This is a genomic window from Enterococcus sp. GC34 (assembly GCF_040886645.1).
Taxonomy (GTDB): Bacteria; Bacillota; Bacilli; order Lactobacillales; family Enterococcaceae; genus Enterococcus; species Enterococcus faecalis.
On the sequence record NZ_JBFOEF010000006.1, the window covers coordinates 173,014 to 216,741 of the forward strand.

43 protein-coding genes, 1 pseudogene and 1 CRISPR repeat array (1 of these 45 only partly in view) are annotated in these 43,728 nt (G+C 37.4%); of the genes and pseudogenes, 13 read left to right on the plus strand and 31 right to left on the minus strand.

Annotated features, from left to right (window positions below):
- Nucleotide 1: a 1-nt sliver of an RluA family pseudouridine synthase gene (locus AB3I72_RS07915; protein WP_033624821.1), read on the plus strand. 863 nt of this gene lie to the left of the window's left edge; a 1-nt sliver of its 864-nt coding sequence is all that appears in the window; the start codon falls outside the window, past its left edge; only part of the stop codon is in view: it crosses the left edge, with 1 base visible at nucleotide 1.
- Nucleotides 2-125: 124 nt separating this feature from the next.
- Here AB3I72_RS07915 and AB3I72_RS07920 read toward each other — a convergent pair.
- The 5 genes and pseudogenes from AB3I72_RS07920 to AB3I72_RS07940 form a co-directional block, all read right to left on the minus strand.
- Nucleotides 126-680: pseudogene (locus AB3I72_RS07920) on the minus strand (GNAT family N-acetyltransferase).
- A gap of 10 nt (nucleotides 681-690) precedes the next feature.
- A complete protein-coding gene (locus tag AB3I72_RS07925; protein ID WP_086281286.1) occupies nucleotides 691-2,211 on the minus strand; it encodes a phosphomannomutase/phosphoglucomutase in 1,521 nt (506 codons plus the stop codon).
- A gap of 33 nt (nucleotides 2,212-2,244) precedes the next feature.
- Nucleotides 2,245-2,700 (minus strand): arginine repressor, encoded by a 456-nt coding sequence (gene argR / locus AB3I72_RS07930; RefSeq protein WP_061100653.1) that lies wholly within the window; start codon nucleotides 2,698-2,700, stop codon nucleotides 2,245-2,247.
- Nucleotides 2,701-2,841: 141 nt separating this feature from the next.
- A complete protein-coding gene (locus AB3I72_RS07935) occupies nucleotides 2,842-4,359 on the minus strand; it encodes an ABC transporter permease/substrate-binding protein (RefSeq protein WP_086281288.1) in 1,518 nt (505 codons plus the stop codon).
- Nucleotides 4,360-5,313, minus strand: a complete 954-nt coding sequence (locus tag AB3I72_RS07940) for an ABC transporter ATP-binding protein (RefSeq protein WP_002363150.1) — start codon at nucleotides 5,311-5,313, stop codon at nucleotides 4,360-4,362.
- 235 nt (nucleotides 5,314-5,548) lie between these two features.
- Here AB3I72_RS07940 and AB3I72_RS07945 point away from each other — a divergent pair, with 235 nt between their 5' ends.
- Nucleotides 5,549-6,562 (plus strand): acyltransferase family protein, encoded by a 1,014-nt coding sequence (locus AB3I72_RS07945; RefSeq protein ID WP_368023794.1) that lies wholly within the window; start codon nucleotides 5,549-5,551, stop codon nucleotides 6,560-6,562.
- A gap of 381 nt (nucleotides 6,563-6,943) precedes the next feature.
- Nucleotides 6,944-7,705: a CRISPR direct-repeat array (repeat unit 36 nt; unit sequence GTTTTGGTACCATTCTAAACAACATGACTCTAAAAC).
- Nucleotides 7,706-7,798: 93 nt separating this feature from the next.
- On the opposite strand, the gene csn2 is transcribed toward AB3I72_RS07945, so the two are convergent.
- The 8 genes from csn2 to AB3I72_RS07985 all read right to left on the minus strand — a co-directional run bounded on the left by csn2 (nucleotide 7,799) and on the right by AB3I72_RS07985 (nucleotide 18,557).
- Nucleotides 7,799-8,458 (minus strand): type II-A CRISPR-associated protein Csn2, encoded by a 660-nt coding sequence (gene csn2, locus AB3I72_RS07950; protein ID WP_368023795.1) that lies wholly within the window; start codon nucleotides 8,456-8,458, stop codon nucleotides 7,799-7,801.
- The gene (gene cas2, locus AB3I72_RS07955) at nucleotides 8,459-8,788 is read right to left on the minus strand and encodes a CRISPR-associated endonuclease Cas2 (RefSeq protein WP_010775582.1); all 330 of its coding nucleotides are present in this window, start codon (nucleotides 8,786-8,788) and stop codon (nucleotides 8,459-8,461) included.
- Nucleotides 8,785-9,651, minus strand: a complete 867-nt coding sequence (gene cas1, locus AB3I72_RS07960; RefSeq protein ID WP_002364834.1) for a type II CRISPR-associated endonuclease Cas1 — start codon at nucleotides 9,649-9,651, stop codon at nucleotides 8,785-8,787. The genes cas2 and cas1 overlap by 4 nt, the downstream gene beginning before the upstream one ends.
- On the minus strand, nucleotides 9,652-13,665 hold the full coding sequence (gene cas9, locus AB3I72_RS07965; protein ID WP_368023796.1) for a type II CRISPR RNA-guided endonuclease Cas9: 4,014 nt from the start codon (nucleotides 13,663-13,665) through the stop codon (nucleotides 9,652-9,654). It lies immediately after the preceding gene.
- 472 nt (nucleotides 13,666-14,137) lie between these two features.
- Nucleotides 14,138-14,371 carry a hypothetical protein gene (locus tag AB3I72_RS07970; RefSeq protein ID WP_033600770.1) on the minus strand — a complete coding sequence of 78 codons (234 nt, stop codon included), beginning with the start codon at nucleotides 14,369-14,371 and terminating at the stop codon, nucleotides 14,138-14,140.
- Nucleotides 14,372-14,515: 144 nt separating this feature from the next.
- Nucleotides 14,516-15,931, minus strand: coding sequence for a dipeptidase PepV (gene pepV / locus AB3I72_RS07975; RefSeq protein ID WP_002358655.1), 1,416 nt, complete (start codon nucleotides 15,929-15,931; stop codon nucleotides 14,516-14,518).
- Nucleotides 15,932-16,064: 133 nt separating this feature from the next.
- Nucleotides 16,065-16,799 carry a pseudouridine synthase gene (locus tag AB3I72_RS07980; protein ID WP_368023797.1) on the minus strand — a complete coding sequence of 245 codons (735 nt, stop codon included), beginning with the start codon at nucleotides 16,797-16,799 and terminating at the stop codon, nucleotides 16,065-16,067.
- Nucleotides 16,800-16,907: 108 nt separating this feature from the next.
- Nucleotides 16,908-18,557 carry a polysaccharide biosynthesis protein gene (locus tag AB3I72_RS07985; RefSeq protein WP_002364837.1) on the minus strand — a complete coding sequence of 550 codons (1,650 nt, stop codon included), beginning with the start codon at nucleotides 18,555-18,557 and terminating at the stop codon, nucleotides 16,908-16,910.
- A gap of 203 nt (nucleotides 18,558-18,760) precedes the next feature.
- On the opposite strand from AB3I72_RS07985, the gene AB3I72_RS07990 reads away from it, so the two are divergent.
- Entirely contained in the window at nucleotides 18,761-20,287 is a 1,527-nt protein-coding gene (locus AB3I72_RS07990) for a UDP-N-acetylmuramoyl-L-alanyl-D-glutamate--L-lysine ligase (RefSeq protein ID WP_368023798.1), read from the plus strand.
- Between the two features lie 66 nt (nucleotides 20,288-20,353).
- Here the strand turns inward: AB3I72_RS07990 and AB3I72_RS07995 are convergent, their stop codons facing one another.
- Complete coding sequence (locus tag AB3I72_RS07995; protein ID WP_061100657.1) at nucleotides 20,354-20,926, minus strand: alpha/beta hydrolase; 573 nt, start codon at nucleotides 20,924-20,926, stop codon at nucleotides 20,354-20,356.
- 30 nt (nucleotides 20,927-20,956) lie between these two features.
- Between AB3I72_RS07995 and AB3I72_RS08000 the strand changes: the two genes are divergently transcribed.
- Nucleotides 20,957-21,931: a ring-cleaving dioxygenase gene (locus tag AB3I72_RS08000; RefSeq protein ID WP_368023799.1), complete on the plus strand. Its 975-nt coding sequence runs from the start codon at nucleotides 20,957-20,959 to the stop codon at nucleotides 21,929-21,931.
- Nucleotides 21,932-22,043: 112 nt separating this feature from the next.
- Nucleotides 22,044-22,217, plus strand: a complete 174-nt coding sequence (locus tag AB3I72_RS08005) for a hypothetical protein (protein WP_002355495.1) — start codon at nucleotides 22,044-22,046, stop codon at nucleotides 22,215-22,217.
- 74 nt (nucleotides 22,218-22,291) lie between these two features.
- Here the strand turns inward: AB3I72_RS08005 and AB3I72_RS08010 are convergent, their stop codons facing one another.
- The 3 genes from AB3I72_RS08010 to AB3I72_RS08020 all read right to left on the minus strand — a co-directional run bounded on the left by AB3I72_RS08010 (nucleotide 22,292) and on the right by AB3I72_RS08020 (nucleotide 24,183).
- A complete protein-coding gene (locus AB3I72_RS08010; protein WP_002382959.1) occupies nucleotides 22,292-22,762 on the minus strand; it encodes a C-GCAxxG-C-C family protein in 471 nt (156 codons plus the stop codon).
- A gap of 52 nt (nucleotides 22,763-22,814) precedes the next feature.
- Nucleotides 22,815-23,543 (minus strand): YebC/PmpR family DNA-binding transcriptional regulator, encoded by a 729-nt coding sequence (locus tag AB3I72_RS08015; protein ID WP_002361233.1) that lies wholly within the window; start codon nucleotides 23,541-23,543, stop codon nucleotides 22,815-22,817.
- A gap of 130 nt (nucleotides 23,544-23,673) precedes the next feature.
- The gene (locus AB3I72_RS08020; protein ID WP_002366143.1) at nucleotides 23,674-24,183 is read right to left on the minus strand and encodes a VanZ family protein; all 510 of its coding nucleotides are present in this window, start codon (nucleotides 24,181-24,183) and stop codon (nucleotides 23,674-23,676) included.
- Nucleotides 24,184-24,310: 127 nt separating this feature from the next.
- Here AB3I72_RS08020 and AB3I72_RS08025 point away from each other — a divergent pair, with 127 nt between their 5' ends.
- Nucleotides 24,311-26,137: a M3 family oligoendopeptidase gene (locus tag AB3I72_RS08025; protein WP_368023800.1), complete on the plus strand. Its 1,827-nt coding sequence runs from the start codon at nucleotides 24,311-24,313 to the stop codon at nucleotides 26,135-26,137.
- A gap of 24 nt (nucleotides 26,138-26,161) precedes the next feature.
- On the opposite strand, the gene AB3I72_RS08030 is transcribed toward AB3I72_RS08025, so the two are convergent.
- The 8 genes from AB3I72_RS08030 to AB3I72_RS08065 all read right to left on the minus strand — a co-directional run bounded on the left by AB3I72_RS08030 (nucleotide 26,162) and on the right by AB3I72_RS08065 (nucleotide 33,598).
- On the minus strand, nucleotides 26,162-27,502 hold the full coding sequence (locus AB3I72_RS08030) for an MATE family efflux transporter (RefSeq protein ID WP_002366141.1): 1,341 nt from the start codon (nucleotides 27,500-27,502) through the stop codon (nucleotides 26,162-26,164).
- Between the two features lie 174 nt (nucleotides 27,503-27,676).
- Nucleotides 27,677-28,327 (minus strand): uracil-DNA glycosylase, encoded by a 651-nt coding sequence (locus tag AB3I72_RS08035; protein WP_061100659.1) that lies wholly within the window; start codon nucleotides 28,325-28,327, stop codon nucleotides 27,677-27,679.
- A gap of 86 nt (nucleotides 28,328-28,413) precedes the next feature.
- Nucleotides 28,414-29,814 (minus strand): Xaa-Pro peptidase family protein, encoded by a 1,401-nt coding sequence (locus AB3I72_RS08040; RefSeq protein WP_033594552.1) that lies wholly within the window; start codon nucleotides 29,812-29,814, stop codon nucleotides 28,414-28,416.
- A 12-nt stretch (nucleotides 29,815-29,826) separates the two neighbouring features.
- Nucleotides 29,827-30,588: a DeoR/GlpR family DNA-binding transcription regulator gene (locus tag AB3I72_RS08045; RefSeq protein WP_002397519.1), complete on the minus strand. Its 762-nt coding sequence runs from the start codon at nucleotides 30,586-30,588 to the stop codon at nucleotides 29,827-29,829.
- A 130-nt stretch (nucleotides 30,589-30,718) separates the two neighbouring features.
- Nucleotides 30,719-31,564: a VOC family protein gene (locus tag AB3I72_RS08050; protein ID WP_368023801.1), complete on the minus strand. Its 846-nt coding sequence runs from the start codon at nucleotides 31,562-31,564 to the stop codon at nucleotides 30,719-30,721.
- A 42-nt stretch (nucleotides 31,565-31,606) separates the two neighbouring features.
- Complete coding sequence (locus tag AB3I72_RS08055; protein ID WP_002355475.1) at nucleotides 31,607-32,203, minus strand: nitroreductase family protein; 597 nt, start codon at nucleotides 32,201-32,203, stop codon at nucleotides 31,607-31,609.
- Nucleotides 32,204-32,373: 170 nt separating this feature from the next.
- Nucleotides 32,374-33,309, minus strand: a complete 936-nt coding sequence (locus tag AB3I72_RS08060; RefSeq protein WP_002355472.1) for a LacI family DNA-binding transcriptional regulator — start codon at nucleotides 33,307-33,309, stop codon at nucleotides 32,374-32,376.
- Nucleotides 33,310-33,313: 4 nt separating this feature from the next.
- Entirely contained in the window at nucleotides 33,314-33,598 is a 285-nt protein-coding gene (locus AB3I72_RS08065) for a hypothetical protein (protein WP_002382953.1), read from the minus strand.
- A 115-nt stretch (nucleotides 33,599-33,713) separates the two neighbouring features.
- Between AB3I72_RS08065 and AB3I72_RS08070 the strand changes: the two genes are divergently transcribed.
- Nucleotides 33,714-34,049, plus strand: a complete 336-nt coding sequence (locus AB3I72_RS08070) for a hypothetical protein (RefSeq protein WP_002355470.1) — start codon at nucleotides 33,714-33,716, stop codon at nucleotides 34,047-34,049.
- A gap of 190 nt (nucleotides 34,050-34,239) precedes the next feature.
- Nucleotides 34,240-35,085: a M48 family metallopeptidase gene (locus AB3I72_RS08075; protein WP_368023802.1), complete on the plus strand. Its 846-nt coding sequence runs from the start codon at nucleotides 34,240-34,242 to the stop codon at nucleotides 35,083-35,085.
- A gap of 70 nt (nucleotides 35,086-35,155) precedes the next feature.
- Here the strand turns inward: AB3I72_RS08075 and AB3I72_RS08080 are convergent, their stop codons facing one another.
- Both AB3I72_RS08080 and AB3I72_RS08085 read right to left on the minus strand, forming a co-directional pair.
- The gene (locus AB3I72_RS08080) at nucleotides 35,156-36,169 is read right to left on the minus strand and encodes a lipoate--protein ligase (protein WP_002389569.1); all 1,014 of its coding nucleotides are present in this window, start codon (nucleotides 36,167-36,169) and stop codon (nucleotides 35,156-35,158) included.
- Nucleotides 36,170-36,356: 187 nt separating this feature from the next.
- On the minus strand, nucleotides 36,357-36,974 hold the full coding sequence (locus AB3I72_RS08085) for a nitroreductase family protein (protein WP_002355466.1): 618 nt from the start codon (nucleotides 36,972-36,974) through the stop codon (nucleotides 36,357-36,359).
- A gap of 111 nt (nucleotides 36,975-37,085) precedes the next feature.
- Here AB3I72_RS08085 and AB3I72_RS08090 point away from each other — a divergent pair, with 111 nt between their 5' ends.
- Nucleotides 37,086-37,436: a winged helix-turn-helix transcriptional regulator gene (locus tag AB3I72_RS08090; protein ID WP_368023803.1), complete on the plus strand. Its 351-nt coding sequence runs from the start codon at nucleotides 37,086-37,088 to the stop codon at nucleotides 37,434-37,436.
- A gap of 152 nt (nucleotides 37,437-37,588) precedes the next feature.
- Here the strand turns inward: AB3I72_RS08090 and AB3I72_RS08095 are convergent, their stop codons facing one another.
- Together AB3I72_RS08095 and AB3I72_RS08100 are read right to left on the minus strand one after the other, a co-directional pair.
- Complete coding sequence (locus AB3I72_RS08095) at nucleotides 37,589-38,548, minus strand: GDP-mannose 4,6-dehydratase (protein ID WP_061100663.1); 960 nt, start codon at nucleotides 38,546-38,548, stop codon at nucleotides 37,589-37,591.
- 22 nt (nucleotides 38,549-38,570) lie between these two features.
- Nucleotides 38,571-39,539 (minus strand): TDT family transporter, encoded by a 969-nt coding sequence (locus tag AB3I72_RS08100; protein ID WP_002355462.1) that lies wholly within the window; start codon nucleotides 39,537-39,539, stop codon nucleotides 38,571-38,573.
- A gap of 141 nt (nucleotides 39,540-39,680) precedes the next feature.
- On the opposite strand from AB3I72_RS08100, the gene AB3I72_RS08105 reads away from it, so the two are divergent.
- Entirely contained in the window at nucleotides 39,681-40,508 is an 828-nt protein-coding gene (locus AB3I72_RS08105) for a LysR family transcriptional regulator (protein WP_002358639.1), read from the plus strand.
- Nucleotides 40,509-40,554: 46 nt separating this feature from the next.
- Here the strand turns inward: AB3I72_RS08105 and AB3I72_RS08110 are convergent, their stop codons facing one another.
- Nucleotides 40,555-40,965: a DUF4809 family protein gene (locus tag AB3I72_RS08110; protein WP_010828524.1), complete on the minus strand. Its 411-nt coding sequence runs from the start codon at nucleotides 40,963-40,965 to the stop codon at nucleotides 40,555-40,557.
- 15 nt (nucleotides 40,966-40,980) lie between these two features.
- Nucleotides 40,981-41,343: a DUF4809 family protein gene (locus tag AB3I72_RS08115; protein WP_002361220.1), complete on the minus strand. Its 363-nt coding sequence runs from the start codon at nucleotides 41,341-41,343 to the stop codon at nucleotides 40,981-40,983.
- A 167-nt stretch (nucleotides 41,344-41,510) separates the two neighbouring features.
- Between AB3I72_RS08115 and AB3I72_RS08120 the strand changes: the two genes are divergently transcribed.
- The 3 genes from AB3I72_RS08120 to AB3I72_RS08130 all read left to right on the plus strand — a co-directional run bounded on the left by AB3I72_RS08120 (nucleotide 41,511) and on the right by AB3I72_RS08130 (nucleotide 43,702).
- Entirely contained in the window at nucleotides 41,511-42,464 is a 954-nt protein-coding gene (locus AB3I72_RS08120) for an L-lactate dehydrogenase (protein WP_002355458.1), read from the plus strand.
- A 131-nt stretch (nucleotides 42,465-42,595) separates the two neighbouring features.
- Nucleotides 42,596-43,102 carry a phosphatidylglycerophosphatase A gene (locus AB3I72_RS08125; RefSeq protein ID WP_002355457.1) on the plus strand — a complete coding sequence of 169 codons (507 nt, stop codon included), beginning with the start codon at nucleotides 42,596-42,598 and terminating at the stop codon, nucleotides 43,100-43,102.
- Between the two features lie 150 nt (nucleotides 43,103-43,252).
- Entirely contained in the window at nucleotides 43,253-43,702 is a 450-nt protein-coding gene (locus AB3I72_RS08130) for a YehR family lipoprotein (protein ID WP_002382937.1), read from the plus strand.
- Nucleotides 43,703-43,728: the final 26 nt, after the last annotated feature.

Genomic DNA, 43,728 nt, shown 5'->3' on the forward strand with positions numbered 1-43,728 from the left:
AAAAAAACAGAAGAAATCGGACGGTAACCGCCGATTTCTTCTGTTTTTTTATTTTACCGCACATTCACTGCTGAGAACGGTATATCTGCGTTTGCTCAGTGTCTTGGTGTTAAACAGTTCCTAAGCTAACTCTCAGCCTTAATCATTTGTAGCCACTCTTTTTGTAAAATTCCGTAATTGTAGATATCTAGCCATTGGCCATCTTGAAATAACGCTTCTCTATCAATTCCTTCTTTTTTGAAGCCTACTTTTTCATAAACATGAATCGCTTTTTGATTGTTACTATTGACAGCTAATCTGATTTTGTGCAAGCCCAATTCATAAAAAGCAAATTTACAAATTAAAGACACCGCCTCAAAGCCATATCCTTGACCACGTTGCTCTTTTTGTAAAATAGCAATCCCTAAATTGGCCCCTCTATTTTTCAACTGTACATCAGACAACGAAACCCAACCAATAAATTCCTCTGTCGTATTTTCTAAAATAGCAAATAGAAATCGATCATCTTCTCCTTTATTAATCGTGAAATCTTTCCATTCTTCAAGCCCCCACGGATGTAAAGCATCCCAGCTCAAATGCCGAAGCAATTCATTATCCCATTGCTGTTTTGCAATATGTTCGATATATTCTTCTCTAAAATGAGAAAAGCCAACGTGTTTTCCTTTTTAAACATTTTCCATAAGAACACCTTTAATTTCCTAGATTATTTTCTATTTGCTGACTATCTATTTCCTCGTATTTTTGTAAAAAAGTGGCAATTTTTTCGATGACACACGCATTTTTATCGCTTTGGTCATTCTCTACCTGAAGAACAAGCAACGGTTCATGCAGACTTAAGCGTAGCAAAAACCAACCACTGCCATATTGACCAGACACGTTTCCCCGAACACCTTCTTGGTTTTCACGGTCCACAGCAAAGTCTGCTTGATTTTCTACAAACAATTCAAAGTCTCGCAAGACTTGTTGCCCATAACAAGTAACATCCTCCGCAGTAATTTTGAAGCGAAATTCGTTGGTTTCTGCCGGTTGCTTCAATGTAGCAATCAGATCTCCTAACGTTTGATTGTTTTGTTTCAATTCTGGTAACAACATTAAAATTTTCGCCACGACATATGCACCATCATCCAGATTGTAGTTTTCTTGAAACGCTGCATGACCACTGGTTTCAATGGCTAACGGTGTCTGAAAGCCCCCATGATTCAATTCAATCATTTTATTAATGACATTTCGGTAACCAGAAATATAACGAATCTGTTGGCCGCCTTTTTCTTCAATAAATGTTTTTAAATGACTTGAGGTTGGCGAATTTGTCACAATATAACTACCAGGCGCTTCTTTTAAAACGATTGCCGCTAAAACAGCAATTAAATTATTTCGGTTTAGTACCTCACCTGATTGGTCCACCACAGCCGAACGATCTACATCTGTATCAAAAATAATGCCCAAATCTGCTTGATTAGCTAAAACAGCCGTTTGAATACTTTTCATTGCTTCAGAATTATCTGGATTAGGTACATGATTAGGAAAATGCCCATCTGGTTCTAAAAACTGTGATCCCGTCGTATCAGCGCCCAAAACTTGAAGAACCTGCTCCGCAAAGAAGCCCCCAGCCCCATTACCCGCATCAACGATAATTCGAAAGCCCTGTAAAGGTTTCTCTTCGGGCGAATGAATTCCTTGGCGGATTTTTGCCACCAAATGCTCCGCATAAATTGGCAGTAACTCTTGCTTCATCAGTGTGCCATTTTCATTGGCTGTCAGCGGATCAGTATGAGATAAAATATACCGAATATCTTCTTTCTCTGCTCCACCTTCTGCTGTGAAGAACTTCAAGCCATTAAAGTAGTAAGGCAAATGGCTAGCTGTAATCATAATCGCTGCATCACATTGAAGCGTTGGAAATTGAGTAGCCATAAACATAGCAGGCGTCGTAGCTAAACCAACGTCAATCACCTGAATACCTAATGAAAGAAACGTATCTACTAATACTTGCTTAATCGGCTCCGCCGTTAGACGACTATCATGTCCGATTGCAATTGTCAGGCGCTGTTGTGCCTTTCGTGGCAGCTGTTTTTTATCCTGTAACCAACGAACCACGCCCACCGCAATCTCGGCTACTGCTGTTGCGGTTAATGTTGCAGTTTGCTCTTCCGTATCCAAAGCAATTCCCCGAATATCCGAACCATTTTGTAGCGCTTTCAATTCTACCAAGAAAAAAACTCCCTTCTACTGATGCTTTCAATTTTAAAAAATCATATTTTCGATGCGTTCGATAAAGTGTTCCGCATCCTCTTCTGAACGCGTAATCACAATAATTGTATCCGCACCAGCCACTGTACCCGCCACTTCTGGATAAGCTACTTCATCTAAAAAGTTACTCACCACATCGGCATTTCCCATCTCTGTATGCAAGATGACAATAAATTGTACTCGCTCCATTCGAACAACTGAATCTTTTACTGATTCTCGTAATTTCTCTTCACTGCTTGTGCCTTGTGTTTGAGAAAAAATTGCATATTTGACACGACCATCTGCACCATGTGTTTTAACAATACTCATTTCACGGATATCTCTTGAAACAGTCGCTTGAGTGGCTCGGACGCCAAGTTCTTCCAAACGAGTGATTAATTCATCTTGTGTTTCAATTTCTTGTTGCATAATTAATTGTTTAATCAAACGTTGACGTTCTGCTTTTTTCATATAGACCACTCCTCTCCATTCATTTCTTTTATTATATCCAAAAATGAGTAAAAATACAGGTACTTTTCACATTAAACTCTTTATTTATCTGAAAAAGACTGGATAAATGTTTATATACCAGTCTTTTTCAGTAAAAAATACTTATTTAAGAAGATTCTTTTCTTTTAAATAGTCTTTCGCCACTATGCTAGGATCTTGCCCTTCCACATTGACTTGATAATTCATTTCACTCATTTCTTCTTCGCTAATTTTTCCTGCCAATTTATTCAATATTTCTGCTAATTCTGGATATTTTTCCAACGTTGCTGTTTTAATAAGTGGTGCTCCTTGATAAGGCGGAAATAGCGCTTGATCATCTTCTAACGTTACTAAATCGTATTGTCTCAATTCACTATCCGTTGAATAGGCATCAATCACATTTACCTCACCATTATTAATCGCTTGATAGCGTAACGCCGGTTCCATCGATTGGACATTCAGATTTAAATGATATTTTTCTTGTAATCCCTTATAACCATCTTGCCGATCAATAAATTCTAACGTAAAACCTGCTTTCAACTGATTGCTAATTTTCTGTAAATCACTAATCGTTTTTAATTGATGCTCTTTTGCAAATGAGCGCTTAACTGCGACGGCATACGTATTTTCATAGCGCATCGGTTTCAGCAAAGTAAGGTTTTCTTGTTTTTTCAAGCCAGCGCGTGCCGCTTCATAGACTACTTGAGGTTGATTGTCTAGCTGAGGAGGATTTTTTAAAAAGGTTTCGATTACTGTTCCTGTAAATTCCGGATAAAGATCGATTTCATCTGATTTCAAGGCATTATATAAAAAAGTAGTCTTGCCAAAGTTTGGCTTTAACGTCACCTGAATGTCGCTATTTTCTTCAATTAAGGCTTTATACATATTAATAATAATATCTGGTTCCGCTCCTAATTTGCCAGCAATTGTCAGCTGTTTTTCCTTTGAAGAAGTTTGTTGATTCCAGAAAAATGAACTACCTAACAAAAGGCCTAAAATAGTACCGCCCATGATTAGTCGCCGCCCATTCGCTTTTTCCAACCAATGAATTCCATAATTAAATAAGACTGCTAGTGCAGCTGATGAAAGAGCTCCAATAAAAATCAACGATAAATTATTTCGATCAATTCCTAATAAAATGAATGTCCCTAAACCGCCTGCTCCAATTAACGCTGCCAACGTGGCCGTACCAATAATTAAAACGGTAGCCGTTCGAATCCCAGAAATAATAAATGGTAACGCCATTTGTAACTCAAACTTGAACAGTTTTTCTTTTTTACTCATCCCAAATGCTTCTGCGGCTTCTTCTAACGAAGGATCAATTTCCGTCAAACCAGTATAGGTGTTTTGTAAAATTGGGAATAAGGCATAAATCACTAGCGCAACAATTGCCGGTGGTCGACCAATACCAATTAACGGAATCAGTAAGCCTAGCAAGGCTAAAGAAGGGATGGTTTGGAAAATCCCAGTCACTTGTAACAGACTTTCCGCTAACTTGCGATGACTCGTTAAATAAATGGCTAAAGGAATGGCAATCAACGCAGCGAATAATAACGAAATAAAGGACAATTGCATATGCTCGATTAACGCTTGCAGATATTCTTCTTTTCGAGCGAAAAAAGTTTCAATCAGTGCTTGCATCTACTGTCCCTCGCTTTCCAACAGCTGTTCCATAAAACGAGTAATCGTTTTTGAGGTGATACACCCTAAAACTTGTTGTTTTTCTACTAAATTTGCTTTCTCTTGCGCATTAATGAGTTGGACAATCTCTTTTAAATTGGTTTCCATGAAAACAGTCGGCACTGGCTCAATCGTCTCATCTGCGGCTTCTAAAAATGCAGTCAAGTCAGCGCCACAATAGTTCGCTAGTTCTGGCGAAGATTGTTTGAAAAATTGACCGACAAAATTATTTTTCGGATGTTTTTGAATGGCTTCTGGCGTATCGACTTGAATAATTTTGCCAGCGTCCATAATACAGATGCGCTCACCTAACAGTAAAGCTTCATTCATATCATGGGTCACAAAAACAATGGTACTCGCTAATTCTTGATGAAGTTCTTTCACCAAACGTTGAAGATGATGTCTTGAAATTGGATCTAGCGCGCTAAAAGGTTCATCCATTAAAATCACTTCTGGTTCAGCTGCAATGGCGCGTAAAATCCCGATACGTTGTTGTTCGCCTCCTGAAAGCGCTGCTGGCTTACGATGCAGATATTCCTCAGGATCCAGCTGAACTTTTTTCAATAGTTCAATGGTTCGCTCTCTGCGTTGCTCTTTGGGCCATTTTTTCATTTCAGGAATCAACTCAATATTTTCCGCCACGGTTAAGTTAGGAAATAAGGCAATTTGCTGAAGAACATAGCCAATTTTTAGTCGTAATTCACGTAAAGGATAATTGGTTACCGCTTGTTCATTGAGAGCCACTTCACCTGTCGTTGGCTCAATGAGCCGATTAATCATTTTCAAAGTCGTCGTTTTTCCACTACCACTCGGCCCTACTAATACAAAAAATTCGCCTTGTTGGATTGTTAAATTCACATCGGACAAAACGGCATTTTCTTGATATACTTTTGAAACATTTTGAAATTTTATCATTTATTTTCACCGCATCTTTCACTTCTTAATAAACAAAATCTTTGGAGGATCGTCACTCTTTCAGTATAATTTAAGACTAACATCCTGCCTAATTTTTTGTTTTAAGCGCAAGTATGTGGGGCTCATTTAACGGCTGCCGGTTCGTATCTACAATTATCTACTCAATGAATGGAAAAATTGTCCTCTTCTGCCTTAAACAAAAGTGAACTGTTTTCTACTAAAAGGAGTGATCGTTATGGAAAACGACAAGCGAATTTATAAATGGGACAACGTGAAACTTTTTTTAATTTTCTTAGTGATTTTTGGGCATATTTTAGATCGTGAAGCTTCTCCTTCACGACTCATGGAAACGATCAACTTTTGGATCTATTCATTCCATATGCCAGCCTTTATTTTTGTCTCTGGACTCTTCAGTAAACATGCCATTAAACAACGAAAATATCTCCGTTTACTTTCCTTTGTTTGGCTTTATCTCTTAGCGAAGTTGTTGATTACGCTTGCTAATTTCGCCTTTGCAAATAAAATGAATTTTGATTTACTGAACGAAACGGGCGTTCCTTGGTACTTACTTTCCTTAGCAAGTTTCTACTTAATTACCATCTTTCTTCAGCGCGTTCAGCCGAAAATCATGTTGCCCATCATCATTGTTATCGGCTGCGCCTCAGGCTATTTGCCTGTGGAAGGTTTCTTGTCTTTAGGACGGACTCTGGGCTTCTTCCCTTTCTTCTATTGTGGCTACTTAATGGATATTCAAAAGCTACAAACCTTTTTAGATCATCGCAAAGTCAAATGGGCAGCGATAGGCGTAATTTTAAGCTCCTTTTTATTTGTAAATAGTCAATGGTCATTGGCAACGAAATTTTGGGGCTTCTTAACTGGTTGGGCTTCCTACGCTGAAATTAGTCCGGCCTTTGAATATAGTAGTTTCATTCAGCTGTTCTTTTACGTTGCTGCAGCATTGGTGTCTCTTTCTTGGTTTGCATTATTGCCGAAACGAAAGTTACCTTTAAGCGCCCTCGGAAAAGATACCCTCTACCCTTATCTCTTGCATATGCCCTTAATTATTCTGTTGGAAAGTGGTTTACAATTAGACACACTCTTTAAAGAATGGTTTACTTTACGAATCCTGGCACTTTTCTTCTTAGCCCTCTTCATTTTAGCTATTACGAATATGCCTGTGGTGAAACGGGGAGCGGATTATCTTTTTAATCCACAATCAATAATGATTCCCAAGAAAATATACAAATAAAGAGCATAGAAAATTAATCCGCTTTCTATGTTTCATGAATCTCATTAAGCATCTTTAACCACATTGAAAGGTCTATCTTTCAATGTGGTTAACTTGACTTTAATTGGGTCCTCAGTTTTACTTTTTTGTATCATCAAATAGTACAGCAAAAGCATGAAATATTAATAAAACAGGGAGTGTCATTTTCAATAAATTGGGGATTAGTTCTTGATTTATAGATAATCGTATTCTCTATTCGTAAAGTAATAAATAACGTGACTCTAAAATTAAATAATTTCGTAATCGCATCACTTGCTCTAGCAAAGCTTCAATTTATTACTTATATTTTTTATATAACAATCACATTTATACATATTAACGATATTTTTACATCAATCATATCGTATCTGCGAAAACCAAACAACATGATTCTAAAACATATGTAAATCATAATGAGCATTTACATTGGTTTTGGTACCATTCTAAACAACATGACTCTAAAACTTCTGATGAAAAGGCGTTTTTGTTTGTAGAGTTTTGGTACCATTCTAAACAACATGACTCTAAAACACAGCTTTTCCATTGGGTGAATTAACAGAAGTTTTGGTACCATTCTAAACAACATGACTCTAAAACGGAATCCGAAGCAACAGAACTTATTCTATTGTTTTGGTACCATTCTAAACAACATGACTCTAAAACAAGGTATAAAGCATGGCAACAAAGCAGAAGGTTTTGGTACCATTCTAAACAACATGACTCTAAAACAGAACAATCCGTGAATATTCCGATATTATTGTTTTGGTACCATTCTAAACAACATGACTCTAAAACTGTTGGCTGAATAGTCCTAACATTGCTAAAGTTTTGGTACCATTCTAAACAACATGACTCTAAAACCGTGTAATGTCGGCTATCTTTAGTGACGAAGTTTTGGTACCATTCTAAACAACATGACTCTAAAACTGGCTTCTTTATGCATTGTTTTTAACTCTTGTTTTGGTACCATTCTAAACAACATGACTCTAAAACCCGACTTGATCACTTTCAGAAACATTGCTGGTTTTGGTACCATTCTAAACAACATGACTCTAAAACTTATATAGTAAGAAAAATAATTTAAAAAAAGTTTTGGTACCATTCTAAACAACATGACTCTAAAACCTCGGAGAATTATTTTTTCTCCAAAGTTCTGTACTCGCATCACTTATCCATAGCTAGATTTCAGTTTAGAATGAACCACTAATCAATAACAATTTAAGCTTTTTCATAACTCAAATAAAAGTTTTCGTCCAAAATATATTGGAATCTGTTCTGGACCACCCTTTGTTCTAAAAACAGGACATCCACATTATTTAAAGAGATATATTCTACCACTTGTTGCACTTCATCCTCTGTCAAATACGTACACGCATTAATAAAAATCAATAATTTTTTCTTTGATAAATAACGATGTACTTGTGTAATTTCCATAACTTTTTCAAAAATCGTATCACTCGTTGTTTCGATTTTGATTCCAAGAGCTTTGAAAAGTTCCTGCACGGTGATGCCATCTTCTTCCAAATCCATTTCATGTTCCAACAATTCATAGCCAATTAATTGACCAATTGTTCCAGTTAACTTCTCAATCATTGATTTGACTTCTGGTTTATCATTTAATTGTGCTTCTAAATCCCCATAGATTAATTTCAGCGTGGCAGCCGAATTAACGTCATAGCCTAAAATATCCGTAACAACAAATAATTCCGTTGGTTTCAGCCCTTTTTGTTGCGCATCAAATAGTTTCAACTCATTTTCCCCATCATATTGATAAATTAACTTCACTAGATGGGCAAAGGTTTGAACGTCTTTAATCGTTAAAAAGGTGGCTTTTTCAATTTCAATGGGTTCTTCCAATAAAGAAAAATTAACTCTCATCTATTCTTCTCCTAAAAAGACAATCCGTTCATCTGAATTAGCAACTCGATCGTCTTGTTCTCCATGCAAATAAATCATTCGAGAAAATTGTTTTTCTGTTACATTTAATAGTGTAATTAGTCCTCTTTGCGGATTATTCTGCTTTAAGCGAGCCAACATTGCTTTATTAGCAGTATCATTCAACAAAATTTTGCTGTAAACCGAAAATTGATGCATAATAAATCCTTCATTAATCAAAAATTTCCGGAACTTCCGATACGCTTTCCGGTCACTGGCTGTGTCCGTCGGCATATCAAACATTAATAATAGACGCATATATCGATAACTCATATCCCAAACTCTGGAACTCCTTCCTCCTCTTGATTCAGAACTTTTACTACATGTTTTGTATAATCGGTAGCAATATTGGTTAAAAACATTTGTTTTTTCTTGTACATATACGTATTCATAAACAAAGCAAATAACTTACGTTTCATTATCGGGAATGCTTCTTTTCTATTCTCATAAATGATTTGATCTACCAATGGACGAAAAGGCTCCATGAGATCACTTGCTAAGTTAAAGTCATTAAATTGATTGGCATGTTTTAGTCCTAATTGTGTAAAACAACCTGTCTGGACTAACTCTCGAGCAAAAATACTTAATAACAACGTATAACCATAGTTTAAACCAGCATTAATGTCATTTTCTTGTTCACGTGTAAAATCATTGCCAAAGAGAGTATTAAAATAACTTCGAGCTGCATGACCTTCTCGATTGGCTGGATCAAACAGACGTAATTCAGCGCGCATAGCTAACAAAGCAGCAGCCTTTTGACCATAGTCTCGTTGCGCTAAGTGTAAACTCTGATTGGTGATTTTTTGTGCAATGATCGCTGTCCAAACTTGACCTTTTCGTTCTTCCGTCCAAGCCAACTGGCGTGTCAATTGCAAGCTACTATCATGCCGTCCATAAAAGGGCAAAATTTTACCAATTGGCAAACGCTTATCATCGCAAAATAACACTAATATTTTTTCATCAATTAATCGTTTTAATAGCATCGTGGTTAACGAAATGTCCGTTGTTTCCAACAACAAAACATCAATCTCAGACAAATGAATTAATTCTTGGTGATCAATTGCTTTAAAAACAAGATGATTGTTTTTATAGGATAATTTTGAATGCTTGTTAACCACTACCGTTCGCCAGCCCATCTAGTCGACAACCTTTCTGCGTGTTTCATACAGTCCCGTAGTCGATTGGTAAATGATAGTGGCATCAAAAATTTCTTTGATTGACGTGTAGCGTGCTCGCTCAATGTCTTTTTGGAAAAATTTAAACGTACTTGGTGCGCCCATCGCATTAAACTGCATAAGTTGGATAAAGGATGCCGCAATCTCTTTCACATCTGCTGTTTGATTTGCTTCAAAAAGTTTCACAATTTGCTGGACTTTTGACTTGGCTAATGTATGCACTTCAGCAAAGTCAACCACTCTCTCTAAAATCTCTTGAAATTCTGGTTGATGTTGTTCTACATAAGCCAAACTTTCTGATTGATTTGGTAACAAACATTGTTTCGCATGGTACAGTAATGTAAGTAAATGTTCAGGTAAAACCATCTGGTTCCCTTTTTGCGCTTCTTTAGCGCTAGCTAATAAGCGCCGGCGCCCCTCTGGAAATTCATACAGTGTATACTTAGGCAATTTCATTAATACACGAGGCCGCAGGAAGCCTTTCTCCTCTAAAAAAAGAATAGGATTTTGTTCAAACCTTGTTTTTTCCATAATCGTAATGCCCAGTATCTCCTGTTTAATAAGAGGTTTTTTACCTTTTTCATGAGTGAATAGTACTGTATAAGCAACTACAGGACTATCAAAACCGCCATATTTTTGGGGATCCAAACCATTTTTGACAGGAATCAATTTATTCGATGGTCCTTTGGGTTTAATCGACTCTTTTGAAAAACCGCCTTTTTGCACTTCTACTTTTTTGACAATATTCATTTGATGGTAATTTAATTCTTTTTTGATAGTTTTTAAATAACTGTTACTCCAAAGAATTTCGCCATCCTTCGTGAACCGTGGTTCATCTTCCGTGAAAAAGCGCATCAAATTTGTATAAATTATAGCCTTCGCCGTGGCTTTATTTTCTTTAAAGGCCTGGAATTTAGGATATTCTCCATAAACAAATTCTGGTGCTAAATTAGGATAAACTTTTAATAACGTGGTTGCGACCACACAGTTTAAATAAGCATCTTGTCCATGGTGATAATCATTCACTTCACGGACTTTATACAAGCCAAAAATCGAACGAAATTGGCTCGTTAAACTAGCTTTCAAGGTGATGATTTGGACTTTTTTCTCTTTTGACTTGGCATTGTAGCGTTGATTTAGGATTCCCGCAACATTTTTAGTAATTTGACGAGTTTCTACTAATTGTCGTTGGATAAAATGCGCTTTGTCTTCGAGAGTCAAGCCACCTTGCTCCCCCTTGGTCAGCCGTTGGAATTTCCGTTGACTAATTAAGCCAGCAGCATATAATTTCTCCCAATAAGCTTTCATATCCTTAACAACTTTCTTACTCGGGACGTCATCGGACTTCCCTCGATTTTCAGTAGAGCTCACTAAAACTAGGTTATCCAATGAATCGTCTTTCATAAAACTTTGTGGGATAATATGATCAATATCATAGTGAGATAAACGATGAAGCGATAATTCATCTCCCGTGTACATATCTTTACCATTTTGCATATAGTAAAGGAAAAGACGGGTATCTCGTAACTGTTCATTAGTCGTTGGTTGTTCTTTTAATAAATTGCTGCCGATTTCGGCCATTGCTTTTTCAACTATTTTCATGCGTTGGATGGATTTTCTCTTACCAGCACTAGTCGTTTGATTTTCACGTGCCATTTCGACAACAATCCGCTTAGGCGCATAACCCATAATCGCGACTAGTTCATCGACAATTTTTAAACTTTGATAAATTCCTTTTTTTATTGCTGGGCTACCAGCTAATTCATTGACAGTTTCACTTAATGTTTCTTCATGTTCACTGGACTGTGCTTTTTGAATCGCATTTTTAAAAGATAATTGTGAATCATTAATCAGTTGCATAAAATTGCGATTATAGTGTTTTGAGACCCCATCATCTTTAACTAAATAGTCCAAAATTGTTTTACCCGATTCTTTATCGTAGATACCATTGATTAATTTCTTCGACAATCTTCCCCAGCCAGTGTAGTGCTTGCGTTCTAATTTTTTTAGTACTTCTGCTGAGAACTGTCCTTTGAATGTGGAAAGTTGCGTCCGAATTCGTTGCCGATCTTCAAAAATAGTTAAAATTTTTATGATATCTTCCAATTTTTCGGCATTATCTGGGTGTTCTAATTCTGCTCTTGTCAAACCACATTTCAGTAAATCCTGATACGTGCTAAAACTAGCATTAAATTGGTCTTCTTCAAGTCCACTAAGCGTGACAATCTCCGTATTATATTCGTTTCGATAGAATTGAATGATATCCTTTTTCTTAACTTTGCGACGCGTCTTAAACAGATAATCAAAGATTTTTTCTTTTTCCTTACCTGAAAAATTGGCTTTGATGCCTCGATCATCCGTATAAGAAATCTTGGTCAATTCATTAAATACCATAAACTTTTCATATAACAAACTATGTTTCGGTAAAACTTTTTCAGAAGGTAAATACGTATCAAAATTGGTCATTCGTTCAATAAAGGCTGTCGCTGATTGGTCCAAATCAACGGTTTCTTGAAGGTTCCAAGGTCGAATTGGTTCCTCACTTTGACGTTTTAGCCAAGCGAAGGTACTTGCATCTCCTTTTGATAATGGTCCGACATAATAAGGAATTCGAAATGTAACCAGTTGTTCAATTTTTTCTTGATTTTCTTTTAAAAATGGATAATAGGCCGCTTGACGATGAATGATTGCTTGTAACTCAGCCAAATGAATTTGATGAGGAATCACCCCATTATCAAAGGTCCGTTGCTTTCTTAAAAAGTTTTCTTGCGCAATTTTTTCTAAAAAATATTCTGCTCCAGCAATATCTTGAATGATTTTCTTAACATACTGGTAAAATTTAAGCTGTGAAACCTTACCTGCGTGTGCAATGTAGCCTGCATAGCCGTCTTTCTGTTCATTTTTAAAGAGATTATCATATTCGTCTGGACAATTTTCACGAATAAATCGTTTGAAATTTTTTAAATCTTCTTGATGTTCTGTAAAACGGACAATCATGCTAGAAGATAATTTCGCGTGACTTTTTTTATCCGAATCTGCTAAAATCGTTGATAATTCAACTGCATCGTACACATTTTTAGCAGCTAAAAACACGTCACTATATTCATCCCCAACCTTTGCTAAAATGCCTTCTAAATCTTCTTCATAGCTTTCACTAGCGTAGGTTATTTTGGCTTCTTCTTCCAAACCAAAAACTTTTTTAAAGTCAGCTTTATTCCCTACCATTAGTTTTAAGAACTGACCAAATAAGCCATTAGCTTTTTCTTGAGGAAATTGTTGTAAGACTTTTTCAGATTTTTTAGTCCGAGAAGCTTTTTCAGTCAACTCTTCCTCAATTAAGACAGATTCAGGTAAAGGCGAACTAACTAAGCGACCCTCTCCATTCACAAATGTCTGGTTATAAATAATCATAAATTGTTGAAATTGTTCTTTAACAGAAATATTTTCTGTACTTAATTTCCCTTCAATTAAAAAATGTCCACGATATTTGACAATATGTGCCAACGCCAAATAAATTAGTCGTAAATCTGCTTGCTCAGATGAATCTGTTAATTTTTTGCGTAAATGGTAGATTGTCGGATACGTTTCATGGTAAGCTACTTCATCTTCCAACTTAGCAAAAATCGGATGTCTGTGCCACTTCTTATCTTCAGGCACTAAAAAACTCTCTTGTAAACGAGCAAAAAAGTTTTCATCCAAAGCTGTCATCGCTTCTTCAAAAAAAGCTTGTAAGTAGCGTAAACGATTCCGTCGACGACTAATTCTTCGTCGTGCTGTTCTTTTTAATCGGCGATCTTCGGCTGTATGCCCTTCTTCAAATAAACGCACACCCCAAAAATTTTTCTTGATTTTCTTTTTTTCAGTGTTTCCATAAATAGGCATTTTTTTCTTCACCAACTGATAGTCTTCTGTCGTAACTGCCCAACCGACAGAATTAGTCCCTATATCCAGACCAATAACGTAGTCTTTCTTCATTTTATTTCCACTCCTTTTTTTAAATTACTACTTGAATGATTTTTATTCTATGCTATAATTTAGTTAAGTTCTTTTGGGACTATTCTAAACAACATAGCAAGTTAAAATAAGGTTTTAACCGTAATCAACTGTAAAGTGGCGCTGTTTCGGCGCTTTTTTTGTTTACAATCAGAAAGCAATCGCTTTCAAATTAATCAAACTGAATACCGCTACTTAAAGTTTACCATTCTTATTTTCTTAAAAAAAGGGGTATTCATAGTTTTTGTAAACTAATAGAATTATATATATAACAAAAATAACATTATCTAATTAAGAATCTCTTACCTTAATTCCTTTACTTTTCTTAAAATAACGAATCTGTATTTATTGTATGGTAATATCTTTTACTATTTGTTGATATTGTCAAACTTTACACGGCAAAAAAGGCAAAACACAGTGCGTGGTTAACTGTGTTTTGCCTTTTTAATTACGACTATTGAAACAATCCTTTAATTTTATCAAACAAACCATCGGTCGTTGTATCAGCTAACATCGCTGTAATTTTATGATAGTGTTCGCCTAATTCATCTTTATGTTCTTCAATAAATTGTTGCGCATGTTCCACGTTGCCTTCTCCAATTAAATCTTTTGCTTTTTGAACTAATTCTTCTACGTTCATCTTCACACGTCCTTTGATTAAATAGTTAACAATAAGTGTTCCACTCATTGCGTTTTCTCCTATTTATCGTATCGTGGGATCCCTTGATTCGCAAGAAATTTTCAGTAAATTGACGGTTCTGATTTTGGGTTTTTAAAAGGCAAAAATTGCAAAAAAAAGCTGTTTTCGAAAATCGAAAACAGCTTTTTTACTTTACTTCGCTAAACGATAAATCGCATCTGCATAAATAGCAGCTGCTCGGAATAAGTCATCTAATTCCATAAATTCGTTGGCTTGGTGCATTGTGTCTGTGTAGCCAGGGAACATTGCGCCATAGGCAACACCACGTTTTAATAAGCGGCCATAAGTACCGCCACCAATGATTTGTTCTTGGCCTTTTTCGCCTGTATGGTCTTCGTAAACTTGTAGTAACGTTGCCACCAATGGATCATCAACTGGTACATAATGCGGTTCTTGGTTGCGATCTCCTTGTGTTGCAGTGACCGTTTCACCGACTGTTGCTTGAACTTTTGCTTGTAATTCTTCTGCTGAAGTTCCTTTTGGATAGCGGAAGTTTAATGTTACTAAGCTATTTTCAGGATTTTCTGGATCAAAGTTAACAATCCCAGCGTTCATTGTCAATTTACCCATTTTTTCGTCTTCAAAAGCCACGCCTAATTTTTCACCATAAAAATCTTCATGGATAAATTCAGCAATGGTATTAATAAAGCTATATGCGCCTTCTGCAAAGCTGTAATCATTTAAGAAAGTTGCCAAGAAAGTCGCTGCGTTAATTCCAGATTGTGGGCTAGCACCGTGAGCACCTTTACCAACTACATGGAAAGTCACTGTTTTATCTGAAAGTTCTGCGTTACCTGAAATTTTTGCTTCTTGTTTGATGAATGTTTCAAAGCTAGCAGCTAGTGAAGCCGCTTCGTCTGCTGAAGCAGCCGTTACAACAGCATCTGCTGTTCCCGGAACCATGTTTTCACGTAAGCCAGATTTGAAGCTTTCTAATTTATAATCAGCGCCGTTACCGCCTCGGAAAGTTAAACGAATAGTCACATTTCCTTTTTCCCCATTGATAATTGGGAACTCAGCATCTGGTGAGAAACCAAAGTCTGGCGCTTCTTCATGTTGGAAATAGTAATCCATATCGCCCCAGCCGCTTTCTTCGTCACTTCCTACTACGAAACGGATTTTTTTAGACACGGGTAAGCCTAATTCTTTGATAATTTTCATTGCGTAATAAGCAGCCATACTTGGGCCTTTATCATCGCTTGCACCACGTGCATAAATTTTGCCATCTTTAATGACTGGTTCATAAGGATCTGTTTCCCAACCATCACCAGCAGGAACAACGTCCATATGACCAAAAATCCCTAACGTTTCGTCGCCTTCACCATATTCAATGTGTCCAGCGTAATTGTCGACATTTTTCACCGTAAAGCCATCACGTTCACCATACGCTAACATGTGTTTTAAGCCAGCAACTGGTCCAGGTCCAAAGGGCGCTTCAGGTGTTGCTTGCGCATCATCACGTTCACTGTTGATCCGTAATAAGTTTTGTAAATCTTCTAATAAGTCGTCTTTACGTGCTTCGACTTCTTTTGTCCAATCAATTGTCATTTGTTGTCACTCCTATTCATAAAGTTCTACATAGTCAATCATACCATTTTATGCAGAAAAAGAAAGAAACCCGACACTATTTTTCGAGAAATTTTTTATCTTTTCTGCAGAAAGGGCTGTGTTTTTGTTTATTTTAATTGAGGTATGATTTTTTAGGTTGTAGTTGTTGCAATTCGTCTTCTGTTAAGGGCCGATATTCCCCTAGTTCTAACGTTTCATCTAACCATAGTTCGCCCATTCGTAATCGTTTTAAATACGTCACAGGTTTGCCTACAGTGGCTAACATCCGTTTGACTTGATGAAATTTCCCCTCTTGAATCACTAAACGGACTACGGAAGTCCCTTCTTCCTCATTGATCGTCTCAATGACTAAACGACTTGGTTTAACCATTTCTCCATCTTTCAAGGCAAATCCTTGCGCAAACAGTTGACAATCTTCCGCTGTCACAAGTCCTTCAACTTCAGCTAAATATTCTTTATCCACATGCTTTTTGGGTGATAATAATTGATGCGCTAACTGGCCATCATTTGTTAATAGAAGCAAGCCTTCAGTATCTTTATCCAAGCGACCAACTGGGAACAAGTCGGCACGGTAATCCTGATCAGTTAACAAGTCAATTACCGTTTCATCTCGCTGATCTTCCGTCGCAGAAATGACACCTTGTGGTTTATGCAACATGTAATAAAAGAATTTCTGATACGTAAGAATTTCTCCCATCAAGGCAATTTGATCTGTTTCTTCGTTTACTTGTGTTTTGGCTTCTTTTACGACGTCACCATTCACCGTAACGATTTTTTTCTTTAACAATTGTTTGATTTCTTTACGACTACCGATACCAACATCGGCTAAAAATTTATCTAAACGCATCGTCATTCCTCTTTCCTTTAAAAAAATAGCTTGGGACATAAATCGAATCGATCGATGTCTCAAGCCTTGTCTCTTAAGAGAATCTGCTGAAAGGAGTTCAATCAGCTATTATTTAATATTGAATTTTGCACGTAATTTTGCGGCATTTTTCCCTAATAAACGATCAGCTAAGCGAATCTTCAAGACCGAATAGCCATAAAAAGCGCCTCCTGCAGCAGCCACAATTACAACGATAATGAAGGCTTGGAAACGTCTAGTTGGATCTAAAAATAGATACAAGAACTGACGGAAAATCAAAGCGATAATCATCATGATGACTGTAATACAGAACATTAACAATGTTCGCCGTAAGGTTAATTTGTAATTAAAACGTGTCACTTGACGAATTCTTCTTAGAATCAATACGCAAGAAACCGTAAAGCCAATCATCGTTGCTAATAACGGACCGTAAACTTCAAATAAACGGATTGCGGGGAATTGCACGATTAATTTCACTGCTAAACCAATTCCTAAATAACGCATTGCGTCACGATTTTCATACATCCCCATCAACATATTTGACACTAACATATACAAGCCCAAGAATAAACTAGCGTAACAAGCTTGCACTAATAAAGAAGTGCCTAAAGCATCTGGCATGTAAAAAACAGTGTATAGTGGTTGCGCTAAAACAATCATACCGAACGTTGCTGGCAACATTACAAACACAAAAAGTTGTAAATTATTACTAATCAAACGCGCTAACTCACGGTGATTTTTTAAGGTGACCGCTTCTGTAATTAACGGTAATCCAGTAGCCGAAATCGAAGTCGCTAAAGCCACGACAATCATGGTTAATTTGTCCGGATTGGCATTAAAAATACCGAAAAGCTCTCGTAATTGGGTATCTGAATAATCCGTAAACAAACGCATAAAGTTTGAGAAAGTAAACTGATCGACAAGTTTAAAGACCGTCACACCTGAGCCAACTACGATAAAAGGAATCGCCTCTTTAAAAGTTTCAATCAATAACTCTTTTGGGGCAATCTCATGTTCATTGGCGCTGTGTTCTTCTAAATAATCAAATAATGGTTTTTGTTTGTACATGTAATAACCTAAAACCGCAAAACTTGCGAGCATCCCAATAAATGCCGCAAAAGTGGCTTGAGTCACCGCTGTAACGTAATTACCTTCAAAGACTTTCATGATAATAAAAGCGGTTAATAACATGTAAAAAACTCGTGCTACTTGTTCAACAATTTGTGATAAAGCAAAGGGCATCATTTCTTGATTTCCTTGGAAATAACCGCGAATGACACTCATGCTTGGGAAAACTAAAACGGCTAAACTTAATGAACGCATTGTTGGAACTAATTCAGGACCTCCGCCAGACAAAGCTGCTAATGCCGGAGATGCCAAATACATCACAATAGCAAAAACCACACCTAAGCCACCCATTAGTTGTAAGGCACGATAAAAAAGCTGTCGACTAATTTTATATTCGTTCAATGAATTATAATGCGAGGTCTGCTTGGCAATCGCACCTGGAATTCCGGCGGTAGAGATCATTAGGAATAAGGCATAAATCGTATACCCCATTGAAAACAAACTGTTCGCTTCGTTTCCGTGCTCGCCCATCCAAGCGTACCAGGGGATGATGTAAATCGCCCCTAACATGCGGGAGATAATATTACTAGCTGTCATCCAAGCTGAGCCTTTGACCATTTTTTCTTGGTTCGTCAGGATTGGTTGATCAACTGAATTTGGTTGATTGATCATTTTGTCCTCCAATATTCTTTGAGTATGCTTTCTTTATTTTAATTGTTCATCTTGGGATATGCAACGACTTTCTCGAAGAATTATCCTATTTTAACATTTCTCATGGATTTTCTCACGCTAACGAGATGGTTTTTTTAAAAGAAAAATAATGCTATAATGACATCAGTTTTGAAATTTCGTTGAAACGTTTGGAGGCAAAAAAAGTGACGATTTCATTATTCGCAATTTGCGATTGCTTAGAAAAAGAAGATTTATTAAAAGAATTTATTTCACCAGAAGGCTGGCACTTGACCCTTTCCGACACGTTAGGTCAACGAGAAGTAACGGCTCTTTCTTACGATTCGAGAGACGTAACAGCAGAAACACTCTTTTTTTGTAAAGGATTAAACTTTAAAGAAATCTATTTAGAAAATGCTGTAAAAGACGGCCTAGAAATTTATGTTTCTGAGGTGCCTTATGAGGTTCCGGCGCAACTAGGAATTATCGTGACTGACATTAAAAAAGCAATGGCTGTGTTAAGCATGGCTTTTTATGATTATCCACAAAATAAATTAAAACTGATTGGCTTTACTGGAACCAAAGGTAAAACAACAGCGGCTTATTTCACCAAATATATTTTAGATGTTGCTACACAACAAAAAACAGCCTTGCTTTCTACCATGAATTCGACATTAGATGGCAAAACATTCTTTAAATCTGCATTGACTACACCCGAATCTTTGGACTTGTATCGAATGATGGCAACCGCTGTTGCTAACGGGATGACTCATTTTATTATGGAAGTTTCTTCCCAAGCCTACAAAACTAATCGTGTCTACAAGCTGTTTTTTGATGTCGGCATTTTTTTAAACATTACCCCCGACCATATCAGTCCAATTGAACATCCAACCTTTGACGATTACTTTTATTGCAAACGTCAATTGATTACACATTCTAAAGTCATTGTGTTGAATCACGAAGCTGATTATTTTCCATTACTTAAAGAAACTGCACAACAGCAAAAAGTCCCAGCCATTGTCTATGGCAGTCAGCCGGCTCCAGAAGTAGACTATTCATTCGCTGTTTCTTCAGAGGATTCCTTACGTTTTATCGTTGAAAGTCCTGCAGATGCGTTAGGATTGGCCGGCTCTTATCACCTTCGTTTAGGTGGTGATTTTAACAAAGGTAATGCGTTAAGTGCGGCGATTGCTAGTGTCCTTGTGGGAGCTTCAAAAGAAGAGTGTCAACAAGGAATCGCAGCAACCACCGTCCCTGGCCGGATGGAATCTTTAACGAATACCAACGGTGCAACCGTCTATGTTGATTACGCTCATAATTATGACAGTTTGAAGAATCTTTTAACCTTTGTCCGTGAAGAACATCCTGACGGCCGCTTAATTGTTCTTGTCGGTAGCACGGGAGACAAAGCGATTTCTCGCCGCAAAGACTTTGGTAGGGTTCTTTCTGAATTGGCTGATGTTGCAGTCCTAACAACCGATGACCCAGCCAGTGAAGATCCAGCAAAAATTTGCCAAGAAATTCAAGCCCATATTACCAAAGAAATGCCTGTTTACACCGTTTTAGATCGTGGCGAAGCAATTGCTCACGCATTATCTTTAAGCACAACGGCTGATGATGCGATTGTCTTAGCTGGTAAAGGTGCCGACCTTTATCAAAAAGTAAACGGCGTAGATGAACCTTACGCAGGAGACTTTGCCCTTGCGGAAGCTTTCATTAATAAAAAGAACTAAATCATTTAAACACACATGAAAAAAACAAGCTGCAACCACTTATCAACAAAGGTTGCAGCTTGTTTTTTAAAGAACTTCTTTTATTTTCGTTACTTCTTCTTCCGATAACCCATGACCGCCATCCACTAGTAAAAAGTCGACTGGAAAATGTTTCTTTAATTGATTAGCTAAAGAAAGAACTTGTCCCGGAATACTCAACTCATCCTGAGCCCCTGTTGTGACAATCACTTTTGTCGCAAACTCACCAGATACATATTGATAGCCTAAATTGCTTGGATGCAGTAAAATAACAGTGTTAGCAATAGTCGGGTTCTTTTCTAACAGGCCTAAAATAAAATTGGCACCGTTAGAGTACCCTATAAAAATAACTTCATCGTATAAGTTTTGCGGTTGCCAAACTTCTTCTAGAAACGCAGTCACTCGCTCATCAAAGTTAGCACGAGGTAAGGCTCCATTGACTAATGGCGCAAAAAAGCGTCGCTGTTCGCCTACACCTTCTGTCCCTAAGTAACTTAGAACACTCGCTTCTGGATAAAGGGTTGCGATGGTCGTTAATAATTGATATTCATTGCCACCAGTACCATGGAAAGCGACAACTAATTGATTAGGTTTCGAACCTTTTTGAAAAAATTGTTTCATTTAATAAACCTCCAAGAAAGGAATTTTACTATGTATGCACAAATTCATCACATCTCTATTTTAAATCGATTGATAAAGCCTACATTTGACTTCTATCATAATACACTGGGATTAAAATTACTAATGAAAACGATCAACCAAGATGACCACACCATGTATCACTTATTTTTCTCAGATAATGAGCAACGAACAGGTACCGAATTAACTTTTTTTGAATTGAATGATGGCCAAGATCAATCATTTGGGACAAATACAATTGAACGAACTATTTTAAAAGTACCAACGCGCGCCTCTTTGGATTTTTGGTCAGAACGTCTTGAGCAAGCGGGTATCTGCCACTATGGTGTGGAAACATTTAACCAACACCCAATTTTGCGTTTTGAAGCGCCCGATAATACACAAATGGCGCTTGTTCCGTTACGTGAATTTGAAAATGCGGAAGATTATTTTCCAGCTGAGCATGCTGAAATTCCAGTAGAACATGCAATTTTAGGCATTGATGCAATTCAATTACGCGTCCAATATGCCGCAGCTACCAAACAACCTTTAGTGGATTATTTACATTGGCATGAAAAAGAAACAGTACCTTTTTTTGAAACTGCACATGAAGTAACCGTTCTGGAAAATCATCATCCACAGTTTTATCAAGAGGTTCATATCATTGATGACCGAACCAATCCGCTTGCCATTGAAGGAATTGGTGGCGTTCATCACGTCGCCTTTGGGGTGGAAGATACGCAAGAATTAACGCAAGTTGATAGCCTGTTAGAGGAAAAGAATTTTACAAACTCAGGAGTTAAAGACCGCGAATTTTTCAAATCATTGTATTTTAGAGAACCGAACCACTTGTTATTTGAAGTAGCCACACAAAAAGGCCTGCTAGATGCCGAAGCCTATAAAAATCAAAGTTCAAACTTTGATGAAATCCCCCTTTATTTGCCTCACTTTTTGGCAGATCAAAGAGAACGAATCGAAGCGATTTTAGCACAACAACGCCATGAGTAAACAAAAATAGCGGTTAGAACCGCTATTTTTGTTTTTTAATATCCTATTATTGCCCTTTTTTGAAAAAAAGGAGTACACTAATAGTAGATGAACTGCGCAAGGAGGTGAGTACATGTTATCTAAGGAAGAAGTTCTACACTTATTGAACGAAGCAAAAAAAGAAGTCGATCGTTTAGAAACAAACCGCCAAGAAGATTTAGGTAATTCAATCAACTATATTGAAAATGAATTACAGCTCCAACGTGTCTTATCTCAAGTGGAAGCTTATGAAAAAGTGCTTGGTTAATTGATTACGCATTAGATGAGAGAGGAGCAACCAGATTCATTCACCGAATCTGGTTGCTCCTCTCTCATTTTTTACTAGACTAATTCGTAAGCAAGTTCTCGTGCAATAATTTTTGCGGTTGTTTCAGCGATTTCCCCAGTAAAGCCAATGCATTGTTCCATATGCTCAGGTGAACCCATCATCATTTTACTTGTCAAAATACTGCAGCAAACCACTCGATGCTTTTGTCGAAAACTTTGATGCAATTCGTTGGCTAAAGCCATCGTTTTATTTACTTGTTCTCCTTTGGCTTCTGTCCGACCAAAAAAGTAGCCCAGACACATAACCCCGCCTGAAAGAGCACCACAAATACACTTCGCTCCTCCAACACCTACAGGAAACCCAGAAGCCATGGCCACAGCTTCAATGGGAATCTCCGCATCGAAGTGTTGCCGAATGGTCGCCACAATCGCTTCCGAGCAATAAAAATCACCGTTACGATAATAGGCTTCCGCTTCTTCCCTGATTGCTTGTAAACAAATTCTCTTTTTCAAAATGCCCTCCATTCTGTATTCGCTTTCATTTTATGAATAAAAGGACGCCAAGCATCCCTTTATTTTATAGATTTTCTGCAGAGGTAAATACTTCTGACACATCATCATCGTCTTCTAACTTGTCAACCAAGCGCTCTAATTGCGCTTTTTGTTCATCGTTCAAGGTTAGTAAGGTTTGCGGAACCATTGTTAATTCAGCTTGTGCTAATGAATAACCTGCTTGTTCTAAAGCATCGCGAACCGCTGTAAAATCTTCTGGTGCTGTGTAAATTTCAAATACTTCAGGTGATGTTTCTAAATCCTCGCCGCCTGCTTCCAAAACGACTTCTAGCATGTCGTCTTCCTCAATTGCATGATCTTCTCGCTTAATGACAATATAGCCTTTACGATCAAACATATAATTAACCGAACCCGTTTCACCTAAAGAGCCACCATTTCGAGTAAACGCGACGCGAACATTGGTGGCCGTTCGGTTGCGGTTATCTGTTAGTGCATGAACTAAAACTGCCACGCCACCTGGCCCGTATCCTTCATAAGTTACCTCGTCATAATGTTCCCCTTCACCAGCACTACTGGCTTTTTTTATGGCGCGAGCAATATTATCATTGGGCATATTGGCTGACTTAGCTTTATCGACTGCTAAACGTAAAGCAGGATTCATTGCGGGGTCAGGGCCACCTGCTTTTGCCGCCATATAGATTTCCCTTGAAACTTTTTGGAAAATTTTCCCACGTTTGGCATCTTGCGCATTTTTACGCCCTTGAATGTTGCTCCATTTGCTGTGTCCTGACATCCTTGATTCCTCCTGACTTTTCGTTACTATTCTCCTTTATTCTACTCTTCTTTTCAGTTAGGAACAAGCGCTACCAAAAAAAGACCCTCGCTTATCCACCTTTCTGACGAATAAACGAAGCTCTTCTAAATTAGCGTCTTCTTTTTTTATTTTTCTTCAAACCATGAACCACCAAACAAATAACGATGGCTGTCAAAGCACCCATGGCATCCAACATAACATCTTGAAAAAGAGGGGTCCTTCCGCCTGTGATCATTTGATGAAATTCATCTAAACCTGCATAGCCAGTAGCAGCTAGCCAGGAAACAACAGCTGTTAAAAACAGGCCTTTGATTCTTGGCACTAATCCAATGAACCAACTACCACCTAATAGAAAATACGTACCAAAATGGGCTCCCTTACGAATAAAAAATTCAACAAATTTACTATAACCACTAGCTTGAATGCTCACTTCACTGCCCGCATATTGAAAAGAAATATTTTTTAATTGTTCTTCAAAAGGATGACTGCTCAGAAGTTTATCTAAAAGACCAACTTGTGATTGCTGTTCATATGTCTGTGATGAACTGAAAAATAAAATGGCCATAATAACAAACGCAATGACTAAATATAAATTGCTATCTTTCAAATAATTTTTCATATAATCCTCTTTTCTTGGTTTCAAGTTGCCCCGTGCCTGCCACGGAAAATTCTTTTTTATTATAGTCGGTTTCGAGGGAAAAAGAAACAACTTCTCTTAGGTCTTATGATATACTGAAAAGAAAAAAATGAAAGAAGGATTGGATATGACCTATTCTATTACATGGGATTTAGACAGTATTTTCCCCAATGGGAGCGAGTCCAAAGAACTTAGCCAACGAATGACTCAATTAACCGAACAAACAAAAGAGTACCATCAATTAATCACAGAATGGACACCAGAAAGTGCCCAAGGCAAAGAACAATTTGCTGAAATCTTAACGTTACAAGGGAAAATCTCAAATGGCTTTTCACAATGTAATAGTTTTTTAACTGCTTTAATTTCTGCTAATACTAATGATACCAAGGCCAAAATTTTATCAGGCGATTTATACAATCTGTTGCCAGCGATTCAATTAGCTGAAACCATTTTTACTAAAAAAATCACCGATATTTCAGCAGAACATTGGCAAGCCCTGTTAGCCGAAGAACCGTTTAAAACAATGGCTTTTCGCTTAAATGAATTACGCCGTGATGGAAAGAAACTGCTTTCCGAACAAGAAGAAAATATCATCAATACGCTTTCTCTAGATGGGTTAAATGCTTGGAGTACACATTACGATACGATTGTTGCTTCCATCGTGATTCCTTTTGAAGAAAAAGATGGCTCTGTGACAGAACTATCTGCAGGCCAAGCCTTTAACCGCATGATGGGAGATCCTGACAAAGAGGTTCGTCAACGTTTGTTTACAGCCTGGGAGAAAGCTTGGAGTGGCAAAGCTTCAATTTTAGCAGACACCCTAAATCACTTAGATGGGTTCCGTTTATCTGATTACAAATTGCATGGCACTACAGATTATTTAGAAAATCCCTTAAACTATAATCGAATGAGTCAAGAAACATTAACGGTTATGTGGGAAACCATCCAAAAAAATAAACAACCATTCGTCGACTTTCTAACGCGCAAAGCGCAATTATTCGGTAAAGAAAAAATGGATTGGCAAGACCAAGATGCACCAATTATTTTAGGTGATTTAGAAGAAAAAACGTATTCCTTTGATCAAGCCGCTGCCTTTATTTTAGAAAATTTCCGTAAATTCAGTCCGAAAATGGCCGATTTTGCCCAAATGGCTTTTGAAAAAAGTTGGATTGAAGCTGAAGATCGTCCAGGCAAACGTCCTGGGGGTTATTGTACAGAATTACCTGAAACACAAGAGTCACGGATTTTCATGACCTTTGGCAATTCAATCAACGAAGTAGCTACTTTAGCCCATGAATTAGGTCACGCTTTCCATAGTAGCGTGATGTGGGATTTACCTTCATTGAATCGAGAGTATGCCATGAACGTAGCAGAAACAGCTAGTACCTTTGCAGAATTGATTGTTGCTGATGCCACCTTAAAAGAGGCCAAATCAGACGTTGAAAAGATTAACCTTTTAGACACAAAAATGCAAAATGCCATTGCTATGTTTATGAACATTCATGCGCGTTTTATCTTTGAAAATAATTTTTATCAAGCGCGCCAAAAAGGTTTAGTAGCGGAAGAAGATATTACTGAATTAATGTTAGCGGCGCAAAAAGAAAGCTACAAAGATAGTCTTGGCAGTTATCATCCTCATTTCTGGGCGAGCAAATTGCACTTCTTTATTGATGATGTGCCTTTCTATAATTTCCCATATACTTTTGGCTATCTATTCAGCATGGGTATCTATGCGTATGCCAATCAACAAGGCAGCTCTTTTGAAGACCAATACATTGCGTTATTAAGAGACACTGCTTCGATGACAAGCGAAGAATTAGCGAAAAAACATTTAAATGTTGACTTAACAAAACCTGATTTCTGGCAAGCCGGCATTGATCAAGTCCTAAAAGATGTGGAACAATTCATGACTTTAACTGAAAACTATGTAAACTAAGCAAAAGAGAAGCAGTAACCAACATCAGGTTACTGCTTCTCTTTTTTTCAAATAGTTTCGATACGCAAGATAGCCCACAAGCATTAGTCCAAACGTAACAAATTCAACTACGGGCATAGCTAACCAAACACCGGTTAATCCTAGTAATTTCACCAAAATAAATAAAACTGGCACAATTAAAAAGAACCCACGCAAAGAGGAAATCATTAGCGCCATTTTCGGTTTACGAACTGCCGAAAAGTAATAAATCCCCATAAAATTCAATCCTGTAAACAAGAAGGAAATCGCATATAAGCGGATGGCTGTCCTAGCAATTTGCGCCAACTGGTCGTTCCCTTCGCTATTAAAGACCTCAATAATTTGTCCCGTAAACACTTGACTGATTAAAAAGAACAGGAAGCCGGCGACCAAGTACGTAATAAAGCTAAGTTTAACAAATTTACGCAACACCTTCGTTTCCCCTAAACCATAGTATCGGCTGAGTAATGGTTGCGCCCCTTGCCCAATCCCTGTAAAAATGGCAATCACAATAATATTGAGGTTGGCAACAATCGCATAAGCTGAAATCGCCACATGACCAACTAAGTTTAACAAAACAATATTAAATAAAAACATGACAAATGCCGAAGAAAATTCATTTAAAAAGGAGGAAAAACCAATCGACATAATTTCTCGAACATCCTGAAATTTCACTTTAAACTTTTCAAAACGCAAAACTCGTTGCGGCGACCACTTATGCAACGTAATCAGGATTAAGCTTGTTAACGGTGACATCACCGTTGCAATGGCTGCACCTGCCATGCCCCACCCAAATTGATAAATAAAGACATAATCCAAAATAATATTGACAATTCCCCCACTGACAAAAGCAATCGTTGCCAAACGAGGATTATGGTCATTTCTTAAAAAAGTAATCAGGCAATTGTTTAAAATAAATAATAATGAACAGCTAAGGTAAATCATATAATATTCCTTTGCCAAACCAAACAAGACACCGGTCCCCTGAAGTCCCCGAATAATTTGATCGGAAAAAATCAAGCTCACTAAAGTAAAGAGACTCCCTATAACGAAAACTAACCCAATCGTTAAACTAAAATACTGATTGGCTTTTTTGATTTCTTTTTGCGCAACCGTGGTCGAAAACAACGTAGCGCCGCCAACGCCAAACATCCAACCTAATCCATTAATAATATTAACGAGTGGTAAGACAATGTTAAGCCCCGCCAACGCCTCGGTGCCGATCCCATTTGCAATGAAAAATGTGTCCGCCAAAATAAAAATTGATTGCGCCGCCATACTTAAAATTCCTAACAGAACATTTTTATAAAACAACGCAGTAAAATGGTTTTGCTGTGTTTGCTCCATACCCAAATCTCCTTCTAACAAAAAAAGGACTCATTCTTTTTGCTTCAAGGCTTACGCAAAAATCAGAATCCTTCAATTATTCAACCCAGCGATTAAATAATCTGTCTATTTATTGATACTTCTAGGGTAGCATTCTCTCTTCGAAAAAACAACCATCCTTCTATTTTTCTCATTTTAAACTTTCTTAAGCAGTTGCAGTTGTTTTTGAACCACTTGCCAATCTTCTTTTACGACTTCTTTTAAACGATAATTATAAAAGACAGCCGCTGGATGGAAGAGTGGAATGATTTGATAGGTTTTCTGCGTCCAATGATAGTTTTGGGATTGCTCATCAAATGTTTGAATGGGCGACTGAATGACCGTTCCGTGCACTGCAGTGATTGTTGGCTTTGGTCCTAAAAGTCGTTGCAACCCAATATTCCCCAGTGTCAAAATTAGTTCAGGTTGGCAAACAGCGATTTCCCAATCAAGCAAAGGCGCAAAAATTTTGATTTCTTCTTTGGTTGGCGTTCGATTAGGAAATTTGGTTACTCTTTCTCCCGTTTTTGCAATCTGCTTCGTTTTTACAGAAAAAGGTCGACTCCTAACCGCACTGGTAATATACACCGTTTCACGACTTAAGCCAACTTGTTGTAATTGTTCCATCAACAATTGACCTGAACGCCCTATAAATGGTACGTTTTCTTTAATTTCTTCTTTTCCAGGGGCTTCCCCAATCAGCATCACTTTTGGCTGTTTCGGTCCTTGGCCTTCCACAAAACCTTCTAATGGTAAGTCTTTTGCTTTAGCTAAAACTGCTTGTTTCAGATGTTCAGGATAGTGCATTTACCATCACGCCTCTCTTCTGGTGTTCTTCCTTTGCTATATTGATTATAAATAAGGCCCAAAAGAAACTCAAAAAAGGAGCCTACTCATTTAGGAGCTGGTTTTTCTACACACAAAGCTTTGTCTTTAGCTAGATAAAAAGGCCGTAAGTAACCAACTAAATTAGACATTGGTAAAACCTCCGATGGTAAATCAATCTTTAATGTCTCCTTTAAATAGGCTTTGCGTGTCGCAATCCGTTGCCACATGTCTGGATAAGTTTGCTGAATCTCTTTTTGCAATGTTTCATCAGCCAAAGCCACACATTCTTCTGCACTCACCCCTGTATAACCAGGTACAGAAGGAATAATATCCACTTGAAAGAGCATGCCACTTTCCAAGCGAATGGCTGAATCTGGATAAATAGGCGACGACATCCATTCATCATCCGAAACTAAATGCCCAGGATTCAAATGCCAGTGATAGATTTCTTTTGGTAACTGTTCTTCAATCGCTTGGTACATTTCTCGCCCTAACAGTCCGATTCGAATGGTTTCAAGCCAGTGAACGACAGCTTGAAAATAGGGTTTTGCTACGCGCTCTAAATAATCACGTTGCGCTTCTGGCAATTGCTGCTCGTTTTCAATAACAAAACCTGTTCGGCTAGACAAGCCGCCTTTGTAGCCTGTAGTTAATGATAAGGCATCACCTAACTGAATTTCTTTGGCAGTCGGATACATGTTTGCATATTCAAAACGTTGACCAGTTGCCGCAATGGTTACTACCGTCGGCGTTTGACCTTCATCATTTAACAAAGCCCCAATGTCCGTTTCACGCTGTCCTATTTCAATTGCATTTAAGGCCTTTAACATACTGCGAGAAGCCAAATTCGCCCCATATTCATAGTGCGCCAATTCGTTGGCATTATTTGTTGTGCGGGCCCCCTTTGCTCCAATCAATAAGTGGGTCCCATTTAGTAAACGAGCTTCTTTCGGCAGCGCTTTTTTCAGTGCTTCGACAATAAAATGTGGCACATCAAACATAGTAGCAGGTTCTTGCTGTTGTGTTGTAAACATTTTCCAACCAACGATACCTATTTTTTGAGCAGTTTCATCGAGAAGCGTTTCAAAAATCTGCGACAACTTTTGTTCCCCAGCCATTGGTTGATTAGGTAGTGAAAAAGCTGGATAATGAATTAAATCAGCTGAGATGCGTGCATGTTGGCACAGTTTTAAATTTTCATTACCTAAAATAAGTGTCGCCATACCATCCTTATTTAACACAAGAAGTCCTTCTTCAAACCTTGGAATAAAGCCAGTTAAGTATTCAAAATTACTGCCATGCTCTTTGTCTGCATAGAAGACCAATTGATCGAATTTTTCTGTTTCCATTCGTTGTAATACTTTCTGCTTACGCGCCATCATCGTTTCATTCGTCAAATACGTTGGAAAAACATTCTCAAAAACAGTAGGTTCAGCAATATGTGTATAATTAATTTTTCGCTTCATTATTATCCTCCATTATTCATCTGCGACAATCAACGTTACGCCTGCTTGTGCTAACTGCTCACAGAATTTTTCATCAGGTTGTGTATCTGTCACTAAACAATCAATTTCTGTTAATTCGCAAATTTTAAATAAACCCGTTTTGTTTAATTTCGTTTGGTCTGCTAAGGCAATGACTTGTTTGCCTTGTTGAATCATTCGCCGTTTGACTTGACCTTCTTCTTCTGTGTGAATAAATAATCCTTGTTCAGATAACGCAAACACACCTAATAATGTATAGTCGGGGGCAAATTCCCCAACCTTAGCGACTGTTTCTGCCCCAAACAAAAAGAGTTGTTGTTTATGCAGTTGCCCAGGTAATACTGTAATTTTTGTTTGATCCATTTGCGCTAGAAGTAGCGCATGACTGAGAGAGTTCGTGATCGCGTGAATCGGACTATTTTCCATCGCTCGAATAGCTGCTTCCACCGTGGTTGATGAATCAAAAAAAATGGACGCTTGTTTGGGAATATTTGCCCAAACTTTTTGGGCAATCGCTTGTTTTTTCTCTGGATGCTTCATTATTCGTTGAGCATAATCGTAAATAGTTGCTTCAGACTGCACTGAGATAGCGCCACCATGCGTTCTCTTTAAATGTCCTTCCTTTTCTAAACGAATTAAATCTCGTCGAATAGTATCTTTTGAAACGGAGACTTGCTCCGCTAACGCTTCCATGGAAATACTTTTTTGTTCATTCACTATTTTTTGAATCTTGGCTAAACGTTCTTCAATCAACATGCTTCCTCACCTCTTCTAAGTAAAGATAGCACCTTTTGCATTGTTTTGCAAACAAATGCAAAATAATGCAAAAAAAGACAAAAAAAACTAGTCCTTCATTTTCTAACGAAGGGCTAGTTTGAGAGTGGTTTTAATAGGTAAATTGAATAATCATGCCGCTAGGATCTTCTAACGCAAGCAAATGATCTTTGGCAATAAAATGTAACTTTGCTTCTTCCGCATTGGCTTGGACGATCTCTAAATCTGCCGCAGTTGGTAAACGGAAGGTGTAATTTTCTAAGCCAAATTGATTTTCTTGAATCGTTGGCAGCTGTTTGCCGCTCCATGTATTTGTCCCAATATGATGATGATACTGACCCGCTGCAAAAAACTTCGCTTGTTGACCAAAGTTAGACTTTAAGCCAAACCCTAAGTTTTTATAGAACGTTTCAGTGGCATCTAAATCGGCCACTTTCAAATGAATGTGCCCAATTTTAGAACCTTCGGAAATTCCTAGCCAGTGACCGTCAGCTTCTGCAGCTAAACTATCACCGTCTAATTCTTCTGTCACACCGATAATTTCACCATTTGGACGAATATCCCAGACTTCTTCTGGTTTATCCCAATAAATTTCGATGCCATTATTTTCTGGATCACTTAAGTAAAGGGCTTCACTATAGCCATGATCTGCTGCGCCAATTTGCACATTTTCCTGCAAAAGCCACAGCAACATATTGCCTAAATCTTTGCGGGTTGGTAGTAGGAAAGCAATATGGTACAAGCCAGTGGTACCCTGATTTTCTTCCCCAGCTGTTAGTTCTTTTAAGACAAGAATTGCATCGTTGGTGCCTTGTGGCGCTAGCCAAGCACGTCCCTCTCCTTGTTTTAAAAGTTTTAAGCCAATTGTTTTCGTATAAAAGTTTACCATTTTATCTAAATCAACCACTTTCAAAGTGACTTGTTGAATCCCAATATTACTTGGTAATGCTTGAACCATTTGCTTTCACTCCTCTCCTCTTCGTTTTACTAAAGCAATGATTTAGTTGAATTCTTTAAAACGAGCACTATCTTCCATGTATTCTTTTTCGCCAGCTGGCGCTTCAATGGAACCAATAACCATTTGTGCACGTAAATTCCAGTTTGCAGGAATTGACCATTCTGCAGCAACCGCTTCGTCAATGACTGGGTTGTAGTGTTGTAAGTTTGCGCCGATATTTTCTTGCGCTAAGGCAGTCCAAACGTTCGCTTGTGTTAAACCAGTTGCTTGTTCAGACCAAACAGGGAAGTTATCCGCATATAATGGGAAGCTATCTTGTAAGTTTTTCACGATATCTGTATCTTCAAAGAATAAAATTGTGCCCGCACCAGCTGCAAAACCTTGTAATTTAGCTTGTGTGTTTGGAAATGCTTCTGCTGGAGTTAATGGTTTTAAGGCATCTTCAGTCATTGCCCATAATTTTTTGTGAGCATCGCCGAATAAGAACACAACGCGTTGTGTTTGAGAGTTAAAAGCTGTTGGACTTTCTCTAACAACTTCTTTTACTAAAGCAGTTACTTCTTCTTTTGAAATTGGTAAGTTTTCTCCTAAAGCATAGATTGAACGACGGTTTTTCATCATTTCAGTAAATTTTGACATAATATGTTCATCCTTTCGAATTTCCTCAGTAAATTCATTTAATTTTGTTTACATGCTTACTATACTACCTTACTAAAAGTAAGTAAAGCTTTTTGTCTTACTTTTTGTAAGTTTTTTTATTTTTTAGTGAAAAACCTTATTCTACCAAAGAAAAAACAACCAGCTTTTTTCTAAGAAAAAGAGAAATCTGGTTGTCGATTAATAAATGTAGAAGTCAATTGAATCGTTTTCGGCCGTTTTTCTTGAAATAAGTGTGTGGCTTTTTCCCCTAACTCCATTAATGGATGACAGATTGTTGAAAAATTTAAAATTTCACTTAATAAAGTTTGCTCCTGTCCCACTAAAAAGAGTGGTCTTTCAATAACGGCTTGAATCCCTGCAGCAATTTCATCACCGTTGGTCACAACCGCTTGGAGCGTTGGATCTTGCCCACAGTGTCGTCCTACTTCACACCCATCTTCATAGGTTAAACAGTCCTTAAATAACCGATTTTCAGGAATCACTCCATAAATTTCCTGATATGCGTCAACTAAATAGCGTGCGCTTGTACTTTTTTCTGGTGCACGGTTAATCGTAATTGCCACTTCACTACATCCTTGTTGTTTCAACGCTTGAAAGACCCGCCGATAAACGGTTAAACGATCGATATAGATACTAGCATAACTAGGGTCTTCTATTTTTTCACAAAAAACAACTTGCTCTTTATACGGAGCAAACACACTTAAAGGATTTGCCTTTGACAAAACAATCATGCCATCAAACGCACCCGTAGCCATTTTTTCCAAGTAACTTTTTTCAACTTCTTTATCATAATCCGTTGGTAATAAACTGACCATCATCCCTTGCTGAAATGCTTGGTGGATAATGCCACTTAAAATAGCATCAAAATAAGGTTGATTCGTATAAGGAACCATGACACCTAATGTGTTACTTTTCCCAAAGCTAAGATTTCTCGCTAATATATTGGGCTTATAACCCAACTCATCGATAATTGCTTGGATTTTCAGTCGCTTTTCCTCAGAAACATAAGGATGATGATTAATCACACGCGAAACAGTCGTAACTGAAGATCCTGAAAGGCGCGCAATTTCTCGAATTGTTGTCATACTTTCACCTCATTACTTTACAAAATTGAGTTAAATAAGGCACAATCCCTGTCCCGTAATCAACAAAACGATAAAAGGTCTCCTGCCAAGCAAAAGAAATTTCCTGAATATCCTCCTGCTGTGTCAAGTGCCACTCCGTTATCTGATGGTACGGAATTTCTTGATGCCAAATCTTATAGTATTTTTTGGGACTATCTAACTGCAGACTTTTGGCCGTCGTAGTCACCGAGACAAAATAGTAATCCATACCAAGTCTATCGCTTATCTCCACTATAACATTCATTTTCATGCCCTCCAATATTTTGATACACATAGCTTACCTTATGAAACGCGTACCAGAGCAAGAGGAAAAATAAAAAAAAGTGAGACCATGTTATACTAGATGTATCATATAAAAGCAAAGGATGAGTGCAATGGAAACTGTTACAGTAGCAACAAAAAGCGACTTACTAACAAATTTGAACAAGCAAACAGATGAAATCATTATCTCGGGGGCACTTGCACAAGAAATATACCACTTAAAAAAACAACAATTAACCGAAACGGAAGAAATGGGCTTTTTAGTGGGCAGCCAAGGCGCTGGCTCATTTTTAACCTATTTAATCGAGAAGTTATCCTATATAAATTCGGAGCTATCGCCAGAAGAACAAAAAATTGAACATGCGATTTTGCGTTTGTATGTTATTAAAAAATTAACTCCAGAAACTACTTTATTACGTCTAAAACAGTTAGATTATTAAAATTTTATTTAATCAAGATAGACCAATTCCCTGCGTACAACGAGTCCCTTTCATTAATCACTTGATATAATTACCTTTATTCAAGTTCCCACCATTGTCATTATCGATTAACCAATGGTATATTAGAAGTAACAGATAAGTCATTTTATTTGAAAAAGTGTTTGGGAAATGTTTGGGGAGGAATGTTTATGTGTCAACCGCAGGAAAAAAGAAAGAAATTTCTGTTGCTAAGTTACGTTATCGTTTTGAAGTACCAATGATTATTATTGGTTTTGTTTTATTGTTTTTCGCATTGGGGTTAGTTGCCTTATTGATATTGAGTGATTTGCCGATTCCTGACTGGTTGTTAATTGTCTTAATTGCACCAATTGCGCCAGTCATTGCTTTTTTTACCATTCGTTATATGTACATGGATACTGCTTCTAACGGAGTGGAAATTACAGAAAGTCAGTTACCAGAAATTTATTCTTTGTATATTGATTTGGCAAAAGAAATGGGCTTTGGCACTAAAAAATTAAGGATGCCACGTCTTTATTTAATCAACGGGAATGGTGTCTTAAACGCTTTTGCGGCAAAATGCTCTTTACACAGACGCTATGTTGTCATTCACAGTGATTTGTTGGATATCGCGTACAATACAGGCGATTTTTCGCTGATTCGCTTTATTTTGGCACACGAGCTAGGACACCATAAATGTGGGCACACTAATTTATGGCGACTAATGTTATCCATTATTTTGAAACCAGTTGCGTTAGATAAAAGTTTTACAAGAACGCAAGAATATACCGCTGATCGCGCAGGTTTATACTACGCAGAAGAAGGTGCTTTAAGCATGATTTATTTATTTTCAGGAAAATACATGGGCAGTCGTGTGGATTTAGAAGAATACTTTCACAGTATTGATTTACATGATGATACCATCTGGCTTAAATTGAGTAACTTCTTATCCGATCATCCTGTTGGCTTCCGTCGAATGCAAACATTGAAAAAAGCCAAAGATACTGGCAATTGGGACGTTCATGGAAAATTTTTCTAGCAAGAGCCAACCATCATTAAATAAACGTGCTGGGACAAAAGATTCTTTAACTTTTGTCCCAGCACGTTTATTAATCCACCAATAAATGAACAAATTCTTCTTTGGTGATATTTACAAAGTAGTCTTCAAAGTTAAACGCTGCTAATGCTTGCCAAATTGATGAATACTGATAGTCCACACCTAATAAAGCTGCAACGATTTCCGCTGTTTCTTTTTTGGCAAAGTAATCACCATAAATCGTTAACTCAATTATTTTACCTTTTTCAACAGTCAAACGTGCATCCACGATGCCGCCTTTAAACTTTTCTTCTTTTTTGATCGTAAATTTAGGCGCTTCACCAAAAATCCAAGCTTCATTGCCATACACTTCAGCGACCAATTTCCTAATTTCCTGTTGATCTGCTTTGGTTAGGACATATTCTTTCTCCGCAATTTCAGTTAAAGATTCGACATCAAAGAGCTCCATCAGTAAACGATTGCGAAATTCCTCAATGGTTAATTGTTGATATTTTTCGTCTAAGTACGGCCGTAAATTGGTTACGCGTCCCCGAACAGATTTTGTCCCTTTTGATTCAATTTTTTTCTTAGAAACAGTTAAAACACGTTGAACTTCTGCCAAATCAACATCATACATCAAGGTACCATGAGTATACATCTTCCCCTTTTTTGTATACATGGCATTGCCAGAAAATTTTTTCCCATCAATTAATAAATCATTGCGACCGCTAATCTCGGCCCCCGTTGCGCCCATTTTATGTAATGCTTCAATAATTGGTTTAGTGAACGCTTTAAAATCCCCAAAAGCTTGATGTCCTTCCTGAACAACAAAACTAAAGCTGACATTCCCAAGATCATCATAAACAGCACCACCGCCCGATAAACGGCGAGTAATAACGATTCCCTTCTCTCTAGCATAAGCTAAGTCAATTTCTTCATAAGCATTTTGATTTCGGCCTAAAATAACACAGGGTTCCTGAATATAGAACAACACTAAGGGCTCTTCAAAAGAGAGAGTGTTTAATAGATAATCTTCCGTTGCTAAATTTTCACGAATATCTCGTGACTGCATTATGACATAACGCATAAGGTCGCCCCACTTCTTTTTCTTCTAGTGTATCACTTTCTTTCAAAATTGGTTCACTAAACGTCTTCTCTGGCCATTCTCAAAAGCGGATGATCAACAAAAAAACGAACGTGGGACAACAATCACTTTGGATGTTTGTTCCACGCTCAAAATCTAATAAACAGCAATTACAGAACTGTTTAGCTTTTTAGTCTAACCAAGTTACTACTTCTGAAACATCTCGTCGGACTGTTTCAAAGCCGGGTGTTTGAGCTTTGCCAATCGGAATAATCAGTCCGTTCACTAAATGATCCTCAATATTAAATAACTTGCGAACCGCTTCTGTTTCAAAACCAGACATCGCCACAGTATCATAGCCTCGATCTTTTGCAGAAAGCATCAGCTGCATCGCAACTAAGCCTTGGTCTAACATTAGCCACTCTCTTTTTTGTTCTTCGCTAACATCATAGTACCAAGAAACATTTTCATTAATTCCTTGACGAATTTCTTCCGTCATCGTTCCTTGTGCGACAGCTTTAGCACTGATTTCATCTGCATTGGCCACTGTATAAGCAGTCAAATCGCCTAATAAAATAATCACCGCCGCTGCCCCTTTAACTGCTGGTTGTTGCATCGAAACTTCGTAAAGGGCCTCTTTTTGTTCTTTTTCTGTGACAATTAAAAAACGCCATGAATTTAAATTGGTACTATTTGGCGCGAACATCGCTTCCTCAATTATAGCCATTAATTCCTCTTTAGGAATCTCAACATCTGGCATAAAATCCCGAACTGAGCGGCGGCTGCGAACAACATCTTGATACATCATATTTCTTCTTCCTTCCTCTTGCCTTACTTGACATAGTTATTATTACTCACTATGATGGAGAAAAAAAGTACGCACTTTTTATTCACCTAGGAAGAAAAAAGTAACCATTACGTGTCACAAGGAGAAACTATGACAACTGATAAACAAACCAGTATCAACTTAGCCCTTTCCACCATTAATGGCAAATGGAAATTATCATTAATGGATGAATTATTCCAAGGAACCAAGCGCAACGGTGAATTAATGCGTGCGCTCGACGGAATCACTCAGCGTGTCCTGACAGATCGCTTGAGAGAAATGGAAAAAGATGGCCTAGTCCATCGAAAATCCTTTAACGAACTGCCCCCGCGTGTGGAATATACGCTCACTCCGGAAGGATATGCTCTTTACGATGCCCTCTCTTCACTTTGCCATTGGGGCGAAACATTTGCACAAAAAAGAGGTCGGGACAGAAGTGTTTAACTCCGAGAAATAAGAAGGAATTTCCGAAAATTGTTCTATAATTTTTGGAGAATTTCGGCTTATTTCCGAAGGAGTTGCTTCTGTTCCCGCCGTTTATCAATTTTTAAGCCTGGGACAAAAATCCAAAGTGATTTTTGTCCCAGGCTCTTTTTTTATCTATTTTGGGTATTATGGGTAAACTTAAGATATTTTTGAAGTCCTTCTCGAATTGAATAAACGGGCGAAAAACCTAAGCCTTTCAAAGCAGAACTATCTGAAAGAGAATATTTTATATCGCCATCTCGTTCCTTTTGATAAGAAACTGGCAAAGAAAGTCCCACTAATTGGTTCATTTCTTCAATTAATTGATTAAGGGAAATGGCAACTTCGGTACCCACATTATAAACATGTCCCAACGCTTCACTTTTGGTTGCTACTAAATTTAATGCAGTTAGGACATCATCAATGTAGATAAAGTCACGTGTTTGCTGACCATCTCCAAATATTTGAAATTGGCTCGCTTGCCCTTGCTCTAATTGGATATAACGATCCATCAAAATGGACAGGACACCAGAATAGGGTGAAGCAGGATTTTGATTGGGACCATAGACGTTAAAGAAGCGAACTGCGCTTGTAGGTACCCCATGTAAATGGTATTCATTGAGAACATAACGTTCAGCAGCAAACTTATCAATAGCATAGGGACTCAAAGGGCAAATCACCGAAGTTTCTCTTTTAGGCAACGTTGGCTCTGCACCGTAAACGGCTGCTGACGAAGCAAAAACAAAACGTTTGAGCTTTTTTTGATATTTTTTTATTGATTCCAGTATTTTCAATACACTTAAAAAATTGACCTCGTGGGTCTCTAGAGGCTGTGCCACAGAACTTGCCACGCTTGCCACGGCCGCAAGATGAAAGATATACTCAAACGAATGCTTTGAAAGTACTTCGTCCAATAATCGCTGATCCGTCACACTTCCTTTAATAAAAACCAACTGCTCAGTTTGTTGCAAATTTGACACTCGCCCCATGGACAAATCATCAATCACAAAAACTTGATACTGTTGACTATAAAAATTAGCCAAATTAGAACCAATAAAGCCAGCTCCTCCAGTAATTAATAGTTTCTTCACCTCTTTGCTTCCTCTCTTTTTTTTAATTTAATTCCACTTTTTTCGTGTTATTTTCTCTTTGGAATAAAAAAATGCAATATCGAATGAACACATAACTTACAATAGCCACAGCTAATAACAGTTCAAAAGTAGACAAAATATTTAACAGACTCGTTAGACCTACCTTTTCTGCAAATAAAGGTTTAACTTTGACTAATGCTGTCGCAGAAATCACTAATGGGAATGTAAAGGCAGCATAACTTGGATAGAATGTCACTTGCATAATTTTATATAGATTCACTACTACAATCCCATAAATACATTGAGATAAAATTAGCAAGAAAACAACTAATGGCATATACAAATGACCACCCATTGAAATATAGCCAGCTAAACATAACGAACCTGGCGCTGTCATAATCGTCAATAAAGGAATGGTCGATTCAGGCATTTCTTTCGACTTCGTAATTCTCTTGATTAAAATTGGTAACAAGAGTAAATAAAAGAACAACGCTACCCAAAAAACAATTTTTCCCAACTCATTGATAAACAATTGAGAAGTATTAGGAATAACGCCAATGCCGACAAACGTAATAAACCAGCTTGGATAAATATGTTCCAGTTCGATTTTTGTTGGAAAAATATGCACCGCTACAAAATAAATCATTAAAATAAAATGTAAAATCACTGCGCCAATCCACAACACGTTAATCCAAGCAGCATTGGTAAATATCCGATCTAAGAAAACACAGATAACCATTAAAGCCATTGTAAATGTTGGTGATACCGAAGCAATAATTGGATCATCTAAGGTGCTTAATGCATGTTTCATTGTAAAAATAATTTTTAAAATAACTAAAATCATTAAGAGACTGCCAAGTACACAATAAATGGTCCCAATTGTTGCATATCCCAAGGAATAAAGTAAATTCCCCAAAGAAACCATCCCTAAAATTAGTCCGCAAATGGGAATCGGGACTTTCCGCAAGAATTTTTTCGCACTTTCTACCATTATGTAGTCACACTCCGTCTTTATTTATTATTATTGATATTAATCAAAAGTATGTTATTATACTAAATGAAATATTTATATTTGTAAAATAAATATTTGCAATACCAACTATTAAGATAGTAAATAGAAAGAGGCGATTTTATGTTCGAATGGATCAAAACATTTATTGCTGTGTATGAAACCAAAAATTTTAGTGCGGCGGCCAAACAATTGTATATTTCTCAGCCAACTGTTTCTTTGCAAATCAAGAAATTAGAGCAACACTTTTCGATCAAGCTGTTCTATCGTAATGGAAAACAATCGGTTATTCCTACCAAAGAAGCTGATTTTTTATATCCAAAAATGCTCTCGATTATTGAAAGCTTAACCACTTCTTTTGCGCAAGCTGCAGAAAAAGAGAACTTTAAAGAAGACTGCATTATAGCCTCTTCAAATACAGTTGCTATTTATTTACTGCCAGATATTATGGAGAGTTTGGTTACCGCTTTTCCACTCATCAACTTTTCGATTCAACTGATGAATTCAAACGAAGTCGTGGATATGGTTCAAAATAATCATGCCCACATTGGGCTAATTGAAAAACCCATTGAAACCAAAAATCTACACAAAGAAATTGTTTATGAAGACCAACTAGTTCTAGCAGGAGATGCCGCTTCAAAATTTTGGCTCTTAAGAGAAAAGAACTCTGGCTTACGTTTTTTCAATGAGCTTTATCTCAACGAACACAGCATCAACTTACCAATTATCGAATTAAACAACAACGAAGTCCTGTTACAATTGCTAAAAAATAACATTGGGCAATCAATTGTTTCTCGATTATCTATTTCCGATGAGATCCCTTGGCAACCAATTGATCAGTCCTTTGCTTCTCGAAAAATTTTCATTGTCCAGACCGATCACCATGCCAATACTTCCTTCTCTGAAGTTTATAACCGAATCGTTGAAAAAATTCGTGAACGACAAACCTAAAAAACAGGAGAACGACTTAGCTTTCGCTAAATCGTTTTCCTGTTTTTTATTCATCAGTTTCCTCTACCAATTCAAATTCAAAAGGTTCTAACTCAAATAGTTGGTGTAAAATTTGCTGGGTTTCTTGGAACACTTGTTGTGGCTCTTTAGACAAAAGAGTGCTTTGAATGGTCTGTTTTTTTGATTGAAAAAGAATTCTCGTTTCCTCTTCCTTGAATACAACTTGATGAGTTTCCCTTTCAAACACCGTATATTCTTCGAACATTTCCATAACTAATTTTTGACGAAACCCTTCTTTGAGTGCTAATAAAGTTACTAAATCTGCAACGGTTAGCGTTTCTAACGCAATTGTTTCATCTTCTACATGAACAAGATAATTCGTACACTTCACATTCGGACAGGCATTGCAGCCGCCATTAATCAAGTCTGAGGTAGTTGTTATTTTCACCTGTTTCATCTTAATCCTTCTTTCCTACTTTTCGAGAAAAACACAAGGGGTCTCCTCAAAAATATTCAATAAAATATGATTGACTTCTTGAAAGACTTCTTCGTGATTCCGGCATTGTTTTTCCATTACTAAACGCAGATCATTCACAACAAAAGTCAACGTCGTCGCTTGTTGGGAAACATGTATACAACGGTTGCCTTTAACAAAACATTCTGTTTGTTCTTCAATGAATGGTTCTTTTTGATAGCCATATGCTGAAGCGACACATTCCAGGATTTCGTAGATTTCTATTTTTGGAAGTTCATAGCTACAGCTACCGATAACTAGTTGAAAACAGTTCGGCTGTTTTTCATTATTGCTTGCATAATACACTGTTGTCGTTGTCATTTTGCCTCCTTATCTCCTCTATTTTCCTACTCTTATCATAACAAAAAAAGCACGCTTCCCTTATTTAAATTGTTAATAAAGACTATTACAGATTGGTATAACCACACCTAAAAAGTTCGTGATATAATTCACTAAGAAAGAAATATTACAGAAAGAAGAGATGAACGATGAAAGTATTTAACAAAAAAGTCGCAATTATTGGTACTGGTTTTGTTGGCACAAGTATTGCCTATTCCATGATCAACCAAGGGATTGCGAATGAATTAATCTTAGTTGATATTGACAAAGCCAAATCTGAAGGCGAAGCAATTGACTTATTAGATGGTGTGTCTTGGGGTCAAGAAAATGTAAACGTCTGGGCTGGCGACTATCAAGACTGCCAAGATGCCGATATCGTCGTGATTACAGCTGGCGCTAATCAAAAACCTGGGCAAAGTCGTCTAGATTTGGTTTCAATCAATGCAGAAATTATGAAAACAATTGTTAACAATATCATGAAATCTGGTTTTGATGGAATTTTAGTGATTGCCTCAAATCCTGTCGATGTACTGACTTATGTGGCTTGGCAAGCTTCTGGTTTACCTGTTTCAAGAGTAATTGGAACTGGTACAACTTTGGACACAACTCGTTTCCGCAAAGAACTGTCTCAACGTTTAGCGATTGATCCACGCAATGTTCACGGCTATATTATTGGCGAACACGGGGATTCTGAAGTGGCTGTCTGGTCTCATACCATGATTGGAACAAAACCTATTTTAGAAATTGTGGATACGACAGAGCGCTTAACTAGTGACGATTTACCAATCATTTCTGATAAAGTGAAAAATACAGCTTATGAAATTATCGATCGCAAACAAGCGACCTATTATGGGATTGGTATGAGTACTGCACGCATTGTTAAAGCCATTTTAAATAATGAACAAGCTATTTTACCTGTCTCAGCTTACTTAGATGGGCAATATGGACAACAAGATGTATTTACAGGGATTCCTGCTGTCGTTGGCAATCAAGGCGTGACTGACATTATTGAATTGAATCTAAATGCTTCTGAAAAAGAACTCTTCCAAAAATCAGTGACACAATTAAAACAAGTGATGGCATCGTTACAACCGAACGCTTAGTAATTTTTAACTAAAAATAACACTTCAACTAAATTATTCTCTACCAAAATAGATTCTAATTCCCCTTTATCGTTCTTTTTGGTACCATGAAAGAAGAACTTCAACTAAAGCAGAAATTAGGAGGACAAAAAATGGTAATCCAAGGAGATACGTTAGAAAATAGCGCACGTCGTTTATTGCAAGAACGTGGCGTAACAATGAATGATTTAGCTGAACTTGTGTTATTTTTACAAAAAGATTATATTGACAATTTAACATTAGATACTTGTTTAGAAAGTGTTGATGCCGTGTTAACAAAGCGTGAAGTACACAACGCGATCATTACAGGTGTCCAACTGGATATTCTGGCAGAAGAAAACAAGCTACTCTCACCGTTACAAGAAATTTTAACGGAAGATGAAGGGCTTTATGGCATTGATGAAATTATGGCGCTCTCCATTGTAAATGTTTATGGATCTATCGGTTTTACGAACTATGGGTATATCGACAAGGTAAAACCAGGAATTTTAAAAGAGTTAAATGCGCATGATGGCGAACATGTCCACACATTCTTGGATGATATCGTGGGCGCAATTGCGGCTGCGGCTGCCAGTCGGTTGGCTCACTCACAACCAGATTTAAGTGATATTACTAAATAAAAAAACTTGCCTCTTCTCATAAAAATGAAGAGGCAAGTTTTTTTATTTAGTTTTATTTGCTGGACTTCTCACAAGCTTTCTACTTAACAGTAATTATTTGCCGTGTTATGTTACAGTCAAGAATAAACAGCTAAAGGAGGTTATCTAGAAATGAAAAAGTTTTTACGTGTATTTTTAATTTTTATTGGGGTATTCTTTCTTGCAAGTTGCGGTTCAAAAATAGAGACAAAAACCTTTGTAGGTTCGCCACAAGATGGGATTGATTCCACCTTAACCTATACGTACCAAGGAGATAAAGTCTTAACGCAAACGGCTAAAAACATTGTTTCTTATGACAAATTGGGGATTACAAAAGAAGAGGCAAAAACAGCGTTGGAACCCGTTTCTAAACAATATGAGGACATCAAAGGGCTTAATTACAAACTGACCTATGAGGACAAACAAGCCATCGAAAAATTGACGATTAATTATGAAAAACTTGATTATGATAAAGCCAAAAAAGTAGATGGTATCCAGATTGATGGAGATTCTTCTAAGGGAATTAGCATGAAGAAAAGCCAAGAATTGGTGGAGTCACAAGGTTATACAGAACAAAAATAATAAAAGAAAGCGTGCGACAATGGACA

Coding starts and splice junctions, on each gene's coding strand:
- AB3I72_RS08005 (WP_002355495.1), top strand. CDS start 22,044: ATGTTATCTAAGGAAGAAGTTCTACACTTATTGAACGAAGCAAAAAAA.
- AB3I72_RS08035 (WP_061100659.1), bottom strand. CDS start 28,327: ATGCACTATCCTGAACATCTGAAACAAGCAGTTTTAGCTAAAGCAAAA.
- AB3I72_RS08070 (WP_002355470.1), top strand. CDS start 33,714: ATGAGTGCAATGGAAACTGTTACAGTAGCAACAAAAAGCGACTTACTA.
- AB3I72_RS07980 (WP_368023797.1), bottom strand. CDS start 16,799: ATGCGTTTAGATAAATTTTTAGCCGATGTTGGTATCGGTAGTCGTAAA.
- AB3I72_RS07935 (WP_086281288.1), bottom strand. CDS start 4,359: ATGCAAGCACTGATTGAAACTTTTTTCGCTCGAAAAGAAGAATATCTG.
- AB3I72_RS08045 (WP_002397519.1), bottom strand. CDS start 30,588: ATGTTGATTGAAGAACGTTTAGCCAAGATTCAAAAAATAGTGAATGAA.
- AB3I72_RS08125 (WP_002355457.1), top strand. CDS start 42,596: ATGGTAATCCAAGGAGATACGTTAGAAAATAGCGCACGTCGTTTATTG.
- AB3I72_RS08010 (WP_002382959.1), bottom strand. CDS start 22,762: ATGGAGGGCATTTTGAAAAAGAGAATTTGTTTACAAGCAATCAGGGAA.
- AB3I72_RS08105 (WP_002358639.1), top strand. CDS start 39,681: ATGTTCGAATGGATCAAAACATTTATTGCTGTGTATGAAACCAAAAAT.
- AB3I72_RS08050 (WP_368023801.1), bottom strand. CDS start 31,564: ATGGTTCAAGCATTACCAAGTAATATTGGGATTCAACAAGTCACTTTG.
- AB3I72_RS08120 (WP_002355458.1), top strand. CDS start 41,511: ATGAAAGTATTTAACAAAAAAGTCGCAATTATTGGTACTGGTTTTGTT.
- AB3I72_RS08025 (WP_368023800.1), top strand. CDS start 24,311: ATGAAAGAAGGATTGGATATGACCTATTCTATTACATGGGATTTAGAC.
- AB3I72_RS08130 (WP_002382937.1), top strand. CDS start 43,253: ATGAAAAAGTTTTTACGTGTATTTTTAATTTTTATTGGGGTATTCTTT.
- AB3I72_RS08115 (WP_002361220.1), bottom strand. CDS start 41,343: ATGACAACGACAACAGTGTATTATGCAAGCAATAATGAAAAACAGCCG.
- AB3I72_RS07940 (WP_002363150.1), bottom strand. CDS start 5,313: ATGATAAAATTTCAAAATGTTTCAAAAGTATATCAAGAAAATGCCGTT.
- AB3I72_RS08065 (WP_002382953.1), bottom strand. CDS start 33,598: ATGAAAATGAATGTTATAGTGGAGATAAGCGATAGACTTGGTATGGAT.
- AB3I72_RS08015 (WP_002361233.1), bottom strand. CDS start 23,543: ATGTCAGGACACAGCAAATGGAGCAACATTCAAGGGCGTAAAAATGCG.
- pepV (WP_002358655.1), bottom strand. CDS start 15,931: ATGACAATTGATTGGACAAAAGAAGTCGAAGCACGTAAAGACGACTTA.
- AB3I72_RS07970 (WP_033600770.1), bottom strand. CDS start 14,371: ATGAGTGGAACACTTATTGTTAACTATTTAATCAAAGGACGTGTGAAG.
- AB3I72_RS08110 (WP_010828524.1), bottom strand. CDS start 40,965: ATGAAACAGGTGAAAATAACAACTACCTCAGACTTGATTAATGGCGGC.
- AB3I72_RS08020 (WP_002366143.1), bottom strand. CDS start 24,183: ATGAAAAATTATTTGAAAGATAGCAATTTATATTTAGTCATTGCGTTT.
- AB3I72_RS08055 (WP_002355475.1), bottom strand. CDS start 32,203: ATGTCAAAATTTACTGAAATGATGAAAAACCGTCGTTCAATCTATGCT.
- AB3I72_RS08000 (WP_368023799.1), top strand. CDS start 20,957: ATGTATGCACAAATTCATCACATCTCTATTTTAAATCGATTGATAAAG.
- argR (WP_061100653.1), bottom strand. CDS start 2,700: ATGAAAAAAGCAGAACGTCAACGTTTGATTAAACAATTAATTATGCAA.
- csn2 (WP_368023795.1), bottom strand. CDS start 8,458: ATGAGAGTTAATTTTTCTTTATTGGAAGAACCCATTGAAATTGAAAAA.
- AB3I72_RS07995 (WP_061100657.1), bottom strand. CDS start 20,926: ATGAAACAATTTTTTCAAAAAGGTTCGAAACCTAATCAATTAGTTGTC.
- AB3I72_RS08030 (WP_002366141.1), bottom strand. CDS start 27,502: ATGGAGCAAACACAGCAAAACCATTTTACTGCGTTGTTTTATAAAAAT.
- AB3I72_RS07945 (WP_368023794.1), top strand. CDS start 5,549: ATGGAAAACGACAAGCGAATTTATAAATGGGACAACGTGAAACTTTTT.
- cas9 (WP_368023796.1), bottom strand. CDS start 13,665: ATGAAGAAAGACTACGTTATTGGTCTGGATATAGGGACTAATTCTGTC.
- AB3I72_RS08060 (WP_002355472.1), bottom strand. CDS start 33,309: ATGACAACAATTCGAGAAATTGCGCGCCTTTCAGGATCTTCAGTTACG.
- AB3I72_RS08040 (WP_033594552.1), bottom strand. CDS start 29,814: ATGAAGCGAAAAATTAATTATACACATATTGCTGAACCTACTGTTTTT.
- cas2 (WP_010775582.1), bottom strand. CDS start 8,788: ATGAGTTATCGATATATGCGTCTATTATTAATGTTTGATATGCCGACG.
- AB3I72_RS08100 (WP_002355462.1), bottom strand. CDS start 39,539: ATGGTAGAAAGTGCGAAAAAATTCTTGCGGAAAGTCCCGATTCCCATT.
- AB3I72_RS07985 (WP_002364837.1), bottom strand. CDS start 18,557: ATGATCAATCAACCAAATTCAGTTGATCAACCAATCCTGACGAACCAA.
- cas1 (WP_002364834.1), bottom strand. CDS start 9,651: ATGGGCTGGCGAACGGTAGTGGTTAACAAGCATTCAAAATTATCCTAT.
- AB3I72_RS08080 (WP_002389569.1), bottom strand. CDS start 36,169: ATGCGTTATGTCATAATGCAGTCACGAGATATTCGTGAAAATTTAGCA.
- AB3I72_RS08085 (WP_002355466.1), bottom strand. CDS start 36,974: ATGATGTATCAAGATGTTGTTCGCAGCCGCCGCTCAGTTCGGGATTTT.